Genomic DNA, 57,671 nt, shown 5'->3' with positions numbered 1-57,671 from the left:
TGATGGGGGTCATTTTTACCCTGATTTCCGTTACCGGGGTGCGAAACTGGATACTGAAAAACCTGCCGATGGGGATAGCCCACGGCACCGGGATTGGTATCGGCCTGTTTTTACTGCTGATCGCCGCCAACGGTGTCGGCCTTGTGATCAAAAACCCGCTCGAAGGTCTGCCGGTGGCAATGGGGGCGTTTACCTCTTTCCCGGTGGCGATGTCGCTGATCGGGCTGGCGGTGATTGTCAGCCTGGAAAAAATGCGCGTGCCGGGCGGGATACTGCTGGTGATTATCGGGATTTCGGTTATCGGCCTGATTGTTGACCCGAATGTTACGTATCAGGGGCTGATCGCCATGCCGTCACTGAGCGGTGAGGACGGAAAATCCCTGATATTCAGCATGGATATTATGGGCGCCCTGCAAACAGCGGTTCTGCCAAGCGTACTGGCGCTGGTGATGACAGCGGTGTTTGATGCCACAGGGACCATCCGCGCAGTGGCCGGGCAGGCAAATCTGCTGGATAAAGATAATCAGATTATCAACGGCGGCAAAGCCCTGACCGTGGACTCCGTCAGTTCCATTATCTCCGGTGCGGTGGGGGCCTCTCCGGCGGCGGTATATATCGAATCCGCTGCGGGGACAGCCGCAGGCGGCAAAACCGGGCTGACAGCCGTGACCGTCGGCGTGCTGTTCCTGCTGATCCTGTTCTTCTCGCCGCTCTCATACCTGATCCCCGGGTATGCAACTGCTCCGGCACTGATGTATGTCGGTTTGCTGATGCTGAGTAATGTGGCAAAACTGGATTTCGATGACTCCGTCGACGCGATGTCCGGACTGGTGTGTGCGGTCTTTATCGTACTGACCTGTAATATCGTTACCGGTATTATGCTGGGCTACGTCACCCTGGTGATTGGTCGTCTGGTGGCAAAAGAGTGGCGCAAACTCAACACCGGCACCGTGATTATCGCCATCGTGTTAGTCGCATTCTATGCAGGCGGCTGGGCAATTTAATCCGTCTGACAGAACAAACTGAATATCCGTTAATTATTATCATCACAGGGAGCGCGAAAGCACTCCCTGTATTTGCCGGTAAAAAGGCTGAATCGCTCATTTTTATATATTGTCTGTTCTGTTTCCGGGAACAGATTCAAATCTGATAATAATCAATAGTTGATAAATACCAATCAAATAACGTCTCCGGCCAGTGAATTCGCGCTGAAAACCATCAGCAGATAATCAAAAACCGATGTATATAACGTAAATCGGAATCAGCACTTTTTGCACCTTGTGTTTTTTTTCCCCGGAGTTAAAACAGTGCTGTTATCAGCAATATTGTTATATCTGCTGTATGACAAAACCATTAAACGGAAAATAAAATAAGGATATATGATGAAAGAATTAAGTCTGGTTGAGATTGATATGGTTTCCGGCGCCGGTATTTACTCTGATGCGGGTGCATTAATCGGCCGCGGCGTGGGCAGCATCGTTGGTTACTACAGAAAAAATGAGCAGAGCGCAGGCCGTGGTGAGAAATTCGGCAAAACTATCGGTGGTATCGTTGACCAGTCTGTTTCCATAATCTCGTCATGGGCAGGCAAAATAAAACACGCTTAAGTGTCGCCTCACTTTCAGGCAAACGGGACACGCGTTGTGTCCCTTTTTTCATGCACCGTTTTATCTCTCTTATTCATACATCAGCCGCCCCTGAATATCCGCAATACTGACTGTGACAATGCATCCGGCATTAAAATGCAGAAAATCAGATTCGATCCCGTCAGAAAAAATAACACCATTTTCCGGCATCTGCGATTCAAGCTGTAATGTCATCGTATTATCAACCGCCCCGAAAATCAGCGATGTTCCGGATGTCCGTCCCGGGAACGGTTCCCGCACACTGTACTGCAACCGCTTTTCATACCAGCCGATACCGGCACGCAGCGGGTGTGAACTGCCGCCGGTTACCCCCAGCGCACCGGCCAGAACGGATTGCAGCCAGCCCGTGGAACCCAGCCCCGTCGAGATAATCACACCGGAGGAAGACTGGGCTTCCGACTGCCCGCCGTGACTGAGAATATAACGGGCCGATGTGTGACTTTTCGGCCCGATAAACAGGTCATTGACCGCCAGCATCTGCTGACCGTCATTGGTGACCGCCTGTGCAAAACTCAGAACTTTCGACGGCATATCCCGGTTCAGTGTCCGTTTCACCACCGACTCCAGCTGCGGCAGTTCAAAAGGCAGCAATATACCGTCCCAGCGCGCCGGGTCGGGATTAACCGCGATCACCGGCTGGCCGTTCAGGTATTTCAGGGTATTTGCCACCAGCCCGTCCCGGCCGATAATCACCACAATATCACGGTCAGAAAACTGATAGCCCGGCAGCAGCGTGCGATCCGGAACCTGCACCTGTCCCGCCTGAAGCAGGATCCGTTTCGCCTCTGTCAGCTGCGCCTGGTAGCGATCGTGTTCCGCCAGGTAATCACTGACAGAGATACCGTTATGCTCCAGATAAAACTTCGCCTGCGGCCAGGTATTGAAACGGGCGATCAGCTCCTGCAGCCGGGTTTTCTGTGTGACCAGGACAAACCGTACTTCCTCCCGGCGGCTCATGCTTTACTTCCTTTTTTCATCATCTGACTGAACATATCCGGCGCGATATTCAGCTCACCAATTTTTCCGGCATTCTGTGCCAGTGATTCAAAGGCCATCGCCATCAGCTGCTCCGGCGCCATCCGGCTCAGGGCAAGGGCTTTGAGATTTTCCACCGGCAGTTCGCGGTACGCTTTCATTTTGGTTTCAATCGCGTATGCATCCGCATCGGACTGAACGCGCTGGTTATCCGCACTGAGCGCAACCAGTGTCTGACGCTGCTGCTCCTCGCCAATCTCCGACGCCAGCCGTTCCTGCGACATTGCTGCCTGCTCGCGCAGCAGTGTGCGTTCATTTTCCAGCCGGGATTCCTCTATCTGCTGCTCTTTTTTCTGCACAGAGAGATCCGTCTCCAGCTCTGCCTCTTTGATCGTACGCTCCTGCTCAACCGAGGATTTGCGCCGTGCATAAATCGCATCATCCGCTTCTTTCAGCAGGGATTCCCTGGCTTCCGCTTCGAGTGCGCGGGCCGTTTCCGGTGTCGGGGTAATGGCGGTGACAGAGAAATCCAGGATAGTGACCCCCAGCGCCTCAACCGCTGCCTGCTGCGCCAGACGTGACTGTACCAGCGCCACCAGCGACTGACTGAGCAATAATGCGCGGCGCAGCGGCGTGGATTGGATCTCCGCCTGGATAATGGTTTGTGCCGCACGGACAATCCGGTCATTCAGTTTCATCGGATCGTCGGTCGCGTAAGTTTTTCCGTCCCGGTTCAGCACAAAATTAAGCACCCCGGCCGTTTTTTCCGGTGCACTGACCTGAAAGGAGAGTTGTCCCTGAACGCGGAGATTCTGAAAGTCCGCGGTCTGAAAATTAAAAATAAACGGGGTTTCCTGCGCCGTTAACGGCAATGCTGCGATCGATGTGGTCGCGCTGTTGTACCAGAAACTCAGCCCCTGCCCCTGACGTTTGACATTACCGTTCACAGAACGGATAACAAATGTGGACGGGTCAGCTTTAAAGAATTTTAAATTAAACATAGTATCACCTCATTAGTGTCGTTATGACAATAACAATATAGTGACTTATTGACACTATTAATGTCAAGCCGAATTAGTGTCTGAATGACATTTAATTTGCAATCCGGATTTCTCTCCTTACAATAGAATCACTTACCCCGGTTTCAGGATGTGACACAAATGGATGAACAAACTTATCTCGCCGGTTATCAGCGCCGTGATTTTTTGTCGCCTCTGGTGACTGTTGATGCTGTGCTTTTTACCTATCACAATGAAACGCTGCACGTGCTGCTGGCCGAACGCGCGGAACATCCGGAAAAAGGAAAATGGGGACTGCCCGGCGGATTTGTTGATGAGACACAGGACAAAACGCTGGAAGATACCGTACTGCGGAAGCTGCGGGAAAAAACCGGCGTAACGCCGCCGTACATTGAGCAGTTATGTACAGTCGGCAATGATCAGCGGGACAAACGCGGCTGGTCAGTTACGGTCTGCTATACCGCGCTGATTGCCATGCAGGCGTGTGAAAAACAGATTAATACGGTTAATTCCGTCAGATGGATACCGCTGGATGAAGCGGAAAATATGAAGCTGGCGTTTGATCACCAGTTACTTATCCGTCAGGCCAGAGCGCGGCTGCGCCAGAAATCCCTCTATTCTGTCGTACCGGGATTTGCGCTGCCGGACACCTTTACCCTGCCGGAATTGCAGCATGTTCATGAAATTCTGATTGGTCAGCCGATCCAGAAAAAATCATTCCGCCGCCGTCTTGAACAGGCTGATTTGCTGATTGATACCGGTGAAAAACGGGCTGAACGCGGTCGTCCGGCGGCACTGTACCGTCTGAAGCCGGAATCAAAGGAGTACCGTTTTATCCGTAACCTGGAGACAGACGGGGAATAACACGCTGTTGTGTCCGGACTATTTTCTGACGGCTTCCGCGATCGTCAGCAGCACATCCGGGCTTTTCACATTGGGATAAACGCCGCTGAACGGGATGACAATGTAACGCCCGTTTTTAACGGCCTCCAGGTGAGACAGCGCCGGATGATTTGCCAGCCAGGCTTTTTTCTTTTCTGCCGGTGACCAGACCGCATCTGCGAGGATGATATAGTCCGGCTGTTTATCCAGCAAGACTTCCGGGGAGACGTGAATACCGGCCATCGGCATGTTTATAAAGGTATTTTCGCCTCCCGCCAGCGTGATAATTTCGGTCATAAACCCTTTTTTCCCCTGTGACATCAGGGTGTCGCTCTGGCTGTCGAGGTAAAAGATAGTGGGTTTACGGGAGAGCGGCGGCAGGGCTTTTACCTGTGCCAGTGTGGCATCGATACGGGCCACCGCAGCATCTGCCTCTTTTTCCCGGCCGAGGATTTTTCCCAGCCGGTACAAATCCGTTTTAATACTGTCAAATCCGCTGTATGCCTGACGTTCACAGGCAAATGCCATCAGATAGCTGCCGATCCCCGCACGTTGCAGATCGTTTTGTCCGCCCATTGAGGCCATAAAGGCAGAGGAAAACCCGGCAACAACAAAATCCGCCCCGGAGGCGATCAGTTTCTCCGTCGCGGGGTATTTGGCCGAAAAGACCGGAATGCCGTGGTAACGGCCGGAAGTTACCGCCTCCGCTGAATCATCAATATAACTGACACCCAGCATCTGCGGCCCGGCATCCAGCGCCAGCAGCATATCGGCAGCATGCTGATTCATGGCAATGATATACTGCGGCGGTGCAGACTGATCCCACTGCGGCTCACAACGGTTTCCCGCTGACGCCCCCGCTGACAGCAGCAGAAGCACCGCACTGAGCGCATAGCGGGCAATCCCCATCTTATTTGTGCTCCGCCAGCAATGACGGCACCACTCTTCCCTGTTCTATCTGCTCAGACACAAACAGATGGATCTCTTCCGGCGTGGTCAGGCGATACCATAAATTATCCGGATAAACCGTGACCAGCGGCCCCTGATTGCAGGGATACTGGCAGTGCGATCGGGTCAGCAGCACACCGTTTTCATTTTCAAACAGGTTGCGTGCCGCCAGCTGATGGCGCAGCTGCGTCAGCAGCGATTTAGCCCCGCGGCAGACACAGCGCGGCCCCATACAGAAGAACAGGTGATAGCGGTACGGCGGCGTTTTTTCCCAGTTCGGATTCGATTCTGCTTTCGGCTCACGGCTGTTTGACTGTTTTTCCAGTTCCGTCATCACATCACCGGCCTGTTTGGCATCCGCTGCCGCATCCGCCCCGGTAAGTACACACAAACTCCGGAATACCCGTAACTGCGGGTAATGCTCCGCAATCGCCTGAACCAGTTCCGATATCAGGGACATCAGTTTTTCACCGGATTGCGCCGGATCGGTCAGTACCATAAGCAGGACACAACGGGTATCCTGTGTGACTGTTTCTCCCAGCTGATGTAATACCGCCCCGCTGTCTGCACAGCAGGCGGTATCACCGGGAAAGCCTCTCTCACTGAGCGACAGCCAGAAACCGGCCGGTAAGCACGCGTCATTCTGCAACGTATTCAGATACAGTGTGACATTCTTTCCCATAGCTCAGTGTCCTCAGAAACGGTAGGTATAACGCAGTTCAGCGGTTAACGGACGACCGAGGTTATCCACTTTTTCCAGGCCGTTGCTGGTCAGCCCCGCCGGATAATCGCGGTCAAAGAGGTTTTCCACCAGCAGCGTCAATTTATGCTGCTGCGCATGATCAACATACAGCCAGGCGCTGGCATCAAATACGGTGTAGTGGCCGTAGGTATCATTGCCGGATTTCAGTTCCCCCACATAACGGGCAGCCAGTTCCGCGCCCCACTGTTTCGCCGGGGCGTCATAACCGACACGGCCGCGGGTAAAAAACTCAGGGATGTCGTTGAGTGTCGCGCCATTTTTGGTATCCAGCCAGTTGCGGGTGATATCCCCGGAGACATACCAGGATTCATCAAAGTTCAGTTTTGTAGAGAGCACCACGCCTTTGGTGCGGATTTCACCGTCACCGTTCACCCATTTGTCATATTTACCGACTTTCACTGTGGTGATCAGATCATTGATTTCACGCGCATAAGCTGTTGCGCCGAACTGCCAGGCTCCGCCGTTTTCCCACTGCGTCAGATAATCAAATCCGGCTTCGATATTTTTACTGGTTTCCGCTTTCAGATTGGCATCACCAATGGTTTGCTTGCTTTCATCATTCACAAACAACTGCTCTGCGTTCGGCAGTTTAAATGCCGTTCCCACCTGGCCGCGTAAACTGAGTTTTTCATTCACTTCATATTTGGTGCTCGCCATCCAGACCGTCGCATCCTGACCGCCCTCAAAGCGCTCATAACGCACACCGAGACTCGGTTTCAGTTCCGGTAACACCGGCACATCCGGACGTACCTGAAGATAAACAGCGTTCGCTTTTGCGGTATCTGTTTCGATCTTCATGACTTCATCTTTACCTTTGTACCACTGGTTATCCGTGCCGAGGACAAACTCATTATCCCCGAACAGGTAAGATTTGACCTGCGCCTGAATACCGTAGTCGCGGAATCCCCAGTAAGAATCGTCATTCTGGATATCCACAGAGCCGTCAGCCAGATAACGGCTGCGGTCATAGCGGGTGTTCCAGTCATTAAGATGTGCACGGATGGAGTAACTGGTGTCCTGTGTCAGGAAGTGCTCGAAGGAAACCGTCGCCAGATGGTGATCTCGTTTATTCATCGCCTGGCGGTGATGGTTCGGGGACACCATATCCAGATCCGCCTGCGTATACTGGTAGAATCCCTGTAACTGCGCAGCATCCGCAATAGTTTGTGTGACCTGAACACCAACAGAGGTTACGTCATAGCCACGTTTTTTCTGACCAATCGTTCCGTTATAATCACTGTCACGGTACGGCTGATAACCATCTGATTTACTGCGGGTCACCCACGCCATCAGACCGGTTTTACCGATATCGTTATCAAACGCTTTCTCGATATACCCTTCACCGTAACGGCCTTTATCCGTATCCGCGCCGACACTGAATTCACCGGACAGCACTTCTGAAGTCGGCTTTTTGGTGACAATGTTAATCACACCGCTGATCGCCTGAGTACCGAAGGAGAGACTTTGTGCCCCCTGTAACACTTCGATGCGGTCAATCGCAATCAGCGGCAGGGTATCAAGATAGATCCCGCCGAACAGGCGGTTATTCAGACGGACGCCGTCAATCAGAATTAAGGTGTCATCCGGACGGCCGCCCATAAAAGAATATTTTCCGTAACCGTAAGCCCCCTGTCCCAGAGAAACATATAACCCCGGCACATATTGCTGTAATACCTGGTTTAAATCGGATGACGGCCCTGAACGCTGGATTTCCTCACGGGTAATAACCTGTAATTTATTCCCGTAGTCGGCCAGCTCATTAACGGTGGTGGATTCAATCGTGGAGGATCGGACAATAATCGTGTCGTCATTATTTCCCTGTGTTCCGGCCTGTGCACAGAACGATAACAGCACCATGGCGGATAACGGTGCCAATGCAAACTTAACTGATTTCATACCTTTCTCTTTTATTATTTTGTTGTGATACATGCCGTGAAGACAGAGTCACCCTGACTCAGAACCAGACAATATACTGAACGAATTCAATGGGTAAATATGAGAACAGTTCTTTTTCCCGCTTTGTGAATACGGACAGATTCAGCCCCTTTTTTCTTTAAATTCCTGTGGGTTGCTGTGTCTTTTTTGTTTCATTTGTTAATTATCATTAATGACAACTATCTCCTTAAATCCATCAATTGATATGTTATAACATAACAACAATGACATAAAAACAGATCCGGTAATAAAAAACCGCAACTCTCTGAATACGGAGGGTTGCGGTCTGAAAAAACGCGTAATTAATATTTTTCGAAGAGTGACTGAATTTTTTGTGGATCAGTGGTTTGTGTCAGCGCCAGTTGCAGTAACACCCTGGCTTTTTGCGGATTCAGCCTGCCGGAAGCCACAAAGCCGTATGCGTCATCATCCACTTCTGCGTTACGGGTGGTATAGCCCGTTGGCACCCGGCTGGCGCGGACAACCACCACACCGTCTTTGGCTGCCGCGGCTAATGCATCAAAAATACCCTTATACATATTACCGTTGCCCACTCCGGCACTGATAATCCCGGCATTTCCCTCGTCCCGCAGGGCTTTTACCGGCGCATCTGACGCATTGGCATAATTATAAACAATGCCGACTTCCGGCAGTTCGCTGAGTTTACTGACATCAAACACCGCACCGGCCTGACGTGGTTGCGCGGCCTGATAATAGGTCACTTTACCGTTATGAATAAATCCGGTATCACCGGCATTCACCGCTTCAAATGCCTGCACTTCCGTCGTGTTCATTTTGACCACATCACGCCCGCTGATCACCTTGTCATTCATCACCATCAGCACACCGCGATCGGCCGCCTGTTTATCTGTCGCCAGCACCACTGCATTATAGAGATTCAGCGGACCATCCGCGCCCAGCGCGGTGGACGGACGCATTGCCCCCACCAGCACAACCGGTTTGCGGCACGATACCGTCAGATCAAGAAAATACGCGGTTTCCTCCAGCGTATCGGTGCCGTGTGTGATCACGAATCCGTCGGTTTTATCACAGGTCCGGTTAATTTCCTGTGCCAGCGTCAGCCACACCTTGTCATTCATATCCTGTGAGCCGATATTCACAATCTGCTCACCACTGATATCGGCCAGTGCTTTGACTTCCGGTACGGCATCAATCAGCGCATCGATTCCCACTTTTCCGGCCTGATAGCCGGACGAAACCGACGATTCACCGCCGCCGGCAATCGTGCCGCCGGTGGCCAGAACTGTCACGGAAGGAAGTGCAAACGCCGGGGTCATAAAGAGAGATATCAACGCGGACAGCAGAATTTTGTTGCGGTTTTTCATACCTGAATACTCCGTTGCTCAGTAGAATTATAAATATCCAATTAATAAATATAGAACTAATTGGATATTTAAATTCTTCTTATGGAGAATATTCACAGCAAGATGCTAAAAATGAGATCGGTGACGGGATTTTACAATGATAACGCAGGTGCAGCCTCCCTGACCTGCCGGAAAACTCAGCACGATGCAGGTCAGAAAGCGGAAAGCGGGACAAAACTACATCAGACGGCGGCTCAGCGTCTCCGATGGTTTTTCATTAAACAGGCGCTGGTAATCGGTAGCGAACTGCCCGAGATGCCAGAATCCCCACTGCATTGCCGCGTCTTTGACGGTAGTCTGTTTTGAGTACGGGCTGACCAGTTCACGGCGCACAGCGTTGAGGCGGATCGTTTTCAGATACGCATTCGGACCAATACCGAGTACCTGCTGGAAAGCGTTTTGCAGCGTGCGGCGGCTGACATACAGCTCGTTACACAGCTCGAGGACAGTCACCGGTTCGGTGGCATTCTCAAACAGATACTCACGGGCTTTGGACACCAGTTTCAGGTAGTTCACACGATTGGTGTAGTGCTCATCCGCCACGGTGCTGGCATCTTCCAGTAACCCGAGAAATGCGGTCAGCAGGTTGTGGCTCAGGACACGGCTGACGGTGCGGTTGCGCTCCTGCTCAATTTTGGAGTGCCAGAGGGCATGGCGGATATACTGCCAGATCGCCTCTTTTTTGAAGGGGTTCACGCCCACAGCCGGATTTTCGCTGAGCAGATTCATCAGCCGCTCCGGGTTTTGTAACACAACCGAGTGTTTTTTCAGGATATCGTGAGAGATCACCAGCCCCTGGATGTGATAGTCATCCGGCGTGCTCAGCTCAAACTCTTTCCCGCCCGGACGCACCGCGATTTTCTGGCGGCACAGCATCTGATTGCCGATATAACCGGTATTCTGCTGCTCCCCGGGAATACCGAACCAGAACGCATTCGGCCAGACCATACAGGACTGGCGCAGAGACAGATTGGTGTATTCGTGGAACACCTGAAGCCCGTCAAACAGGGTTTCGGTCAGTTCACCTTCAAACCGTCCCGGCGTCAGCTGATCATAAAGCTGCTGCCAGGCCGTAATAGCACAGGCCTGATCATAGGCATCATGGGTATAACGTTGTGTAAAATTCTGCTCGATCACGATAGGTCTGAGATCGCGGTCATGCGGCACTTCATCATTAAGGTGATGTAAATCTGGTGTGATTTTTTTCATCATTATTCTTTCCCCAAAATGAACGGCCGCCATAAATGTTAACCAGCGACCAATTGCTGCCAGAAATCGGGATGAGGATTCGGTACGACCATGCTGTAAACCAGCGCACCTTTATCTGCGGCGACTTGTGATGCGGCTTTTTTGGCGGTTTCGACGTCTGCAACATCGCCGCTCATCACAAAGTAACATTTACCCCCGATACCATACGCCATATGAAGTCGTATTAACGTGACGCCGGCGGCTTTAACAGCAAAATCCGCCGCTTCAATGCAGGTCGCGACACTAAAGGTTTCCACGACCCCGACGGCTTCGCGGGCATTCACATCCGTCACGCCGCCGATAGCGGGCAGTACGTCCGGGTGGATATTACTGAGCAGAAACTCATCCACCACCTGTGCGCCGCCTTTTTCAACACCACACTGCATTGCCTGCTGTGCGGCAGCAACATCACCGCCGACCATCACCACATATTTGCCGGGACACACGGTTTTGCCCATCAGCAACGTGACTTCCGCACTTTTGAGCATAAAATCGGTGACTTCCATCCCTTTGGCGATGCTGGACAGTTCCACCATCGCAATTGCACTGTGCATAGTTATTCCTTCTCTATCGTGACAGCCGTGCTGTCAATATGACGAACCACACCACTGATACTGGCGTGAACCGGCGCACCCAGTGCTTTTTCCGGGATAGCGGCGATCAGCATGCCCGCCGTGACTTTATCCCCCTCACTGACAACCGGCACCGCCGGGGCTCCGATATGCTGGCGCAGCGGAATAATCACCTGTTGCGGCGCATAGATCTCATCGGCCATCGGCGCTTTGTGCATGAATTCTGTCAGTTCCAGACGGCGGACCAGGCGTTTGACCGGCAGCATGCGGTGCTGAGCCATCGGATCTTCCGGGCGCAGTTCACCTTCGTAGCGGATCCCTTCTTCGCGCAGCTTCACTTTCAGCATCTGATTGAGGCGCATCGGCGAGATTTCCACCGGGCAGGACCAGGCTTCGCAAATCGCACATTCTGAACAGGTCAGTGCAGCCACGACGGCTGACGGCGCGGAGATCTGCTCATAACCGACCGCGCGGACAATCAGATGCGGCGGCAGTTCGTGGCCGATCATATGACGCGGGCAGAGCTCGGTACACATTCCGCACTGTTCACATACGGTGCGCGCCTGGTTGATCACCGTGCGCTCCGAACGTGTCCGGCGCTGAATTAAAATATGGTCATCCGGCAGGACTAATAAGCCGCCGGTGGTTTTGGTCACAGCATCATCAAGGGATGTCTGTAATTTGCCCATCATCGGCCCGCCGTTGATATACGCCGGGTTACTGATGGTGGCTCCGCCTGCCAGTGCCAGCACTTCACGCAGTGTGGTGCCGACCGGGACGGAAACGGTAACAGGATGATGAACCGCGCCGTTCACTGTTAAGACGCGGTGTGTCACGGCCTGCTCCTGTTCAACGGCATACGCCACATTGATCAGGGTCTGCACATTGCTGACCACCACACCGACAGACAGCGGCAGTGCCGCAGGCGGCACACGGCGGCCGGTCGCCAGCCAGATAGTGATCACTTCATCACCGGCCGGATAGACATCCGGCAGGATATGCAGACGGACAGAATCCGGCACGCGGGCATTCAGGATATCAATAGCAGCCTGATGCTTGCCTTTGATGGCAATAATGCCCTCTTTCGCCCCGGTGGCACGCATTGCATAGAGCAAACCGCGGATCATCGCATCCGCCTCACAAACGGCCAGCTGCTGATCCACCTGCAAAAGCGGCTCACATTCAGCCGCATTGACGAGATAAATTTCAGCCTCAGCCGCCAGCTTGACGTGGGTCGGGAAACCCGCCCCGCCTGCGCCGACAACCCCTGCATCCTGCACACGCTGACGAATGATTTCGGGCCCGCACTCATGCAGACCCGGCATCAGATTACTCATCGCGGTTTCCCTCCTGTTTTACCCGGTAGCGGCTGCCGCGTTTGCGCAGTTTACCCTGCTTAAACAGGTTCTCCAGCACATCACGACTGTCCTCTATCAGGCAGCTGAAATGCATGGCCGCTTCTCCGGCGGTCACGCCGTGGCGGTGTTTGGCTTCAGCGGCAAACGTCATCATGGCATCCGCATCCGGGGCGGCAGCAGACACTGCCGTCGCGGCCGGAGCCGGAGCCGGTTCAGACGCCGGTACCGGTGCCGGAGACTGCGGTTTTACCTTAACCGGCACACCGCTGAAACCGGTGACCAGCCATTCGGTATCACCATCCGGACGACCGATGACCTTATGGCCAATCACTTTACCGGTGCGGGTTGCCGCAGCAATCCCCGCATCCACCGCCGCACGGCACGCCGCCAGATCGCCCTCAACAACAAGCGTCACCATCCCCGGGATCACCATTTCATAGTTAAGGATGCGGACATTGGCCGACTTCAGCATCGCATCCGCCGCATCAATGCCGGACACCAGGCCGTATACTTCCAGTAATCCCAGTGAATCGATCATGGCCTATCTCCTGTGTTAATGACTGAACTGACTATACCCTTATTCATTCAGACCGCAGGTTCGTTGGCTGCGTCCTGAATGACGTCGGGTATCCCCGGACTCAGGCGCGCTGAATCGGGTTGCGCGCGATATCCAGAACGGCTTCACTGAATGCATCACAGGCGGCTTTACATGCTGCCTGGCTGCCGGTCAGGAAGGCGGCTGAGTAGTTGGTTTCTGACGGAGGCGGCACATAGGTTGCCAGCTGCACGTCAGCCGCTTTCAGTGCGGCATCGATCCCGAAGGTCGCTTCCAGCGGCGGTGCCACCAGATAGGCAATCGGATCACCGTGTCTGATTTTGTCGCCGTCAGACAGGTAAGAACCGGTACGGGAGATCAGATGCGCCAGGAATGCCGTATCTTCTTTGTCATTCGCCCACTGAAAAGCAGGGCCTGACTCAATCGTTGCCATCATGGAATCCAGACCCGCACGCACTTCTGCCGGGTTAGGACCACCGAGGATAATCATCACTTCACCGGCGGTCGGTGACGGTGAGTTTGACGCCCCTGCATACAGGGAACGTCCGTAAACCACTTCCACCAGGGCTTGTTTGGTCGCTTCGTCAGCGGCGATATACGCAACATCATCAGAGTCAACAGTAATAAGGCCCAGGCTGCGGATGTGTTTCGGTAACTTCAGTTCACGGCAGAAGTCTTCGTGTGCATTGGCGATAAGACGCATCGCTGTCACGTTCGGCCGGATAAGATCTAATGCAGGCATATTCAGTTCCCCGTTAACGGTTCATGTTGATACCGGATGCTTTCTGCTCCAGCATGCGTTTGGCTAAATCGACGATAACTGCGGCAGCTTCCACCGGTGGTGTACCCGCGCGGTGAATGTTCGAGATACAGGTACGGTCTGCTTCCACCGTGCCCGCCACTGTCGGTGAGTACACCGCGTAGCAGGAGAGGCTTTCAGACTGACCCAGCCCCGGACGTTCGCCCACCAGCAGGATAACCACTTTCGCGCCGAGCACTTCACCGGCCTGGTCTTCAATTTTCACGCGGCCGTAACGGACAAAGAACGGCGTGCCCACTTTCAGACCGGACTGCTCCAGACCTTTCATCAGCGGCGGCAGAATTTCGTCGTAGTTTGCAGTAATCGCATCGGTGGACAGACCATCAGAGATAATGACCTGCACATCCGGCGCCTGCACACACTTGGTTTTCAGCAGTTCGATGGATTCTTTGTTCAGAATACGGCCCATATCCGGACGGGTCAGATACTGGTTTTTGTCTGTGATTTCAGACTGTAATTCCAGCAGGTTCTGTTTTTTCACCCATTCCGCCGGGACTTCTTTCAGAACGGTATCTTTGGAGCGCGAGTGGTCAGCCAGGAAGCGCAGCAGGCTCTGGGTACGCGGACGCACACCGGCACGGCCGGAGCAGACACGGGAACCGGTGCTGTTACGCAGTTCCTGTAACACTTCCGCACGGTGCGGATTCTGCACGCCGATCCACTGTTTTGCTTCCGGTGAACCGAGATCCCACTCAACGGATTCAGCAGACGTACTACCCTGATTCAGCACAGCCTGCGTTGCCGCGGCAACCGCCTGTACGTTTTCGCCCGTGTGTCCCATCTGAGCCATCACGCTGCGTACGATGTCATTAATTTGTTTTTGATCCATGGTGATTTACCCCGAAAATCAGAAGAACAGTGACGGATCGCCGGCACGATTGGTAAGACGCCCGTTTTCCATCAGACCCATTTTTTCCAGCCAGGCTTCGAATTCCGGCGCAGGGCGCAGGCCGAGTAACTGACGGACAGTGGCGATGTCATGGAACGCAGTGGTCTGGTAGTTGAGCATGATGTCATCACCCAGCGGCATACCGATGATGAAGTTACAGCCCGCAGAGGCCAGCAGGATCATCAGGTTTTCGTTGAGGTTCTGATCCGCATCCGCATGGTTGGTGTAACAGCAGTCACAACCCATGGAGATTCCGCTCAGTTTGCCCATAAAGTGATCTTCAAGACCGGCACGGATGATCTGGCGGTCGTTATAGAGATATTCCGGTCCGATAAAGCCGACAACGGTGTTCACCATGAACGGATCATAGTGACGCGCCAGACCGTAGTTACGGGCTTCCATGGTCACCTGGTCAGCGCCGTAGTGAGCGCCCGCTGACAGTGCGGAGCCTTGTCCTGTTTCAAAGTACAGGCAGTTAGGACCGGCGATACGGTTATACTGCGCACCGACGTGACGGGCTTCATCCAGCATTTCCAGCTCAACACCGAACTCACGCAGACCTTTTTCACTGCCGCAGATGCTCTGGAAAATCAGGCCGCCCGGCGCACCGCGTTTGATAGCTTCCATCTGTGTGGTGACGTGTGCCAGCACACACCCCTGAGTCGGGATATCATATTTATCAATGATGCCGTAGATAGCATCCAGCACGCGGCTGAGGTTATCCACATCGTCTGTTACCGGGTTAACACCGATAACCGCATCACCGCAGCCGTAAGAGAGGCCTTCATAAATCTGTGCCACGATACTCTGCACTTCATCACGGGTATCGTTCGGCTGTAAGCGGCCGCTGAAGTGGCCCGGCAGACCCATGGTGTTATTCGCACGTTTCACGACAGGAATTTTCTTCGCGCCGTAAATCAGGTCTGCGTTGGAGCAGATTTTTGCCACACCGGCGATGACTTCTGAGGTCAGGCCTTTGCGCAGCAGATTGATGTTATCAAGAGAGGTGGTGTCGCTCAGGACATGCTCACGCAGCTCACCGATAGTCCAGTTTTTGACCCGGTTGTATTCGGTTTCGTTGATATCATCCTGGATCAGACGGGTTACGCAGTCTTCTTCATACGGAACGACAGGGTTGTTGCGGACATCCGCAATTGTCAGTTCGGACAGCACTTGTTTTGCTGCCACACGTTCCTGGGCGTTACTTGCCGCGACACCCGCCAGGATGTCCCCGGAACGGAGTTCGTTAGCTTTCGCGAGAACGTCTTTCACGTCCCGGAACTGGTAGGTCTGACCAAACAGCGTGGTTTTTAATTTCATATTACGTTCCCTCAGGAAGGAAATGCGAGTGATTTAACAGTAACAGGGACGACAGAGCCGCTGAATAACGGCGAGCCGATGTCGATATAATCGCCTGTGTGCGTGATAACTTCGTCGATAACAGCCAGTTCGCGGCCGTTCATCAGCGGACGCAGCAGCATGCCCAGTGCCTTACCGAAATCCTGTCCCGCAATCACCAGCAGCGGCATGGTATTCGGGTATGTTTTGGTAAAGCGTTCCAGGGCTCCGATACAATACTGTACCGAGGCATAATTGGTCGGCAGTGATTCCGGCAAGGCCAGCGCGTACAGATCCTGCTGCGGATTAAGATCCATCTGCGTCAGGGCGCGGCTCCAGGTATTCACCAGATCTTCATCATCCGCGCGGCCCAGTGCCGGATGTACCACCGGAATATTGCGGACAGGCAGTGTGATGCTGTCCAGCCAGATGGTGCTGCCGGACAGGGATAACGTATGCGCACCGGCGCCGATCACCGTGGCACGGACGGTCTGTGCCGGGGTCTGCATCGGTAACGCACTGAAATCCGCATTACGGTGAATAGCCTGTGCCAGCAGCGGTCCGATATCGCCGAAACGGAAATCGTTGCCGCTTTCCGGATTGCTGTAACACTCACCGACACCGCCGGAGAGTGTGACCGCGTAATAACTGCTTTCCGCAGGCAGACCGTCTGTCATCAGCAGCTCACGTCCCAGCGGGGAGAGATTGCCGCTGATCACTTCATACAGCAGCTCACTCATGCGATCGGCAATGGTATTCAGCTGTACCGGCGTCAGAGACATCGGATCAGTCTGCTCACCAAAGCAGTCACGGGCGATCAGACGGCCCGGCGCGTGCACATAAGTGACGCGTCCGCTGCTGTCCGTTTCAAACAGACGGCCGCCGACGTTCAGACAGGCGGAACTGACCACATGACCGGCTTCGAACAGCACGTAGTTTGCTGTGCCGCCGCCGATATCAATGTTCAGTACCCGTGCCATCTTCTGCTCAGAGAGTGTCTGGGCTCCGGAACCGAAACCGGCAATCACCGATTCCAGATGCGGCCCGGCGGTGGCGACCACGAAATCCCCGAGTTTCTGGGATAACGCGACCACTGCCGGACGTGCATTGCGGGTTTTGGCGGTTTCACCGGTAATGATGATGGCACCGGAGTCAATCGTCGCCGGGTCCATCCCGGCGGCGGCGTACTGATCCAGCACCAGCGCCAGCAGTTCTTCCTCACGCAGGTGGCCGTCTTTATCCACCGGCGTGAACAGAACCGGGCTCTGCCAGATAATGTTGCGATCCACAAACTCATAACGCGGCACCTGTGACACCGCCGCGCGGTTTACCAGAACGAGACGGGAGAAAATCACCTGTGTGGTGGTGGTGCCCACGTCAATACCGACACTTAAGAGTTCGAGGGTTTTCATGCTTATTTCTCCTCCGCGACAGTTTCAGCCGCTTCTTCAGCCGCTGCCGCCGCATCTTCCTGCTCAATATTTTTCGGCATCATCATGATGGCAACGAAAATCGCAGTGATACCGCCGATAATTTTCCCGGCAATCATCGGGAAGATCATCGGAGCCATGTTGGCGGCCACGAAGCCCAGGTGATCACCCAGCGCAAAGGCTGCGGATACGGAGAATGCACAGTTGATGATTTTGCCGCGGGTATCCATTTTCTTCATCATGCCGAACATCGGGATGTTGTTCGCGAGTGTCGCGATCATACCGCCTGCCGCCATGTTGTTGATTTTCAGCAGGCTGCCGATCTTCATAAAGGATTTTTCAAACCAGCGGGTCAGCAGCAGCACCATCGGGTAAGCCCCTAACAGCACCGCAGAAATAGAACCGATAACTTCGATGGCGCGCATCACCTGGCCCGGCACATCACCTTCTGTCATAAAAATCGGATCAAGGCCCGGGATCAGGTTCCAGCCCACAGTGAACTTCGCCACTGCTGCTGCCAGACCGATAGTGATGATACCGACAAGGATTTTGGCGAAGATCTGGAAACCGTTGATCATTTTCTCAGGAATGAATTTCAGACCGAGGCACACCAGCGCCGCCACGATGATCACCGGGATCATATTGACCAGCAGCATGGTCATACTGAAATCCACCACCTGACCGTCAATTTCCACACCGGAGAATTTCGCCACCAGACCACCGGCAATACAGCCGACCGGAATGGTCACGATACCCGCCAGCACACCGAGTGCCAGGAAGCGGCGATCTTTCTTCTCGATAATGCCCAGTGCGACAGGAATGGAGAACACCATGGTTGCACCCATCATGGACGCCAGCAGCACACCGGAATATAACCATGCTGCCACATCACCGCCTGCCAGCTCTTTCGCGAGGAAGAAGCCGCCCATATCGATAGCCAGAATACTGCCCGCAAACACAGACGGGTTCGCACCCAGCATTTCATAGACAGGAATAATCACCGGCCCGAGCAGCATCGCGATAACCGGTGCCAGCGCAGTCATACCGACCATTGCCAGACCCAGCGCACCCATTGCCATAAAGCCTTCTTCGAACTGTTCACCGGAACCGGCAATGCCTTTCCCGACTTTACCCAGGCCGATTTTACCGAGAATTGTCTCTGAGCCACCGAACTGGCTGAAGATACGATCCACGGCTGCTATCAGCATAAAACTCATCATGATGTACATGATGATTTCATTAATGCCCATACCCTTCTCCTTCCGTGCCTGTCGCGCAGGCTGTTCTTATTGATTGACTCAGGCTGACTCGTAAATCGCCGTTATCTGAGCCGCTGTGACCGCGCGCGGATTGGTTTTGATGCAGATATCCTGCAATGCCGCTTTGGCAAAACCATCGAAATCCTCACGTTTTCCGCCCAGGGATGGCAGCGTCTGCGCAAGTTCCACGTCACTGATCAGTTGTTCCACGGCTTCGATGGCCTCCGTGTCGGTCATCGGACGCTGAGTCAGCGCATGACCAATTTCGCTGTACGCCTGTTTACAGACCAGGCGGTTAAAACGCATTACCTGCGGCAGCATGACGGCATTCGCCTTGCCGTGCGGAATGTTGTATGCCGCGCCAATCTGATGCGCCATGGCATGGCACAGCCCCAGACCGGCATTGGAGAACGCCATCCCGGCCATATAGGAAGCCAGCATCATGTCCTCACGGGCTTTGATGTCATGCCCCTGACCGACAGCGATCGGCAGTGCGTGGCTGATCATGGTGATCGCCCGCAGTGCCAGCGCCTGTGTCAGCGGCGTGACGTTGCTCGCCACATACGCTTCGATAGCATGTGTTAAGGCATCGATACCGGTCATTGCAGTCACATGCGGCGGCACGCCGAGTGTCAGACAGGCATCAATAATGGCGAGATCAGGCAGTAACTGGCTGTGTGCCAGCACCAGTTTGATATGGTTTTCCGCCGTGATAATCACGGAAACGTTGGTTGCTTCCGAGCCGGTACCGGCGGTGGTCGGGATCGCGATAAACGGCAGACGCGGATTCAGCGCCGCACCCGGCATCATATCCGCCAGCGGCAGATCCGGATTGGCTGCCAGTACCGCCACGGCTTTCGCCGCATCCAGCACAGAACCGCCGCCGAGAGCGATAATACCGTCACACTGCACACTCAGCAGATGCTCAACGGTACGGAACACATCTTTATCCATCGGCTCGCCCGGCGGGCACGGCCAGATTTCATAAGCAATGCCGCTGCGGCTCAGATTACGCTCCAGCACATCGGTCAGACCGGCCTGTAACAACATGCCGTCCACCATAATAAAAACGTGCTTAATTCCGCGCTCTGCGAGAACATCCCCGCTGCGGCCGACGGCACCCGGACCGATAAGTGTGGACGGCGGGACAGAAAATTCACGCACCTGACGGGCATTCACCAAATCAAGCGCCTGATAGATAGCGGACTGAACCTCAGCCGCGGGTAAACGATTATCCGGCATGACGGTTTTCTCCCTGAGATACACCACAGACGGCAATCGCCAGCGGTGTCATAAAAATAGAATGCTGTGGCAGTACCACGGTAAGATGCGGGAAACGCGCCTGAAACAGCGACTGCACGCCGGGCTGCATACAGGAGCCGCCCGCCAGCCACAATTCAGTCACATCCTCACCGCGGATATGATCGTCGACGATATCCGTCATTTTTTCGTAGACCGGACGAATAACCGGCCAGATGCTTTCACCGCGCTCACGCTTCATCTGCTCGGCATCTTCCAGCTCAATGCGCTGATTGCCCGCCAGGGTCAGGGAAATATGATGACCACCGGTGGCTTCATCACCGGAACGGATCACTTCACCTTTCTGCACAATCGCAATCCCGGTGGTGCCGCCGCCGATATCCACAACGGCAGCCTTATCCAGCCCCATCATGTCAGCAACCGCAGACGGCTCATCCAGCACTTTGGCGACCACCAGACCGGCGGATTCCAGCACATTCACTGAGATACGCGGATCGGTACCCGGCGGGAACGACGTTGTCGCCACCTCAAACCGGAAACCGAACTGTTTTTCCAGCGTATCCAGATGTTTATTCACAATTTTTACTGCACCGAAGAAATCCCAGACCACACCGTCGCGTACCACATCTGCCCAGTCCAGGCACACCGCGACCGGCTGACCATCCGCATTGACCACCATGGACACCACATCACAGGTGCCGAGATCGATACCCAGCCACAACGGCGCATCTTTGTGATCACCCGCCTGCGGCTGATTACAGATTTCCGCTGCCTGCTGTAAGCGCGATGCCAGCCATTCCTGATTGCGTTGAACCATCGGTTCCTCCGGTTTAAAACTAACGTCAGGGTTAACGTGAGCGACTCACACTAACCGGGAAAAAGGCGGTGAAGCCCGCAGGCTCCACCGCAGCGGCTTACACGATGCGGAATGAATCCACCATGGTGCAGCGGCGCAGACGGACAAAGGTCCGCGCACAGGTCACACCTTCACCGGTTGGTGTGGTGATAGTCATGGTTGTCCAGCCTTCGCCGCCCAGTCCCAGACCGGCAATACACGGTCCGTTTTTCACGAAAATACTGGTGTCGATGGCATTCGCCATGCGGTTCAGGTTGCTGATGTTGTTGGAGTGCATTGCTGCGGTATGATGGCAGCCGCCCTCCAGTTTCACCGCCAGATCAATCGCCTGATCCACATCTTTCACGCGGATGATCGGCAGAACCGGCATCATCAGCTCCGTGACAGCAAACGGATGTTTGCAGTCAGTTTCTGCGATCAGAAGACGGGTATCTGCCGGGACAGTCATACCGATAGCCGCGGCAATTTTCGCTGCGTCACGGCCGACCCAGTCACGGCTGACAGTGCCGTGGCCGGTTTCATCGACATTCTTCAGCAGTACCGGGATCAGCTTCTCGCTCTGTTCACGGGTCAGTAATACCGCATGATTGCGCTGCATTTCGGTGATCAGTTTGTCTGCGATGCAGTCAACCGCGATCAGCACTTTTTCATCCGCACAAATGATGTTGTTATCGAATGATGCACCGTGAACAATGGCTTTCGCCGCACGTTCGATATCGGCAGTTTCATCCACCACGACCGGCGGGTTACCGGCACCGGCCGCGATCAGACGTTTGTTGGTGTGTTTGCGGGCAGATTCCACCACCGCATCACCCCCGGTCACGACCAGCAGACCGATCCCCGGATATTTGAATAAACGCTGTGCGGTTTCGATATCCGGTTTGGCAACAGTCACCAGCAGGTTGTTCGGGCCGCCTGCGGCAACAATGGCTTCGTTCAGAACTGTGATAGTGCGCTGTGAGACTTTCTTCGCTGCCGGATGCGGCGCGAAAATCACACTGTTACCCCCTGCGATCATACTGATGGCATTGTTGATTGCCGTCGCCGCCGGGTTAGTGGATGGTGTGACAGAGGCAATAACACCCCATGCCGCATTTTCGATTAAGGTTAAACCGTGGTCGCCGGTTAACACTTCAGGACGCAGACACTCAACACCCGGGGTGCCGTTTGCCTGTGCTAAGTTCTTCGCGAGTTTATCTTCCACACGGCCCATGCCGGTTTCTTCAACAGCCAGAACCGCCAGCTCGCGGGCATGTTCGGTTGCCGCACGGCGGATTGCGCCGATGCAGAGATTACGCATTTCAACCGTTTTTAATGATTTCTGTGCTTCTTTGGCGGCAAGGACGGCATCGTCCAGGGATTCGAATACCCCGAAGCCGTTATTCTGTGAGGCTGCCGCCTGCTGTGGTGCCGCTGATGCAGCCGCCGGTTGTGTGCCTGCACTCATGCTGGCCAGAACCGCTTTTACCACATTCTCAATTTCTTTCTGATCCATATTCACCCACGCCTCTTTCTGTGACTCGTTGCGGCGATTTATTTATGAAAAATCACCTGACTTTCCATAACGGCCTCATCCACAATGCCGATGATGCTGAGATCGACCGGTGACGCTTCTTTGCTCTGAGCACGCCGCGCCGAACTTCCGCTGACGATCAGCACCCATTCACCATTACCCGCACCGATACTGTCGGTTGCGACGGCCACCTCACCGTTTGGACGCCCCTGGCGGTCAATCATTTCCACCAGCAATAACTTGTCGGATTCCAGTCCGGGATGACGCACGGTGCACACGATTTGTCCGATAACGACAGCCAGTTTCATGTTCACCTCTCTTTATATTTCAGCAGCCTGAATACAGCCGGCTACGGATTTCAGGTAAAAAAATCCCCTGCCGTCTGTGTGACAGCAAAAAAACCGGGGAGATTAAAATCGCGTGGCGTCAGAAGCACGCCACGCTAACAACGATTAATCGATTGATTTATCGCCGGACATTTTGATAGGAAACACTTCTTCCAGATCGCCATGCGGACGAGGAATAACGTGTACAGAGACCAGTTCACCGATACGCTGAGCCGCTGCCGCACCTGCGTCAGTTGCTGCTTTACATGCTGCAACATCGCCGCGCACCATGGCTGTTACCAGACCACCGCCGATTTGTTTAACACCGACTAATTTAACGCGTGCTGCTTTGACCATCGCATCGGATGCTTCGATTAATGCAACCAGACCCTTAGTTTCGATCAGTCCTAATGCTTCCATGATATTTTCCTCTCATTGAGATCCCATCAGGGACCGGTTTAAATAACGCTTTCTGCTTCAGTGCGGCGGACAGGTTGTCCGGCCTGAGCTAACTGTGTTTGTGCTACCAGCACCAGTTCAATAATGTCGCGGGCATTACAGCCGCGTGACAAATCATGCACCGGTGCATTTAATCCCTGAATCAGCGGGCCGAGTGCCCGGTAACCGCCGAGACGCTGGGCAATCTTGTAACCGATATTGCCGGCTTCCAGTGACGGAAAGACCATGACATTTGCCCGCCCCTTTAACTCACTGTTCGGGGCTTTTTGCGCAGCGACGCCCGGCACAAATGCCGCGTCGAACTGCAGTTCACCATCCGCCTGTAACTGCGGAGCGCGTGCATGAATGATTTCCACTGCCTGCTGCACCATCGCCACATTAGGATGTTTCGCGCTGCCTGCTGTTGAAAAAGACAACATCGCCACACGCGCGGTTTCACCGGTGATTGCCGTGAAGGTTTCCGCACTGCTCAGCGCAATATCCGCCAGCTGTGCAGAAGTGGGTTGAGGTACGACACTGCAATCAGCGAAACCCAGCACATTGCCTTCCGTTCCCGGCGGCAACATGATGAAAATTGATGATAATGTTTTCACGCCCGGCTTCAGGCCGATGACTTTCAGCCCGGCACGCAGAACAGCGGCGGTTGACGAGATATTCCCCGCCACACACAAATCCGCTTTTCCGGCGGCAACCATCGCGGCACCAAACCACAGCGGCTGACGCATCGCCTCATCCGCATCTTCCGGCGCTTTTTCGCCGAGACGTGCAGTGATGGCATCCGCAAACTCTGCCCGCCACTCATCCGCACTGTCCGGATCAATGGTGGTCAGGCCGTCCATAATGACACCGGTACGCAGCGAGAAATCACGCAGCGCAAACGGGTTCGCCAGCAGGACGGGCTCCGCCAGGCCATTTTGTTTCAGGTAACGGGCTGCGTGGATCACGCGCTCATCCAGCGCATCCGGCAGAACCACCCGCGGCGGGTTAAGTTGTGCCTGCTGACGGCATCGTTCAATGAGCATGTGTTCCCCCTTTCATCAGAGCCTGTTTCAGTGCCGGTGTGGTCATCATGCCGCCTTCGCGGACGACCATCACCATCAGGACATATACCGCGCTGGAGAGGCGGTTAAGCGCCTGCATAATGTCAGGGCGGATGACCTGAAAATAACAATCGATATAAATGCGCGCCGCACTGATTTCCGTTTCACGGACTTTGGTCCGCAGCAGATTCAGCGCCGCCGCATCACGGCCGTGACTCACATCCGGAACGATATGGTCATGACCCAGGTATTTCAGCGGATTATGAGACAGCTTGTGCAGTTCATCCGCGTTCAGGTCAGCAATACTCTGCTCAGCGAGCGGCTCATTGAGCGCATCGGCACGCATAATATTGCCGAGCACAGAGCGGATATCCGCCAGCCAGCCTTTCAGCGGCGTCTGTGCAAATTCAGTCTGTAACCAGACGGCTTCGGCGATAGTGGCATCCAGCGCGGCACGGAACGCCAGACGCGGATCATTTTTCGCCACCATGGTGTGGCCGTTAAGGTGTGTCAGCGTGTCCGGTTTTTTCGCCACCGGCTGATGGCATAATTCGCAGGCCGCGACATCCGCTTTATCCTTACTGGTTAACCCGTGTACCGCTTTCAGGTCAGGGACAGCCGTTTCGGTTTTACCGGATTCATCCGGGGTTTCCACAAACAGACGACCTTGTTTATCCTGAAATTTCACCTGTAAACGGCGGCTTTCGATCAGCTCACGGGCGGATGGTGTCATCCGGCTGTCAGCAGGCAGGTGAATTTCACTGCCGTCGCTCAGCGTAAAGTTATCCCGCAGCCAGTCTTCAGTGATAAAGGTCATGGCGATACCCCTCAGCAATCCTGCCAGTTAGCCGGCCAGGCCACATACAGGAAGCGGACAGTCGATGGTGTGCCGAACTCAATCGCGGAGCCTTTCGGGATAAACATCACATCACCGGCTTTCGCGATCATGGTTTCGCCCTGATGGCGCACATGCAGCTCGCCTTCCAGAACCAGATCCACTTCGTCGTAGTTCAGTGTCCACGGGAAGAATGCGTTTTCCCACTGCATAAACCCGGCAGCCATGCTGCTGTTGTCCTGCGCGGTGATCAGATCCGCAATCCCGACACGGTGCGGACCCGCACCATCGAAATTACCGAATTTAACCGAACTGCTGTCGACCACTTTAATGCCGCCTTTGCCGGTGACACTGCGGTAACTCTGGGTATTCGGGGTATCAGTGTTCTCTTCCGCCGGTTTGAATGCCGCCACTTTCGCTTTAATCTGCGCGATACGCTCCTGCACCACTTTATCGACCAGTTGTGCAATCAGGGTTTCGGTGACATTGCCGTCAGGCAGCTGCGCGATAATGCATTCGCGGATTTTCTGACGCTCTGCGGATGAAATATTGGGTTCTGTTCCGGCGGTTGCTGCCACCGGTGCGGCAGCCGGTGCGCTGTTCTGCGCAGTATCAACCTCACCAATCACAAAGCCCAATTGTTCAGCCACAACATGGGCTTCCGGCGTGACAATGCTCTCTTTCAGCACCACATCCAGACGGGTTTTGCCCGCTGCGTGTGCTTCCCGGATGTCATTGGCCGTTATTAATTTCTTCATCGGATATTCCTCTTATTGGCTGTCGGCAGTGGCCAAAAACTGTTTCACTTTCAGGACGTCATCAGGATTAAGGCTGTTGATGGCAAGCATCGGTTCCTCAAATCCCCGGGTGGAGAGCAGCTCGCGTATTGCCGGTACATCCGCATCCGGTGCATCTGCTTTGCTGATAACCGCAAAGCGGCGCATACGGGGATAAATATCAAGTAATCCGGCAGGGATCCGGCACTCCGGGTTATTTGCCGCGTGGACATAAACCAGCACATCACAATCTGCCAGCGTATTAATCAGCGCGTGGTAGAGACGGGGATGGCTGAAATATTCACCCGGTGTATCAACACTGCCCTCATCATTGAATTCAATCGCCTGTGTTTTCCGGGCAAGGTCAAAATCGCCCTGCAACGCATTGAATAATGTCGTTTTTCCTGCACCCACATCACCCACAAACACAATTCGTTTCATTCAGACGGCATCCTTAACTGCACCCGGCTAACTGCGGGTGATATCACAAATGGCATAACTGAGGAGCTGGCTTAATCCGCGCACTGTCTGGATCAGTGCTTCTTCCACTGCGCCGACAGAGCCGTAAATCACGAGCGCACCGGTAAAACGGTCAAGAAAACCGATTTCCACACTGGCGGCCTTTGTGGCAAGATCACCCGCAATCATCGCGGTTTCACCCGGGGTCAGTGTCATAATGCCGATGGCTTCAGCACCGGGAACCCCGATTTTTTTTGCCAGATCACTGCTCGGATGCGCAATCAGATGCGCCAGCGTGACCTGTTTGCCGGGAACAAATTCCTGGATGATACGTTCCTTTTCCATCGTGCTTACCTCGTCACTCTCCTCATAAGAATTGATTCAATCCTAGTCACACTCTGAAAAAGGGGATAACAAAAATCGGCAACCACGATTAAATGTTGAATCAGATCACTAATTGGCAGAATTGTTAATTTTTAACACCGGGAAAACACAGACATGAAATAGTACGGTCTGACCATGGCGCTATTGTGACAAAAAAGATAAATTCACGAAAAATAAGGTATTCTCATTACGTTATTTTCCGGAAAATAAGAAACGGAACGGTAAAAATATTCACTTGTTAAAACCGGCTCTGATTTTTTATTTCTGTATTTCATTGTGTGAGGTAACTCTCAAATTGACATTATCCCCGTACGGCTCACTTGAACGGAAGATGACACTCACGTAACTTAGAAACCAATCTGGTTTAAACCAAAAATAGAGCAACGAATGAAAAACACACAAACTGCTGCTGATCTTGCCAGAGAACAACTCGATACCCTGCTGAGCAATGGTGCTATCGCCCCCGGCGATAAACTGCCTGCCGAACGTCCGCTGACAGAGCAACTCGGTGTCAACCGGATGTCACTGCGTCAGGCACTGCTCAGTCTGGAAGGTGACGGAAAAATTTTCCGTAAAAACCGCAGTGGCTGGTTCGCGGCACTGCCGAAATTTAATTACAACCCGAAATCGCCGGCGAGTTTCAACCAGGCAGCCAAAGCGCAGGGCCGTCTGCCGTCGTGGGAATACACCGATAAACAGCTGCTCACCGGCGCACCGGCAGATATTGCTGCGGCACTGGGGCAGACAGCCGGAGAACCGGTTTGCTGTATCAGCGGATGGGGCGCACTGGACGGACACAAAGTCTTCTGGCACCAGACGTACATCAATCCGTCCGTTGCCCCGGATTTTGCGGAGAAACTGGATAACCACTCTTTTGCGGCCATCTGGGAAAACGAATATAACATCATCACAACGACAGCCCGGCTGGCCTTTAAGCCGGTACGCATGCCGGAAGCAGCCAGTAAGGCTATCGGCTGTACCGCAAACTCCCCGGGTATCCGGGTGGAAAAATACCGTTGTGATGAAGCACATAACATTGTTCAGATCGACATTGAATACTGGCGGTTTGAATCTGTTTATTTTTTTGTTGAGCTTTAGACACAGGAATCTGAATTATGAATACTGATGACGCCCGCCGGATAATTGAACGTGCAGATACGTTACCGTTATATCTGCATGCTTACGCTTATCATCTGAATATGCGTTTTGAAAAAATATTACCGGGTGATTTACTTGATATCGCAAACGAACATCATTTGCCGGGCGTCAAAATACATGTGCTGGATGGTGAAACCCAATCACTTTCCGCCATGACAGATGATCAGCTTGCGGTATTTGCAGAGAAAGCAAAACGTTATCATCTCGATATTAATATTGAAACCAGTGCGTCTGATAATAAAACTCTCGATGAAGCCATCAGAATCGCATTAAAAACCGGCGCAAGCTCTGTCCGGTTTTATCCGCGTTATGAAGGGGCGCTGTCTGATGTATTGCGCCTGATTGCCGCCGATATCCGGTATTTAAAAGAACATTATCAGCACAGCGGACTGACATTTGTTCTGGAACAACATGAAGATTTAAAAGGCCATGAACTGGTCAGTCTGATCAAAGACGCTGATTTTCCTGAACTGACACTGTTATTCGATTTCGGCAACATGATTAATGCCTGCGAATTACCGATGGATGCCCTGGCAGATATGCAGGAATACATTACCCAGGTACATATTAAAGATGCGGTTATTCTGGAAGAAGGTGACGGTTTCGGCCATAAAGCCTGCCGTTCCGGAGAAGGCAATCTGCCGTTTAAAGACATGCTCCGCGCCCTGATTTGTCTGGGTGAGGATAAACCACAGGTTATTTCTTACGGTCTTGAAGAGGAGGTGGATTATTACGCACCGGCGTTCCGTTTTAAAAATGAGGGCAATGACCCGTGGATTCCGTGGCGTCAGATGAGTGAAACACCATTACCGGAAACTGAAATAGCAGAACGTCTTGCCGGTGAAAAAAAGGATGCTGTTAATCAAATCCACTATGTCCGGAAAATAATTAATGAATTAAAAACAGAGGCAGCCAGGATCATCAGTAAATAAACGCATCTGACACAAACACAGCATTTTAAAATAACATTTCATACTGACTGAGAATATTTCATTCTCAGGCGGGAGGCACTATGCTTGACAAAAAAAGATGGGCTATTTTCAGCTTATTGGTTTTATGCGGCGGTACTATCTATAAATTACCGTCACTGAAAGATGCATTTTATGTTCCGATGCAGGAATACTTTCATCTGACAAACGGTCAGATTGGTAATGCGATGTCAGTAAACTCAATTGTCACCACTATCGGCTTCTTTCTGTCTATTTATTTTTCTGATAAATTGCCGCGCCGCCTGACAATGTCATTTTCATTAATTGCCACCGGGTTACTGGGTGTTTATTTATCAACGATGCCGGGCTACTGGGGTATTTTATTTGTCTGGGCGTTATTCGGTGTCACCTGCGACATGCTCAACTGGCCGGTATTATTAAAGTCTGTCAGCCTGCTCGGTAACAGCTCACAACAGGGCCGTATTTTCGGTTTTTTTGAAACCGGCCGTGGTGTGGTCGATACTGTCGTCGCATTCTCTGCACTCGCGGTATTTGCCTGGTTCGGCAGCGGCTATCTCGGATTTAAAATGGGGATTTTATTTTATTCCGGAATGGCCATTATTATCGGCGGCATTATTCTGCTGTTCCTGAAAGATGACAAATCTGTTGTGACCGAAAAGACAGATAAAAAAGAGACTACTGAAAAAGCCGGTGTCGGCAGTGTATTAAAAGACCGTACCGTCTGGCTGATCGCCCTGAGTATTTTCTTTGTTTATGCGGTTTACTGCGGATTAACCTTTTTCATTCCGTTCCTCAGTAATATTTATGCGCTGCCGATTGCATTGGTGGGGATCTACGGTGTTATTAACCAATATTGCCTTAAAATGGTCGGCGGACCTATCGGCGGACTTATTGCAGATAAGATTTTACAGTCACCGACCAGATACCTGTTTTACACCTTTATCCTCAGCGTCATTGTGCTGGTAACCTTTATTTTTCTGCCGCATGAAAGCATGCCGGTTTATCTGGGCATGGTCTGCACATTAGGTTTCGGTACAATCGTCTTTACCCAGCGCGCTATTTTCTTTGCGCCTATCGGTGAAGCCAATATCAAAGAATCCAATACCGGTGCCGCGATGGCTCTCGGCAGTTTCATCGGCTACGCCCCTGCGATGTTCTGTTTCAGCCTGTATGGCCATATTCTGGATAGTTATCCGGGTATGACCGGTTATAAAATTGTCTTTGGTCTGATGGCGTTGTTTGCGTTCTGCGGGGCTTTCGCTTCCGGTATTTTAATTATCAGTATCAAAAAACGTAAAGCACTGACCGCTGCTGCCGTTCAGTAATTTTTCCTCTGTCTCTGATATGCCGCAGCCGGTCTGCGGCATATCCCGCTCTTTTACCTACCACCAGAGAGGTATTGACAAAAAATAATCAAACCTTTGTTTTATACAAGCTGAATTGATTAAGCTGCATTTGATATACATCAATGAGAAAAACCCGGATCGCCGTATTTTTAGCCTTAATCCACACAAAATCTGAGGCTGAAATGAGCAACGTCAAGTTAGCAATCATCGGTAACGGCATGGTCGGCCATCGCTTTACCGAAGAGCTTACCGATAAAGCGGGCGCCGGACAGTTCGATATCACCGTATTCTGCGAAGAGCCGCGTGTCGCTTATGACCGCGTGCATCTTTCCTCCTATTTTTCTCATCATACGGCAGAAGAATTATCGCTGGTCAAACCCGGTTTTCATGAAAAACACAATATTACCGTTTTGACCAATGAGCGGGTGATCACCGTTAACCGGCAGGAAAAGGTGCTGCACACCAACACCGGCCGTACGGTACATTATGACAAGCTGGTGATTGCGACCGGCTCTTATCCGTGGGTTCCGCCGATCAAAGGCAGTGATACCCGCGACTGTTTTGTTTACCGGACAATTGAAGATCTCAATGCGATCGAAGCCTGTGCCCGCCGCAGCCGTAAAGGTGTGGTGATCGGTGGTGGTCTGCTGGGGCTGGAAGCCGCCGGGGCCCTGAAAAATCTGGGTATTGAAACCCATGTTATTGAGTTTTCGCCGGTCTTAATGGCAGAACAGCTCGATGCGCTCGGCGGCGAACAGCTGAAGCAGAAAATTGAGCGGATGGGTGTGAGGGTACATACCGGTAAAAACACCACGGAAATCACCGCATCCGATAACGGAGAGAGCCGCAAGGTGCTGCATTTTGCCGACGGTTCATCGCTGGAAACCGATTTTGTCGTTTTCTCCACCGGGATACGCCCGCGTGACCGCCTTGCCCGCCAGTGCGGACTGGCTGTCGCGGAGCGCGGCGGCCTGGTGATCAACGATCAGTGTCAGACATCCGACCCGGATGTGTATGCTATCGGGGAATGTGCGTCATGGCACGGCAGGACTTACGGACTGGTGGCGCCGGGCTACAAAATGGCGCAGGTGGCGGCGGATCATCTGCTGGGGCAGGATAATCAGTTTACCGGCGCGGATATGAGTGCAAAACTGAAACTGCTGGGTGTGGATGTCGGCGGCATCGGCAATACACATGCGACAGATAACGGCTGCCACAGTTATATTTATCTTGATGAAGCCAATGAGATTTATAAACGGCTGATCGTCAGTGATGATAATAAATATCTGCTGGGTGCGGTGCTGGTCGGGGATACTGAAGATTACGGTAATCTGCTGCAACTGGCACTGAACCGCATCGAACTGCCGGAAAACCCGGATGTTCTGATCCTGCCTGCCCACGCCGGCAGTAAACCGGCAATCGGCGTGGAGTCCCTGCCGGACAGCGCGCAAATCTGCTCCTGTTTTGATGTCACCAAAGGGGACATTATTCAGGCCATTCATAACGGCTGCCAGACGGTGGCGGATATCAAAGCGGAAACCAAAGCCGGAACCGGCTGCGGCGGATGTGTTCCGCTGATCACACAGGTACTGAATGCCGAACTGACCAATCTGGGTATTGAGGTGAATCATCACCTCTGTGAGCATTTTGCGTATTCACGCCAGGAGTTGTATCACCTGATCCGTGTGGAAAAAATCAGTACGTTTGATGAATTACTGGCCCGCTACGGTGAAGGCTACGGCTGTGAAGTGTGCAAACCAACTATCGGTTCCCTCCTCGCCTCCTGCCGGAATGATTATATTCTGCGGGACGATCTGGTGTCATTACAGGATACCAACGATAACTTCCTCGCCAATATGCAGAAAGACGGCACCTATTCCGTGATCCCGCGCTCGCCGGGCGGTGAAATCACCCCGGAAGGCCTGCTGACCATCGGTCAGATTGCGCAGGAATATCATCTGTATACCAAGATTACCGGCTCACAGCGCATTGCGATGTTCGGGGCGCAAAAGCAGGATTTACCGGCTATCTGGGAAAAACTGATCGCCGCCGGATTTGAAACCGGGCACGCCTATGCCAAGGCTCTGCGGATGGCGAAAACCTGTGTCGGTACAGCCTGGTGCCGGTTCGGGGTCGGTGACAGCACCGCGCTGGGCGTTGAGCTGGAGCACCGTTATAAAGGTATCCGCACCCCGCATAAAATGAAGTTCGGCATTTCGGGTTGTACCCGCGAATGTTCGGAAGCACAGGGAAAAGATATCGGGATTATCGCCACCGACAAAGGCTGGAACCTGTATGTCTGCGGAAACGGCGGGATGAAACCACGCCACGGTGATCTGCTGATGGCCGATCTCGATAAAGAGACGCTGATAAGCTACATCGACCGCTTTATGATGTTCTACATCCGCACCGCCGATAAACTCAGCCGGACATCCACCTGGCTGGAAAACCTCGACGGCGGGATTGATTATCTGCGCGATGTGATTGTCAGCGACAAACTCGGGCTGAATGCACAGCTGGAGCAGGAACTGGCGCAACTGCGTGAAAAAGTCATCTGCGAATGGCAGGAAACAGTGAACAACCCGCATGCCCGCAAACGCTTCAGCCACTTTGTTAACAGCCCGCTGCCGGACCCGGATGTTCAGATGGTAAGTGAGCGCTTACAACATCGTCCGGCCAGACCGGAAGAGCGGATTGCTGTCACACTGATCGGAGAGGAATAATCATGAGTCAATGGATAACCGTTTGTCAGGTCAGTGATATCACTCCCGGAACCGGCGTGTGTGCACTGGTTGGTGATGCTCAGGTAGCGCTGTTTCGTCCTTATCCGGACGACCGTATTTTCGCCCTGAGTAATATCGATCCCTTTGCGCAGGCCAGCGTGTTGTCGCGCGGATTAATTGCGGAACATGACGGTGAACTGTGGATTGTCAGCCCGCTGAAAAAACAGCGCTTCCGGCTGACTGACGGACTGTGCGCCGAAGATGCCGCGTATTCCGTTGCCCGTTTTGCCGTTAAGGTGACGGACGGTACGGTGAGTGTTTCCGCTGTACCGCAATAATCCCCGTACAAAAAAAAGCGCAAAATGACTGAGGACATTTTGCGCTTAATACATATTACATGACACATAAAAACTGATTTTTATTGTTGCGCGGTACCGGTATCCCCTGTACCGCGCCTGTCTTGTTTATTCTGAACGCCCGGTCAGGCTGATGTTGCCTGTGACACCGGAGGTTCAATAACTGACTTTGGTTTTCCGCGGCAGCCTTCACCGTAGTGCTCACCTTCCCAGCGGCCGACCATTGCAGCACCGATAGCGTTACTCATCACGTTAGTGGCTGAACGACCCATGTCGAGGAACGGATCCACACCCATCAGCAGAATCAGACCCGCTTCCGGAATGTTGAACTGGTTCAGCGTCGCCGCGATAACCACCAGAGACGCACGCGGTACACCGGCCATCCCTTTGGATGTCAGCATCAGAATCAGCAGCATGGTAACCTGCTCACCCATAGACAGGGTGATGTTACATGCCTGAGCGATAAAGATAACTGCGAAAGAACAGTAAGCCATTGAACCGACAAGGTTAAAGGAATAACCGATTGGCAGTACGAAGCTGGCGATCTTGTTGGAAACACCGAACTCTTCCAGTTTTTCCAGGGTACCCGGGAATGCCGCTTCAGAACTTGATGTGGTGAATGCCAGCAGTGCAGGTTCAGTGATACCTTTGGTCAGACGGAAGATACAACGACCGACAACCAGAGCAGCCAGACCAATCAGAATCACCCACAGCATCGCCAGTGTGAAGTAGAATTCACCCATGAAGATACCGGCACTGACCAGTACACCCAGACCACGCTCGGCGATCATACCGGAGATAGCGGCAAATACGGTCAGCGGAGCAAACAGCATGACGTAGCCGGTTAATTTCAGCATCAGGCTGACGAGGGATTCCAGCACATTCACAATCGGCAGGCCTTTCTCACCGATAGCGGAGAGGCTGATACCCATAAAGATTGAGAATACAACGATTTGCAGAATTTCGTTACGCGCCATTGCATCAACGATACTGGTCGGAATCGCATGAGCAATAAAGGTTTTGAAGGAGAAAGGAACAGGTTCCACTATACCTTCAACCGCAGCAGCAGTATCCGCAACGAAGTTAATACCTGCGCCCGGCTGGAACAGGTTAACAATAACCAGACCTAACAGGATTGAGATAAAAGATGCGCAGATAAATAAGAACAGTGTTTTAGAGAAAACACGACCTAACGTTTTCGCATCACCCATTTTCGCAATACCAACAACCAGTGTTGATATAATCAATGGAGCGATAATCATTTTAATCAGTCGTAAGAAGATATCAGTAATAATAGAGATATCTTTTGCATAGACCTTATTAAATTCAGCGGATGCCATTTCGTTAAAGCTGAAGCCGACAATCACACCGATAATAAGGCCAATGACTATCCAAGTGGTTAAACTCTTCGATTTCATAATAATTCCATTCTGTGTTGGGTCGCATTTATTCTCAACTTACTTAATATCCTCTGAAATTTTATTTCAGTTATTTTTACCCAGCCTTCCGTGGCTTTAAATATTAAATAAATTTATACAACACACTGAGAAAAATGACGATTTCTGTTTCTGAAATCGATGCGGAGTACAGGAAAGCCCCGTACGCCACATCGAGTTGTCGTACTAATGAGATATTGAATGACTGATATTGTTAAATATCAAATTCCATTTTTAATAAAGGCGCGTGTTGCTGGGCACCATAAACATCGGTATCTCCGACAGCACCAGAAACAATATGTCTCGGCATTACAATTTTCACAGCATTCGCCGGGTCAAACCAGACAATATTATCGATAAAGTCAGGTTTCACACAATACAGACCGGCAACTAAGTCTTTATTAAATTGTTTTGAATTTTTTACCGCGGTATAAGTTTCTTTATCCTTGAATAAAATATCCATCACAATTTCATACGGACCGGAGTTTTTAGAACGCACAACTTTGGCTAATTCTAAAATTGACTTTTTCATTTCGCCACTCCTTCAGGTGTTACATTCTCCATACGGAACTGGAATTTAATATCCGGGGTGTATTCCATCAGATGATAGATGGAGAACTCATACACTTTACCGGCACGGATATCCGACGGAGAGAACGGGAAGGCTAAGTTGCCCGCGGTGGCGATACGGCCATCATACCCGTAGTGCAGCATAGTGGAACGTGCCAGGGAACAGATACTGTCCGCCTGCTCCTGAGTCGGAGCAACAACATCCAGTAAAATACCCAGCTCATAACTCTTGGTGACAGTTTCAGGTTCTGCGTCACCCATCACACCGTTTTTACCGTACAGATGGAAATTCATTTTCACGGTATCAGGGTCGATGCTGAGGTTTTTCTCAACACTTTTACGCACTTCCACCAGAATCTTATCCATACCGGCGATCATGATAGGGTCATGCGTACCGGCGATAGTGATGGTGCGGTAACCGACCGGACGTGCTGCTTCCAGTTTAACGGTATACGGTGTTGATACATGGCGTGAACCGGTTACACGAACCTGTCCGTTACCCAGATCTTCAAACTTACACTCTTTCAGATCCAGCACGCCGCCCGGTCCCGGTAATACATACGGGTTGGATTTCTCATACAGGGTGTGAGCCGCTGCTGAGGTGTCCGTAAATTTACGGATCGGGTTGAATGCTTTCAGGGTGAAACCGGTTTCGTCGATAATCCCCATCGCACAGTCGGAACCGGAACCCGGGGTGGCTGCGATTGCAGCACACTCCAGAATCTTACCGCAGTGCAGTGCCAGACCTTCGTCAAACCCTTTCATAATCGGCAGAGCCGCGAAGCAGCAAGGGTCATAAGCACGACCGGCCAGTACCACCTGAGCACCGGCGGCCAGTGCTTCCTGGAATGGCTCAACACCCATCTGAGCAACGATATAAGTACTTTCGTCGATCACTTCATGCGTCAGTTCAGGCACGAAAGCCAGCGGCGTGATTTTGCCTGCATCCAGCGCTTCGTGAACGGTTTTCTTCTCAACATCCGCAGGGATCAGGGCCATCTTGAATGACAGACCTTCTTCCTTTGCCAGTTCCAGAATGATTTCACGGCACCATTCCAGATGAGGCTGTGCACCTGAACCACCGGCAGTACCGATGACAACCGGAATATTGTTTTTCACACCCGCTTTCAGCATATAGCGCAGGTCGCGTTTTACCCCGGCACGGTCGGTAAAGGCTTTACCGGAACCGAGGTAGTGAGGACCCGGGTCAGAAGACCCGGCGTCGACAGCGATAAGATCCGGCGATTCTTCCATCGCCTTCATAAAACTCTCTTCCGGAAATCCGTACCCCAGGATGGCAGTAGGGGACAGGATTTTAAATGTCCTGGACATAATGCTTCCTTATGCTTTCGCTTTCAGTACAGCCAGTGTGCGGTTCATTTCGTTATGAACGATGTTCATGCCTTCATCAAAGCCCATGCCCGGCTTGATCAGCATACGCATCGGACGTGTTGCAATCGCGATATGCACACAGGTACGCGCACTGACGTCGGTTTCGTTACAGGTACCGCCCTGGTATGCTTCCATACCGTGTTTCTGGCAGTACAGCACCGCGTCAGCGATATTGTGAACAGAACCCAGGTCAGGAGTTTTGATCTGAACCATGTCGCAGCAGCCGGCATCGGTGAAGTCGATGATGTCCTGACAGGTGTTACACCATTCGTCAGCAACGATTTTCACTTTGGAGCCCAGTTTTTTCAGGTGATCCATAATGCCTTTCATCAGGCGGATCTGGTCTGGTTTGTTACCCGCATCAACCGGACCTTCGATGTACAGTTCCAGATCACCGGCCTGCTCCTGCAGACTTGCGATATATTCTGCGCAGCGAATCGGATCTTTGTCGAAAATTAAACCGATAGTGCCGTAAACGTCGATATGCAGTGACGGTTTGTAAGTGTCTTCAGTGCGTAACTCAACGATACGCTTGGCCAGCCACTCAACATAAGCGCGCAGTTTTTCACCCTGACGGCCCAGTTTTTCATCCACGTTGTTGATAAGGCCGTGCGGCAGAACGTCAACGTGTTTGAGGATCATTTTGTCCACAGCGTTGTAGCGGTCATCACCACTCTGACCAAACAGAGGGATTGGGTCAGCCACAACCGGCAGATGCCATTCGTCACACACGACTTCTGCTTTCAGGCGGTTGCTTGCCAGCGCGGTGGCGTCGAGCAGAGCCTGGGACAGACCATAACGGATAGCGGTATGCAGTTGTTTGCCTTCCACTTTCAGTTCATCGAAGAACTTAGCGTTGTTGCGGAACTCACTGACATCACGGCCTTCCAGCAGCGGTTTGATGTGTTTTTCCAGGAACGGAATGAAGTTTTCCGCCAGGAATAACGGGTCACGGCCACCTGCACCGGAGTACTGAACCGCGGCACAGTCACCCATCGCCACAGAACCGTTTTCCAGGATTAACTGGACTGACACACACTCACCTGCCTGACGCACTGCGGTAAAGCCCGGAGTGACCGGCTTACCGGTGTAAACGAAACCGTCGTGACCTGCGCCGTCTTTAATAGCCTGCTGGTCGTCAAAATAGAAGGATGAGTTACCCGCTGTGAACAATGCCTGTTTAATTTTCATTATGGTCTTCCTACTAATTTACTGTGAGATACTGCGTTAATATCATCAATAATCATCTGGAATGAAGCTTCACGACCCTCTTCGCGGGCACGCTCGGCAACGAAATCATGGTGCATAGACAGAACATCATCCGGCAGCGGAACCGCGCCTGCATCGAACACACGGATTGCGCCGTTGTTGTCACGGATAGGCAGCATTTTTCCGGAGTTACACATCGCAGGTGCGAACGGAATATCCAGAACACCGGCTTCGAATGCGCGGACAGTACCGACTGCAATATCGCCGTTACCCAGTTCAAGGACTTTCTTCATTACTGCGCGGACTTCACGTTTAATCAGTTCCACTTCCAGATCCACGTCTTTGCACGGCGGGAATTTCTGGTCACGGACCATGTTCAGCATCTGGTTAGAGGCACGCAGACCCTGGCAGTTTGCTTCAGCGGTCGGGATACCGAATGCTTCATGCGGAGATTTGGTGATGACTTTGGTTGCACCGGACATACCGGCAACCGCCGCACCCCAGGAAATCACTGCTGCCGCACGGGATTCATCTTCAGGGAAACCACCCATCCACTGGTGGAATACAGTACTCAGTTCATAATCTTCGTAGCCGTAAGCACGGAAGTATTCATGAGACAGTTCACGCAGGGAGCGGATTGCCGCGATATCCTGCACTAAGTTACCGACCTGACCGTAACCGACGGTGATGGATTTAACGCCCTGCTCCAGCGCTACCAGACCTTCGATAATAGCCACAGTGTGGGAGATAAATGGCGGGATCAGCGTACCGGTTAACGGACCGAATGGTTCGCGGTTGATACGGATACCGTTTTCTTCATATAAACCGATAACGCGGTCGCAGTACTGCCAGTCACGGATAGATTTTTCCAGGGTGACGCGTTTTGCGTAAGGGATGTTATAAGAGATACCACCGCCTTCGTAACTGGTGAAACCACTCGCCATGGAGATTTCACACAGCAGACGTGCATCCGGAGTCCCGTGACGGATCTGCAGTGGTTTATCCAGAGATTCAGTGATGTGGCGGCAGGCTGCAACACCGTGGTTAACAACCGGCAGACCGTTCAGTTTAGAGGTACCGGCCTCAACAGATTTCTGGATACCGACAGCCGCTTCTTCATAACGGTTCAGACGGGTATACGCATCGATAGTGGTCGGCAGCAGGTCACACTCTTTCTGCAGTTTTTTCAGCAGCTCAATGTGCTCTTCGATTAACGCAACACCTGCACGCGGCTGGCTTAATGTGATGCCATCGCGGTCAGCTTCGAATAATTTTTTGGCAAAGTTTTTATCTTCAGAGATAGTCGCCTGATATTTGACGCCATCTTCAAAGTTTTCCACGTCTTTCCCTGTCACCCAGGTCTTTAATACGTCTTTGCGCTCGGCCATAAAGTCGTCGATTGCAATTTTTTTATTCTTCAGTTCCATTTAATGGCTCCAATAATCTTGCTATCTGGTCAAAATCTGCACGCCGGTCTGAGCTGCTGCTTTCGGATACCGGCAGGCGACGTTGGCTAACAGAGGAAGTAACCCTTGTGAATCCCGGTAGTACTCAAATTCATCCGGCAGCAGAATCTGACGGCCTTTGTTATCGAATTTGCGGTACCGCATATACTGTTTGATGTTAAAATCAGCGGGCCGCGACAACCAGCCGCCGGTACCGATGATTTTTCTGACCCGTGATAAATCACGGCCAATCTGCAAATCCACTGTACCTGCACAGGTGGTCACCTGCTGTTTTGTGCCCGCATGGCGTTCAGTCCCCAGTGCGACACAAATCCCGGCTAACAGATGGTCGTAAACACGTTCTTCGTCTGTCTGCGGCAGGTAATCAGGGTGCTCATTGACGTAACGGGTGTAGCGGTAAAAGGCATCCAGCTGCTCCGGATGATTCACAAACTGCGCTTCGGCTAATTCACGGCCTGCCTCACCGGCGATCACCGCCGAAACACGCATGCCAAGGTCACCTTCCACAGTCCGCTTCACTTTCGGCTCCGGAATTCCGTGTAAAATGGTATCCGGCAGTAAGCTGTTGTTGCAGGACGAATAGATATCCGTCGTTGCGCCACCCATATCCATCAGCACAAACTCTTCCCAGCCGGGAACGTTGTCACGGATTTGCTGTACTAACTCAAAGACAGAGAATGGTGTCGGACGCGGCTCTTCGCCGGTCTGTTCAACAATGACGTCCAGTCCCTTGCCCTTCACAATCTTCTTCAGAAAGATGTCACAGATAGCTTTACGCGCATCAAACGGGTTCGGACTATCCAGACTTGGTAAAATGTTATCAACGACAGTCAGTTCTTTATGGCCGAGGATCTCAGCAATATCGTCCTGAATATCACGGTTACCCGCATAAATGATGGAGCAGTTCAGATCGGATTCCGCCAGCATTTTCGCGTTTTGTAATCCGTATCCGACATCTCCGCCATCCGTCCCGCCGGTGAACAGGAAAATATCCGGGGGTGTCTGTTCGAGTTTGCGGATGTCAGTCCGGTTGAGCTTGTACGCAAAGTGCTGAGACACTTTTGCGCCCGCTGAGTGAGCAGTAACTTTTGCTGACTCAAGGGTTATCGTCGGAACCAGACCCAGTGCCGCTACCGCTAACCCGCCTTTGGCGGAAGAGGAATAGTTAATGTTAACTTTCCCGGCTTCCAGTAAAGGACGTGCATCGGACACATTGAGGATTTTATTCAGTACAGTGAAAAATCCGTCTGCCAGATGCTCTATCGTCGTGGGGGTCAGGGCATAATTTTTTAATTCAATATGATCATCACTTCCCACGTCGAACACGGCACCTTTTGTCCAGGTTGAACCGATATCTATCGAGACGTTGATCATTACGCGGTCATTCCTTCTTTACGTGCCGGGCTTTTTTCAATGTCTTTTTTCATGACATCGCAGACATATTCCAGATCTGTGTTCGGGAAGAACACACGGTTAAAGCCCATGTCACAGAATTTTTTCTCGATTTCAGCCGGTTCCTGTTTACCGATAACCAGGTTGCCGCCGACATACAGAAGAATGTCACCCAGACCACGTTCGATGCAGCGATCACGCATACCTAAACAGTCCACTTCACCGTGACCGTAAATAGAAGAAACAATGATTGCCTGCGCACCGGTTTCAATGGCAGCATCGATATATTCATCCTGGCTGACCATGACACCCAGGTTAATCACATTAAAATTGTGCTGAGAAAACACGCGATCTAAAACTTTGTTACCGACGGCATGGCAATCGGCACCAATTACACCCATAACAATGGTAGGCTTCTGCATGATATACCTCTAAATAAACTGAATATTCGGAATTAAAGTTAAAACAAAACCGGTTAAATCCGCTTGGTATTAATTAAGAAAGTATCTAAGTACAAATCTGGTATTCATCCCTATTTAATTCCTTAACTTTCCACTGATGATAATGTGCAATTCAGGGAGTTTAAAAACAATTGATATAAAGTAAGGATATCTTGCAAAAACGGAATGGTTTTAAGCGGAGGATAAAACAAGATACAGATCACACTTAAATTCCCTTTAAAATCAAATGAATACCATTAAAAACAACAAACAAAAACTTTAATTAACAATTATTTAAACCTAATGATAAATAAATCAATCCTGATTTTGTGATCATCGTTATATTATTAAAGTCAACATAAATAGCAATTAATTTTTAATGTTTAAACTATATTTTATAGTATATTCCATATGAATATATTTTGATAAATAATGACGAAATAGTGTGACGTGCATCTTATTTAAGTATGTAACAAGATGCCACAGATAAATAAAAAAATAAATGATGCAAAAAAGTAAATACTTTATTATTAATATGATAATTCTGCTGATTTACTTTTGTTATTATGACACTGAAATAAGCCATTCAGCTCACATAATTACCCCGGAACCGCTATTACGGTGCCGGGATTTTATTTTTTCAGCGGATTCCGTGCTCTTCGGTAAACTGCGCCAGCAGATAATTGAGATAATCTGTCAGCAGTTCATCATCTTCCAGCGGCAGGAGTTGTTCCAGGGCGGTGTCGGTAAAGAATTTCTGCCAGAACAGCCGTTTGGCATCCCGGGAGGCCGGGGTGGCTTTCACCTGTTCACGCAGCCGTGCGGCGGCGCGGAGTTTCACCGGTGCATCCGCCGGAATGGCCTGCATAACACGGTGTTTCAGGAACTGTGTATAGACAGGATTTCCGCCGCAGGTCAGCGCAATCTGAACCGGCGGCACATCGATAGTGGCCGGAGAGATAAATGAGGCGCTTTCCGGCGCGTCAGTGACGTTGCAGAAGCAGTGGCGGGCATTGGCCTGTTCCAGCACCTGCTGATTGATTTCCGGCGAGTCGGTGGCGGCAAACACCAGCCAGCACGCCTGCGGCCACAGTGCCGCATCAAAGGCAGCTTCTGTCAGGGTCAGGTGAGGATTTTCCGCCAGTGCGGTGAAATCACCGTGGAAACCGGGCGCAATGACGGTGACATGGGCCCCGGCCTGTAACAGCGTGCGGCATTTATGAGCGGCGACTTCCCCTCCCCCCACAACCAGGCAGGTCTTTCCCTGTAAATCACAAAACAGCGGATAACGCAGCATAGAGTCTCCTTTGCAGACAGCGTCAGAATCAGTTGTCTGAATCATATCCTGCCCGTTGCCGGGATGCAGCAAAGCGGCGCGTACTTTGTGGTACCGCGCGGTAAATAAAGGAGGAAAATACTCAGCACCGGGGCCGGGGTTGATAACCGGCAAAACAAAAAGTCGCTGTAAACACTTCCCTGTGCGCTCAGGCGCGTCATCCGTGACGCGCATGCTTTTCGTTTCTTTGCCTTTTACAGTACGGACGTTTGCTATTAATAAAGAGAGGAAAATACTCAGCACCGGGGCCGGGGCTGATAACCGGCAAAACGAAAAGTCGCTGTAAACACTTCCCTGTGCGCTCAGGCGCGTCATCCGTGACGCGCATGCTTTTCGTTTCTCAGCCTTTTACAGCACGGACGTTTGCTATTAATAAAGAGAGGAAAATACTCAGCACCGGGGCCGTGGCTGATAACCGGCAAAACGAAAAGTCGCTGTAAACACCTCCCTGTGCGCTCAGGCGCGTCATCCATGACGCGCATGCTTTTCGTTTCTTTGCCGCTTATCTGCCTTTTACTTTGACATGATGAAAATTCAGGATATTCAATATCATTTCGCAGGTGTCAGGACGTTAAATAAAAAGTGACTCAGGAGTCATCTGCTAAATTATTCAATTTGCAGCAAGGCGGCAAACGAAAGAAACCGGGGAGCATACATCAGTATGTGACCCGGTTTATTGAGTGCAGCCAACACGGCTGCGGATTGAAGAAAAATCAGCACGCAGGTCATCTGCTAAATTATTCAATTTGCAGCAAGGCGGCGAATGAAAGAAACCGGGGAGCATACATCAGTATGTGACCCGGTTTATTGAGTGCAGCCAACACGGCTGCGGATTGAAGAAAAATCAGCACGCAGGTCATCTGCTAAATTATTCAATTTGCAGCAAGGCGGCGAATGAAAGAAACCGGGGAGCATACATCAGTATGTGACCCGGTTTATTGAGTGCAGCCAACACGGCTGCGGATTGAAGAATGACGCAGATAGGAATACTCAAAATCATTCGGTCTGTGGCAAGGCGGCAAAGTGAAGATGATCGGGGAGCATACACCAGTATGTGACCCGGTCAGCTGAACGAAGCCAACACAGCCACAGGCTGAAGGATGATGAGTATTAGCGGACGCCGCCCGGCGTCATACTCACCTCATGCACCTGAGGGTAGAATCTGTCCAGCTGATGCCGCTGTATCCAGTCATAAATAAAATCTTTGTCGTGCAGAGTGTCATCATAGATAAGCCCGGCCACGCTGCCGCTGTGTGCGACATTCAGGCCGTAGATCTTTCCTTTATCTGCGAGGGCGTGCAGTTCGCTGAAACCGGGTTTGGGCAGCAGATCCTGGCTGGCGATGGCGCTCAGAGTGGCCGCTTCGCCCAGGCGCTGCGGATCATGCTGCTCACAGGCAGCGGTAAGCTGTTTCCAGGCCAGAGCAAGCAGAGGTTCCCGTGCCAGCAGGGTGGCCCGGCGGTCACGTTTGTGGAAATCCTCGGTCAGCACCACATCCGGGCTTTCCAGCAGCAGCAGTTTCAGATCCGGCGCCCAGCCGAGTGATATCTGAGTCTGAGCGGTCTGGTGGTCAAACAGCGTCAGGGAGGAAAACAGTGTGCTGTCTGTCGGTTCAACCGCCACGCAGAGTTCCGCAAGGGTTTCCGGTGATAATTCATGGCCGTAAAAACGCGCGGTCGCCTGAGCGGTGGCCGCAATATCCGCCGTACTGCTGGCCAGCCCTTTGCCGACAGGGATGGTGGATTCATATTCGATCCGCAGCATACCGGTGGCTTCCGGCACGATATCCAGATGTTTCAGCACCCGTTCGAGCATCTGCCGCATACGGGGCCGTTCCAGTCCCAGCGGTACGCCCTCTTCCACAGAAACATAGCTGTACCAGTTGATGGGACAGGAAACCAGTTTTTCGCTCCCGAGGATCCATCCCTGCAACAGCTCTCCGCAGGATGCCGGACAATGTGCCTCAGCCATGTTGAAATACCTGTTTTAATGCGCCGATAAGATGACGGTTTTCCGCCTGACTGCGGACAGCGATCCGGTAGTAAGAGCCATCCAGTCCCGGGTAATTCTGACAGCGGCGGATCAGCAGCTTATATTTGAGCAGGGCAGACTGAAGTTCCACACCGTTAAGACAGCGGATAAAGATATAGTTCGCCACCGGCTGCCGGATTTTCAGCAGCGGGAACTGCCGCAGTTCATTACACAGATACTCCCGCTGTGCGGCAATAAAGTCCTGAGTTTTGCGGATATAGTTTTCATCATCCAGCAGCACCTCACCCACCAGCGCCGCCAGGCCGTTGATCGTCCACGGCTCACGCCAGGCTTTCAGATTGCTGATGATATGGCTGTCACCGCACAGCAGATAGCCGAGACGCAGACCCGGGATCGCAAAGAATTTGGTCAGTGACCGTAACAGATAAAGGTAGCGGGTTTCCGGCAGACGTGCTGTCAGCGGTGATCCTTCCGGCATAAAATCAATAAAGGCTTCATCAACAATCAGATGAATATGGCGGGATTCGCACAGTGATACCAGTTTGTGCAGCAGCGCGGTATCCGGCATCAGGCCGGTCGGGTTATTCGGCGTGGCAATAAAGACGCAGTCCGGCCGGCGTGCTTCAATATCCGCCAGCAGGGATTCATCCGGCTGAAAATCATTTTCTTCTGTCAGGGCGTGTTCGATGATATCGCAGCCCTGTTGTTCCAGTGCTCTGCGGTATTCGGCAAATCCGGGGGTTAATAATAAGGCACAGTGCGGATTGAGATGACGCACCAGTGAGTAAATCAGTTCCGTCTCTCCGTTACCGGCAATGACCTGCCCGAGTTCACATCCCGCGCCACGGGCCAGTGCGGCATGCAGATAGCGGTATTCAATATCCGGGTAGCGTTCAATAACAGACAGATTGTCGCGGATGATGGCTTTAACCCTCTCGGGCGGCCCCAGCGGATTAATATTGGCACTGAAATCGAAGATAGATGCGGGTGAGATCCCGAGGAGCTCAGCCACCTCTACCACATTACCACCGTGTTCGCTCATAGCCTCCTCCAAATGTAAGGGCTGCACACAGAATCATCTGCATACAGCCGGATGCTTATTATTTTAAGGATAACACTATGACGCAGCTTCTAATGGCGCTTCCTGCGTAATATCAATTTGTGTGGCGGCAAATGCCAGAATCTGGTGCAGATTCACCACATTGCCGACAACAATCAGCGCCGGCGGATGTAATTTATGGCGCGCCGCTTCTTCCGGTAATGTGGCGAGGGTGGCCGTGACCACCTGCTGACGCTGCTGGCTGGCATACATCACCACGGCTGCCGGCGTATCCGGTGATTTTCCGCCGTCGATCAGCAACTGACTGATTTCAGCCAGACGGGTCATTCCCATCAGGATAACCAGTGTGCCGTTAAGGGCAGCCAGTGCATTCCAGTTCTGCGGCTCATTCCCCTGACACATATGTCCGGTAACCACATGGAAGCTTGATGCGTGATCGCGGTGAGTGACCGGAATGCCTGCATATGCCAGTCCGCCGATAGAAGAACTGATGCCGGGGATAACTTCAAAATCGAGGCCGTTCTCCGCCAGGGATTCGGCTTCTTCGCCGCCGCGCCCGAACACATACGGGTCACCGCCTTTCAGGCGCACCACATTTTTACCTTCTGCGGCATATTTTACCAGAATGGCATTGATTTCTTCCTGCGGCACCGGATGGTGATTCGGCGTTTTACCGACATTTATAATTCTGCAGTCAGCCGGGGCACAGGCGATCAACTCAGGATTGACAAGACGATCATGCACCAGCACTTCGGCATGACGTATACAGTGAAGTCCCTTTACGGTAATTAATGATGCATCTCCGGGTCCGGCTCCGACCAGCCATACTTTACCTTTGCTCATTTTATTGCCTTATCAATCAGATTAATCAATATGAAAAAATCACATCATTTTATTAGTTATGCACAATACCTGGTGACGATAAAAAGCACTATTTATTAATGATGTTTTGTCGTTGTACAGCAGTATTAATTACCCGCGAACTTTATTCTTTGATCTATTCACGATAAATACGTAATAAAAACAATTCTGTTTAATATTTTGCATTATTAAATAATTACAGAAAAAAATATATGACTGACATCCCAATAATACGTTCACGCAACGGAAGAGTTCATGAAAAAAAATCAAGTATAACAATCACTTCCAACAGACTGAAATGATTAACTTTTTACATTTACCTCATAAAAACAGGTTATTATACGTAACAAGATAATCTCTATATCAGAAATTATCATTAACAAATAATAAAAACAAGATCATTTAATTAACATATTTGCATATGTTTATAAAAATAAAATAGTTGCTTTTTATTTATCTTGATCACAAATCAAGTATTTATGTGAAGAAACTCACAAACTGTAATAAGCAGATATATAAAAACAGCATTTTATGTTTTATTAAAAACAAATATAAATAGCCGAAAGAAAATTACTATATCAAAAATCGGCAATGTTAATTAAATGATCATAACATTTTCATGTTGTAGTTCGGCAATATTTTGTACTGCTTATGATCATGAAAATAAAAAGACAGTTAACCGGGTTAATCTGATTAACCTTTTTTGCTTTCCTGGTCTCAGGACGTTTTTTTGGCAACAACACCGTGTCAAAGGTAGCGTATGAATAAGGCACAAAAACAGGTTTTCGTGATCGCGGGCACCAGCAGCGGTTGCGGAAAAACCACGATCACCCTCGGGATCATGCGGGCACTGAGTGCACGCGGACTGCGGGTCCAGCCCTGCAAAGTCGGTCCGGATTACCTCGACAGCAGCTGGCATACCGCCGTCACCGGCGTGCCTTCCCGTAACCTGGATGCCTTTATGCTGCCGGAGTCTGTTCTGACCCCGCAATTCCGCCATTATATGCAGGACAAAGACGCCGGTGTGATTGAAGGCGTGATGGGACTGTATGACGGCTTCGGCACCGACCCGCACTATTGCAGCACTGCTGCGATGGCAAAACAGCTGGACTGCCCGGTCATTATGCTGGTCGACGGCAAAGCGGTTTCCACTTCTATTGCTGCCACGGTGATGGGATTTCAGCATTTTGATCCGTCACTGAATATCGCCGGGGTACTGATTAACCGCGTTAACAGTGACAGCCATTTTCAGCTCCTGAAACACGCCATTGAACACTACTGCCATGTGCCGGTAATCGGTTACGTGCCGGTAATGAACGATATTGAACTTCCTTCCCGTCATCTGGGACTGATCCCGCCGCAGGAGCAGGCACAACAAACAGAGCGCTGGCAGCGTCTGGCCGATCAGATAGAAAAAACCGTTGATGTGGATAAGCTGCTTTCCCTGACACACTGGCAGGCACCGGCAGAGAGTACGCCGCTGCCGCTGGCTACTCCGGATGCCGGACGCGGGCTGACTGTCGCGGTGGCGGATGATGCCGCCTTTAACTTCTATTATCCCGATAATCTCGATTTACTGCGTCAGAGCGGCGCGGAGATTGTCACATTCAGCCCGCTGAATGACAGCGTCCTGCCTGATCCCTGCCATATGATTTACATCGGCGGCGGTTATCCGGAAGTCTATGCTGAAAAACTTTCATCTAACACCGCCATGCGGAAAGCGCTGCTGGCGGCACATCAGCGCGGTATTCCTGTTTATGCGGAGTGCGGCGGACTGATGTACCTCGGTGAAACACTGACAGACAGCAGCGGCAATACCTTCCCGATGACCGGTATCATCGCCGGGCACAGCACCATGGGTAACCGCCTGAAACGCTTTGGTTACTGCGAAGGCACTGCCCTGACAGACACCACACTGGTCCGTACCGGTGAACGCCTGCGCGGCCATGAGTTCCATTATTCTGATTTTGTCGCTGATCTGCCGCCTGCTTTTGAATTTGTCAAAGAGCGCGACGGCGAAATCCTCAAACGCTGGCACGGCGGTTATCAGGCCGGTAATACCTTTGCCGGGTATCTGCATGTGCATTTTGCCCAGCGCCCGGGGTTATTGGATCACTGGTTTGCTCTGGCACGGAGTGTGTTATGACACTACTCAGCTGGCTGATCGCATTCCTGCTCGACTGGCGCCTCGGTGATCCGGAGCACTGGCCGCACCCGATCCGCTGGATTGGTAATGCCATCCGTAAAACCGAAAGTGTGATCCGCCGCCGCTGTCAGAGTGGCGCGGCACTGCGCCGGGGCGGAGCCGTCTTGTGGATAGTGATCGCCGGCGGCACCTGGGCGGTGAGTTACGGTGTGCTGGCGCTGGCGTTTTATCTGGAAACCAGTCTCGGCTGGCTCGTGACTGTCTGGATGACATATACCGCACTTGCCACCCGCTGTCTTCAGGATGCGGCAATGCGGGTGTATGACGCACTGAAAGCGGATGACCTTGCAGAGAGCCGTGAAAAATTATCATGGATAGTCGGGCGCGATACGCGGGAACTGACACCACCGCAGATCACCCGCGCAGTGACCGAAACCGTGGCGGAAAATACCACCGACGGTGTCATCGCCCCGCTGTTCTTCTTATTACTGGGCGGCGCTCCGCTGGCGATGGCCTATAAGGCCGTAAATACCCTGGATTCCATGGTCGGCTATAAAAATGAAAAGTACGGCGATATCGGCATGTTTTCCGCCCGTGCGGATGATGTCGCCAACTATATCCCGGCGCGTCTGAGCTGGCTTTTATTCACTTTCGCCGCCTTTGTTCTGAAATACCGTTACCGGGACGCTTACCGCACCGGGTTACGTGATCACGCGAATCACCGCAGTCCGAACAGCGGCTGGTCCGAAGCGACGGTCGCCGGGGCGCTGGGTGTGCGCCTGGGCGGGCCGAATACCTATTTCGGGCAGTTGGTCGATAAGCCGTGGATCGGCGATGACACCCGTGACATCAATGCAGACGATATTCTCAAAACCATCCGGCTGATGTGGGTTGCCTCTTCAGCCGCACTGGCGTTATTTGCCGTCATTCATCTTCTGGCACAGTGGATTTTGTAAGGGAAAATTATGAGTTACATACAACAGCCGCAGGAAATCGAAAAAAAACAGTTTTCTGATCATTGATGACATTATCCGCGAAACACGGCCGGAATACCGTTTTGTCAGTGATGACCATGCGGCGATTATTAAACGCGCTATCCATACCACTGCCGATTTTGACTGGCTGGATATTCTGCATTTTTCTGATGGTGTGATTGAAACCCTCCGTGACGGCATTATGCGCGGCTGCACCATTTATACCGATACCACGATGGCACTGTCCGGGATTAACAAAACCCGTCTGGCGAAATACGGCTCAGAGTGCCGCTGCTACGTCAGCGATCCGCGTGTGGTCGCCGCCGCCAAAGAGCAGCAGATGACCCGTTCCATGGCAGCAGTGGATATCGCCATGCAGGAACCGGGTGAGAAAATTTTTGTTTTCGGGAATGCGCCGACAGCCCTGTTCCGCGTGCTGGAACATACTGAAAAACCGGTTGCTGTTGTCGGTGTGCCGGTCGGTTTTGTCGGTGCGGCAGAATCCAAAGATGCCCTGGCGGAGAGTTCTCTGCCGTGTATCGCCGCACTCGGCCGCAAAGGCGGCAGTAACGTGGCCGCCGCAATTATCAACGCCATCCTCTACCGGATGCCGGAGGCGTAATCATGACGCAGGAAAATACCACAGCACCTGACGATAACGGCACCGGCGTCGTCTGGCACAAAGGCAAGGCACTGAGAAAAGGGTATACCACCGGCTCCTGTGCCACTGCCGCCGCCAAAGTGGCGGCGCTGATGGTGTTGCGTCAGGAAGTGATTCAGCAGGTTTCGATTGTCACACCGTCCGGCGTGACGCTGAACCTGAATGTGGAAGATCCGCTGATTTGCGGACAATCCGCCACTGCCGCTATCCGCAAAGATGGCGGCGACGATATTGATGCCACACACGGCATGCTGATTTTCGCCCGTGTTGCGCTCAATGACAGCGGTGTGATCACCCTTGACGGCGGCGAAGGTGTCGGCCGGGTGACCAAAGTCGGTGTCGGACTGCCAATCGGTGATGCCGCCATCAACAAAACCCCGCGTCAGACCATTGAAGCGGCGGTGCGTGAAGCTATCGGCCCGAACCGGGGCGCGGATGTCACCATCTTCGCACCGGAAGGGGAAGAGCGGGCGAAAAAAACCTATAACGGCCGCCTCGGTATTCTCGGCGGTATTTCTGTTATCGGCACCAGCGGTATTGTCACGCCGATGTCAGAAGAGAGCTGGAAACGCTCCCTGTCCATTGAGCTGGAAATGAAACGTGCGCAGGGCATGACCCGCGTTTTTCTGGTGCCGGGTAACCACGGCGAACGATTTGTCAGCGAACAGCTCGGGCTGGACGGCGCCTATGTCGTCACCATGAGTAACTTTGTCGGTTATATGTTGCAGGAGGCCACGCGGCTGAAGTTTGAGCAGGTGGTGATCCTCGGGCATTTCGGCAAGCTGGTCAAAATTGCCGCAGGGATTTTCCACACCCACAGCCATATTGCGGATGCGCGGATGGAAACCCTGATTGCCAATCTCGCGCTGATTGGCGCCCCGCTCTCGTTATTACAGGAAGTGGACGGCTGCACCACCACCGAAGCCGCAATTGAACTGATCAATGCGCAGGGCTGGCAGGCGGTCTACCCGCGGATCGCAGAAAAAATCTGTGACCGGATTAATCAGATGCTGCGTTTCTCCGATGAGCCGCCGCACTGCGATGCCATTCTGTTCTCGTTTGATAATCAGGTGCTGGGGACCAACCGTCCGCTGAGCGCCATAACGGAGGGATTCCGATGATTTATGTGACAGGCGTGGGCCCCGGCTCAGAAGCGTATCTGACCCGGCGGGCAGCGGATGTGATTTCCGGTGCAGACATTTTAATCGGCGGTCAGCGCCATCTGGATGAATTTGCCGGGCTGACAACAGAAACCCGTGTCATCGATGCGGATATCAGCGGCCTGATGAGCTGGATAGCAGAGCGTCTTGATCGCCGCATTGTCATCCTGGCCTCCGGTGACCCGATGTTTTTCGGCATCGGCAAGCGTATCAGCGAAACCTTTGCACCGGAACAGGTGCAGATAGTACCGGGTATCAGCTCGGTACAATACCTGTGTTCCCGTGCCGGAATGGATATGAATGATATTTATCTCACCAGCAGCCACAACCGCAGCCCCGATTTTGACTGGCTGCTGGCGCATGAGCGTATCGGCATGGTGACCGACAGTAAGATCGGCCCGAAAGAAATCGCCGCCGAAATCCTGCTGCGCGGTCAGACCCGGCGGATGATTATCGGGGAAAATCTTTCCGGCCGGAATGAGCGGATCACCATTCTCAATGCAGAAGAGGTCACCGGTGATTACAACATGAATGTGGTGTTAATTGATAAGCGGGGCAGCGTGGCCTGATGAAAGACGAACTGTTTTTACGCGGGCAGCAGATCCCGATGACCAAAGAGCCGGTGAGAGCGCTTGCTCTGTCACGGCTGGATTTACAGGGTGCGCAGCGCCTGATTGATGTGGGTGCGGGCACCGGCAGTGTTTCAATTGAAGCGGCACTCAGCCATCCGGCGCTTGAAATTATTGCTATCGAGAAAAAACCGGAAGCCATCGCGCTTATCAAAGAGAACTGCCATCACTTCCGCTGCCCGCAAATCCGCGTGATTGACGCATATGCACCGGTGGAACTGGCTGAAAAAGCAGATGCCGTATTTGTCGGCGGCACCGGCGGCAATCTCACGGAGATTATCGACTGGTCTCTTGATCATCTGCACAGTGACGGCACCCTGGTGATGACCTTTATCCTGCTGGATAACCTGACACAAGCCATCGCACACCTGAAACAGTGTGCGGTGAGCGAACTGGACTGCTGTGAATTACAGGCCGGAAATATGACCGCGCTGGGACACAGTTATTATTTTAAACCGAATAATCCTACCTATCTTATTTCCTGCCGTAAGGAGGCGCGTTGTGGCTGAACAGTTTGACCGTCAGAAAGTCTGGTTTGTCGGAGCCGGTCCGGGGGATATCAGTCTTATCACCCTGAAAGGCTACCGTATTTTACAACAGGCTGACATCGTCATTTATGCCGGTTCGCTTATCAATACTGATCTGCTGGACTATTGCAAAGACGGCGTCGAAAGCTACGACAGCGCCGCGATGACCCTCGACGACATCATCACTGTGATGGTTGACGGTGTGAAAAGCCACAAACTGGTGGTACGCCTGCAAACCGGCGATCTCTCCCTTTACGGCTCTATCCGCGAACAGGGTGAAGTGCTGTCAGAACACAATATCGGCTTCAGCGCGATCCCGGGCGTCAGTTCATTCCTCGGTGCCGCTGCGGAACTGGGTGTGGAATACACCGTACCGGAAGTGTCGCAGAGCCTGATTATTACCCGTATCGAAGGGCGCACACCGATGCCGCCGAAAGAGAGTCTGCGCAGCTTTGCCGCTCACCAGACCTCAATGGCGATTTTCCTGTCAGTTCAGGATATCAAAGGCGTGGTGGAACAACTGACCGAAGGCGGTTATCCGGAAACCACCCCGGTTGCTGTGGTGTATAAGGCAACCTGGCCGGATTGTCAGGTGCTGCGCAGCACACTGGCGGAGATCACCGTTGCCGTACGTGAAGCGAAAATCCGCAAAACCGCACTGATCCTGGTCGGACCGTTCCTCGGCGACGAGTATCACTATTCAAAACTGTATGACGCAGGCTTCAGCCATGAGTACCGCAAAGCCTCGCGGTAAGCGCATTGCGCTGTTTTGCCTGACACCGGGCGGTAAAGCACTGGCGGAAAAGATCCGCCCGTTGCTCCCGGTCACCTGTTACACCAGCGAAAAACTGGTGTCGGAGGGCTTTGAGCCGTTCCGTGACAGCTTTGCCGCGACCTTACAACAGGCATTTGCAGAGAATGACGCTCTGATTGTCATCGGCGCGACCGGTATTACCGTCCGGGTACTGGCACCGGTGATTCAGGACAAAATGAGTGACCCGGCCGTGATCGTGATGGATGAGAAAGGACAGCATGTGATCAGTCTGCTCTCCGGCCATCTCGGCGGTGCCAATGAACTGGCCGCCTGGCTGGCGGGCAGAATCGGCGGACAGGCGGTGATCACCACCGCCACGGACGTAAATCAGGTCACCAGTTTTGATTTGCTGGCGCGGGATATGGATGCCACTTTCTCCGATTTCCGCAACACCGTCAAAACCCTGAACCAGATGATGGTCAGCGGAGAGCGCATCGGTATCTGGTGGCATCCGGATATGGCGGCGGAGCAGGACAAATACGCGTTACCGGGGCTTATCCCGGTGACTGATTTACGTTCCCTGCCGGAACTGGATGCGCTGGTGTATGTCAGTTACCGCCGCGAAGAAATTATGCTGCCGGTGCCGGTTTACAAGCTGATACCGCGACGGATTATTGCCGGTATGGGCTGCCGCAGAGATACCAATGCAGACGAGGTTCAGCAGCTGTTTGCTGAACAACTGGCTGAGAACAACCTGCTGCCGGAAGCCGTCCGTGCTATCGGCAGTATTACCCTGAAAGCACAGGAGCCCGCCCTGCTGGCGCTGGCTGCCCGTTATCAGGTGCCGTTTACCGTATTCAGTGCTGAGGAGCTGGCCCCTGTGGCGGCACAGTTCCCGGAATCGGAATTTGTTAAAAAAACCACGGGTGTCGGGAGTGTATCCCGGCCGGTCGCCTGGCTGATGAGCAAAGGCTGTCTGATAGGGCAAACCTGTAAGACCCGGGGGATCACCATTACGTTAGGAGCAGAAACAGTATGTTAACCGTTATAGGCATTGGCCCCGGCAGTGAAGCCATGATGACCGAAGAAGCCGTCACCGCACTGAAAGAAGCGGAAGTGGTCGTCGGGTATAAAACCTATACCCATCTGGTGAAACCTCTGGTGGGCGACAAAGAAGTGATCAAAACCGGCATGCGCAAAGAGGTCGAACGCTGCCATCTGGCCATTGAGCTTGCACAGGAAGGAAAAAACGTCGCGATGGTGTGCAGCGGTGACGCCGGGATTTACGGCATGGCCGGGCTTATCCTCGAAATCGTCACCAAAGAGAAACTCGATATTCAGGTGCGTGTGGTGCCGGGCATTACCGCCAGTATCGCCGCCGCCTCACTGCTGGGTGCCCCGCTGATGCACGACTTCTGCCACATCAGCCTGAGCGACCTGCTCACGCCGTGGGAGGTGATTGAGAAACGCATCAAAGCGGCCGCCGAAGCCGATTTTGTTATCTGTTTCTATAACCCGCGCAGCCTGGGCCGCGAAGGTCATCTGGCCCGTGCCTTTGAACTGATGGCTCCGTTCAAAGCTGCCACCACCCCGATCGGCGTGGTGAAAGCCGCTGCCCGTAAGAAAGAAGAGAAATGGATCACGACCTTCGGTGAGATGGAATTTGACCGCGTGGATATGACCAGTTTGGTGATTGTCGGCAACCAGTCTACGTATATCAGTAATGATCTGATGATCACACCACGGGGATACAAACTGTGAATGACGGCGGGCTGCTGATTTTCGGCGGGACGAGTGATGCCCGCCTGCTTTGTGAGCGTCTGGATGCTCAGGGGGTCCGCTACCGGCTCTCTGTCGCCACCGCCGCAGGCCGTCAGCAGGCAGCCGGATTACAGGGTGAGATCCGGGAAGGCCGCATGGATGCACAGGAGATGGCAGATTACTGCCGCTGTCACGGAGTCCGCCTGCTGGCGGATCTCTCGCATCCTTATGCGGCAATACTCAGCGACACTATTTTGCAGGTGCAGCGCGAACTGGGTATTCCGCTGGTGCGCTATAACCGCCCGAGTGATATTGATACAGTTGATAACCCGCTGATTTATAAAACGGAATCGATTGACAGCGCCTGTGAGATTGCCATGACACTCGGTCAGCGGGTTCTGCTGACCACCGGCAGCAAACAACTGGCAGATTATCTTGCCCGCCTGCCGGGAAAAACCGTGCTGGCACGGGTACTGCCGACACAGGATGTGCTGGCGCAGTGTGAATCTTACGGGATGACCATCGATCAGATTTTTGCCCTCAAAGGGCCGTTTTCAGCGGAATTTAATGAAGCGTTTTACCGTTACTGCGGCGCGGATGTGGTGATCACCAAAGAATCCGGCACACAGGGCGGATTCAGTGAAAAAGTAGCCCCTTGTCTGGCGCTGGGTATTCCCTGCATTGTCGTGGTCCGCCCGCAGACCCGGGTATCCGGCGATGTGACTGAATTGCAGGATCTTTATGGGGTAGAGCAGTATCTGATATCCCGTTTTTCTGTCTGTTGATTTACTGAGGTTATGAGATGAAAAAAGCGTTATTAGTGATTAGTTTCGGCACCAGTTACGCGGAAACCCGTGAAAAAAATATCGAAAGCTGTGAAAAGCAGCTCGCGGCAGCGTTCCCCGGCCGTGATTTTTTCCGCGCCTTCACCTCCGGCATGATTATCCGCAGGTTAAAAGAGCGCGATAACCTGCATATCAGTAACCCGGAAGAGGCATTACGCCATCTGCATGAGCAGGGTTATGAGGATGTGGCTATCCAGTCACTGCATGTGATTAACGGGGATGAGTACGAAAAGATCGTCAGCCAGGTCGAAAAATACCGTCCGTTCTTCCGCTATCTGCGCGTGGGCAAACCGCTGCTGAGCAGTTTTGAGGATTATTCCCTCCTGATTGATGCCCTGCACTCCCAGATGCCGGAACTGAAAGAAGATGAGCGCGTGGTCTTTATGGGTCACGGTGCTACTCACCATGCCTTCTCTGCCTATGCCTGCCTGGATCATATGATGACCGGCAGCGGCTTCCCGGCCCGCGTCGGCGCGGTGGAAAGCTATCCGGAAATCGACCTGATTATTAAAGGCCTGAAAGCAGAAAATGTCCGCAAAGTGCATCTGATGCCGCTGATGCTGGTCGCAGGTGATCACGCGATTAACGATATGGCCTCCGATGAGGAAGACTCCTGGAAAACACAGCTGGAACAGGCCGGAATTGAGGCAACCGCGTGGTTACAGGGTATGGGTGAGAACAATATGATCCGTCAGATGTTTGTCGAACACCTGGCGCAGACAATGGATAACGGGGAGTAATATCCGCACATGAGTCAGCAAACAGAAAAACCACAGGGCAGACTTTATGCCATCGGCACCGGTCCCGGTGCCAGTGACCTTATCACGGTGCGCGGCGCACGGATTATCGGTGAGCTGGATATCCTGTATGCACCGGCCGGTAAAAAAGATGCCCCGAGCCTGGCACATACCATTGTCGCCCCGTATATCACCGGTAAAACCACGGTGAAAACCTATCACTTCCTGATGAAAGCCTCGCAGGAAGCGAAAGAAGCAGTCTGGGATGAAGTCGCGCAAGCGATTCAGGACGATGTGGCTGACGGTAAAAAAGTCGGCTTTATCACCCTGGGTGATTCCATGCTGTTCAGTACCTGGGTTTCCCTGCTTGAGCGTATCGGCAATCAGCCATGGCTGGAAGTGATTCCGGGCGTGACCTCTTTTGCCGCTATCGCATCACGGGCAATTGTCCCGCTGGCAATGGAAAACCAGAGCCTTGCCGTCATGTCGTGCACCGCATCTCCGGAAGAGCTGGAGCATGCGATTACGCATCATGAATGCATTGTGTTAATGAAAGTCTATGGTCGTTTACAACAGGTACGCGATCTGCTCCGCCGCCATGATTTGTTTGATCATGCCATCCTGATGGCCGATGCCACACTGGAAAGTGAACAGTGCTGGCGGCGCCTGGATGAGATCGACGACGAACAGACACTGCCTTATTTCTCAACGGTATTAATTAATAAAACCCGGAAATAATTCGGTGAGGTTGTTATGCAACAGAAACTCACAAAGTTCTCGTTAACCGGTGCCGCCGTCACAATTCTGCTGATGATTGCACCCCAGGAAGCCTTTGCCATGCATATCATGGAGGGCTTTT

General features: G+C 52.4%; 56 protein-coding genes and 1 pseudogene (2 of these 57 running past the window's edge). 21 read left to right on the top strand and 36 right to left on the bottom strand.

Annotated elements, in window-relative coordinates; all coding sequences use genetic code 11:
• Both JC793_RS03365 and JC793_RS03360 read left to right on the top strand, forming a co-directional pair.
• Nucleotides 1-1,004, top strand: the 3' portion of a protein-coding gene (locus tag JC793_RS03365) for an NCS2 family permease (RefSeq protein WP_166707050.1). Its footprint begins 364 nt before the window's first position; 1,004 of the gene's 1,368 nt are visible here — the last part of the coding sequence; its start codon lies off the left edge, out of view; its stop codon occupies nt 1,002-1,004.
• Nucleotides 1,005-1,379: 375 nt separating this feature from the next.
• Nucleotides 1,380-1,607, top strand: a complete 228-nt coding sequence (locus tag JC793_RS03360) for a hypothetical protein (RefSeq protein WP_141651494.1) — start codon at nt 1,380-1,382, stop codon at nt 1,605-1,607.
• 69 nt (nt 1,608-1,676) lie between these two features.
• On the opposite strand, the gene JC793_RS03355 is transcribed toward JC793_RS03360, so the two are convergent.
• The gene (locus JC793_RS03355; protein WP_218427474.1) at nt 1,677-2,603 is read right to left on the bottom strand and encodes a diacylglycerol kinase catalytic domain-containing protein; all 927 of its coding nucleotides are present in this window, start codon (nt 2,601-2,603) and stop codon (nt 1,677-1,679) included.
• Nucleotides 2,600-3,622: an SPFH domain-containing protein gene (locus JC793_RS03350; RefSeq protein WP_052927093.1), complete on the bottom strand. Its 1,023-nt coding sequence runs from the start codon at nt 3,620-3,622 to the stop codon at nt 2,600-2,602. Before JC793_RS03350 ends, JC793_RS03355 begins: the two co-directional genes overlap by 4 nt.
• A gap of 159 nt (nt 3,623-3,781) precedes the next feature.
• Between JC793_RS03350 and JC793_RS03345 the strand changes: the two genes are divergently transcribed.
• Nucleotides 3,782-4,504 carry an NUDIX hydrolase gene (locus tag JC793_RS03345; protein ID WP_218427472.1) on the top strand — a complete coding sequence of 241 codons (723 nt, stop codon included), beginning with the start codon at nt 3,782-3,784 and terminating at the stop codon, nt 4,502-4,504.
• 18 nt (nt 4,505-4,522) lie between these two features.
• Here JC793_RS03345 and JC793_RS03340 read toward each other — a convergent pair whose 3' ends face one another.
• From JC793_RS03340 to eutS, 23 genes are all read right to left on the bottom strand, one after another.
• Entirely contained in the window at nt 4,523-5,431 is a 909-nt protein-coding gene (locus tag JC793_RS03340; RefSeq protein WP_218427470.1) for an ABC transporter substrate-binding protein, read from the bottom strand.
• A gap of 1 nt (nt 5,432) precedes the next feature.
• A complete protein-coding gene (locus JC793_RS03335) occupies nt 5,433-6,152 on the bottom strand; it encodes a (2Fe-2S) ferredoxin domain-containing protein (RefSeq protein ID WP_218427468.1) in 720 nt (239 codons plus the stop codon).
• 12 nt (nt 6,153-6,164) lie between these two features.
• On the bottom strand, nt 6,165-8,129 hold the full coding sequence (locus JC793_RS03330) for a TonB-dependent receptor plug domain-containing protein (protein WP_247717122.1): 1,965 nt from the start codon (nt 8,127-8,129) through the stop codon (nt 6,165-6,167).
• Nucleotides 8,130-8,470: 341 nt separating this feature from the next.
• Nucleotides 8,471-9,514, bottom strand: coding sequence for an L-asparaginase 2 (gene ansB, locus JC793_RS03325; RefSeq protein WP_166707046.1), 1,044 nt, complete (start codon nt 9,512-9,514; stop codon nt 8,471-8,473).
• Nucleotides 9,515-9,730: 216 nt separating this feature from the next.
• Nucleotides 9,731-10,765: an HTH-type transcriptional regulator EutR gene (gene eutR, locus JC793_RS03320; RefSeq protein ID WP_230059469.1), complete on the bottom strand. Its 1,035-nt coding sequence runs from the start codon at nt 10,763-10,765 to the stop codon at nt 9,731-9,733.
• A 35-nt stretch (nt 10,766-10,800) separates the two neighbouring features.
• Nucleotides 10,801-11,355 (bottom strand): BMC domain-containing protein, encoded by a 555-nt coding sequence (locus JC793_RS03315; RefSeq protein WP_046892034.1) that lies wholly within the window; start codon nt 11,353-11,355, stop codon nt 10,801-10,803.
• A 2-nt stretch (nt 11,356-11,357) separates the two neighbouring features.
• Nucleotides 11,358-12,710 (bottom strand): 4Fe-4S dicluster domain-containing protein, encoded by a 1,353-nt coding sequence (locus JC793_RS03310; RefSeq protein ID WP_046892033.1) that lies wholly within the window; start codon nt 12,708-12,710, stop codon nt 11,358-11,360.
• Nucleotides 12,703-13,269 (bottom strand): BMC domain-containing protein, encoded by a 567-nt coding sequence (locus JC793_RS03305; RefSeq protein WP_166707043.1) that lies wholly within the window; start codon nt 13,267-13,269, stop codon nt 12,703-12,705. The genes JC793_RS03310 and JC793_RS03305 overlap by 8 nt, the downstream gene beginning before the upstream one ends.
• Before the next feature lie 100 nt (nt 13,270-13,369).
• Nucleotides 13,370-14,029: an ethanolamine utilization microcompartment protein EutL gene (gene eutL / locus JC793_RS03300; RefSeq protein WP_107679471.1), complete on the bottom strand. Its 660-nt coding sequence runs from the start codon at nt 14,027-14,029 to the stop codon at nt 13,370-13,372.
• A gap of 13 nt (nt 14,030-14,042) precedes the next feature.
• Entirely contained in the window at nt 14,043-14,936 is an 894-nt protein-coding gene (eutC, locus tag JC793_RS03295; protein ID WP_046892030.1) for an ethanolamine ammonia-lyase subunit EutC, read from the bottom strand.
• A gap of 18 nt (nt 14,937-14,954) precedes the next feature.
• On the bottom strand, nt 14,955-16,316 hold the full coding sequence (locus JC793_RS03290; protein ID WP_107679472.1) for an ethanolamine ammonia-lyase subunit EutB: 1,362 nt from the start codon (nt 16,314-16,316) through the stop codon (nt 14,955-14,957).
• 11 nt (nt 16,317-16,327) lie between these two features.
• Nucleotides 16,328-17,746 (bottom strand): ethanolamine ammonia-lyase reactivating factor EutA, encoded by a 1,419-nt coding sequence (gene eutA, locus JC793_RS03285; protein ID WP_046892028.1) that lies wholly within the window; start codon nt 17,744-17,746, stop codon nt 16,328-16,330.
• A 2-nt stretch (nt 17,747-17,748) separates the two neighbouring features.
• The gene (gene eutH / locus JC793_RS03280) at nt 17,749-19,014 is read right to left on the bottom strand and encodes an ethanolamine utilization protein EutH (RefSeq protein WP_166707042.1); all 1,266 of its coding nucleotides are present in this window, start codon (nt 19,012-19,014) and stop codon (nt 17,749-17,751) included.
• A 48-nt stretch (nt 19,015-19,062) separates the two neighbouring features.
• Nucleotides 19,063-20,265, bottom strand: coding sequence for an iron-containing alcohol dehydrogenase (locus JC793_RS03275; RefSeq protein WP_166707041.1), 1,203 nt, complete (start codon nt 20,263-20,265; stop codon nt 19,063-19,065).
• The gene (gene eutJ / locus JC793_RS03270) at nt 20,255-21,100 is read right to left on the bottom strand and encodes an ethanolamine utilization protein EutJ (protein WP_218427467.1); all 846 of its coding nucleotides are present in this window, start codon (nt 21,098-21,100) and stop codon (nt 20,255-20,257) included. Before eutJ ends, JC793_RS03275 begins: the two co-directional genes overlap by 11 nt.
• 97 nt (nt 21,101-21,197) lie before the next feature.
• On the bottom strand, nt 21,198-22,634 hold the full coding sequence (locus tag JC793_RS03265) for an aldehyde dehydrogenase family protein (RefSeq protein WP_025154312.1): 1,437 nt from the start codon (nt 22,632-22,634) through the stop codon (nt 21,198-21,200).
• A gap of 38 nt (nt 22,635-22,672) precedes the next feature.
• Nucleotides 22,673-22,960 carry an ethanolamine utilization microcompartment protein EutN gene (eutN, locus tag JC793_RS03260; protein ID WP_004236102.1) on the bottom strand — a complete coding sequence of 96 codons (288 nt, stop codon included), beginning with the start codon at nt 22,958-22,960 and terminating at the stop codon, nt 22,673-22,675.
• Between the two features lie 144 nt (nt 22,961-23,104).
• Nucleotides 23,105-23,398, bottom strand: a complete 294-nt coding sequence (eutM, locus tag JC793_RS03255; RefSeq protein WP_004236103.1) for an ethanolamine utilization microcompartment protein EutM — start codon at nt 23,396-23,398, stop codon at nt 23,105-23,107.
• A 38-nt stretch (nt 23,399-23,436) separates the two neighbouring features.
• Nucleotides 23,437-24,459 (bottom strand): phosphate acetyltransferase, encoded by a 1,023-nt coding sequence (pta, locus tag JC793_RS03250; protein ID WP_046892024.1) that lies wholly within the window; start codon nt 24,457-24,459, stop codon nt 23,437-23,439.
• Nucleotides 24,449-25,294 carry an ethanolamine utilization cob(I)yrinic acid a,c-diamide adenosyltransferase EutT gene (eutT, locus tag JC793_RS03245; RefSeq protein WP_046892023.1) on the bottom strand — a complete coding sequence of 282 codons (846 nt, stop codon included), beginning with the start codon at nt 25,292-25,294 and terminating at the stop codon, nt 24,449-24,451. Before eutT ends, pta begins: the two co-directional genes overlap by 11 nt.
• An 11-nt stretch (nt 25,295-25,305) precedes the next feature.
• The gene (gene eutQ, locus JC793_RS03240; protein ID WP_046892022.1) at nt 25,306-26,070 is read right to left on the bottom strand and encodes an ethanolamine utilization acetate kinase EutQ; all 765 of its coding nucleotides are present in this window, start codon (nt 26,068-26,070) and stop codon (nt 25,306-25,308) included.
• Nucleotides 26,071-26,082: 12 nt separating this feature from the next.
• Nucleotides 26,083-26,529 (bottom strand): EutP/PduV family microcompartment system protein, encoded by a 447-nt coding sequence (gene eutP / locus JC793_RS03235; RefSeq protein ID WP_046892021.1) that lies wholly within the window; start codon nt 26,527-26,529, stop codon nt 26,083-26,085.
• Between the two features lie 27 nt (nt 26,530-26,556).
• Nucleotides 26,557-26,892: an ethanolamine utilization microcompartment protein EutS gene (eutS, locus tag JC793_RS03230; protein ID WP_166707040.1), complete on the bottom strand. Its 336-nt coding sequence runs from the start codon at nt 26,890-26,892 to the stop codon at nt 26,557-26,559.
• Nucleotides 26,893-27,318: 426 nt separating this feature from the next.
• Between eutS and JC793_RS03225 the strand changes: the two genes are divergently transcribed.
• The 5 genes from JC793_RS03225 to nirD all read left to right on the top strand — a co-directional run bounded on the left by JC793_RS03225 (nt 27,319) and on the right by nirD (nt 33,446).
• Nucleotides 27,319-28,029 (top strand): UTRA domain-containing protein, encoded by a 711-nt coding sequence (locus JC793_RS03225; protein WP_166707039.1) that lies wholly within the window; start codon nt 27,319-27,321, stop codon nt 28,027-28,029.
• A gap of 17 nt (nt 28,030-28,046) precedes the next feature.
• Nucleotides 28,047-29,021 (top strand): sugar phosphate isomerase/epimerase family protein, encoded by a 975-nt coding sequence (locus tag JC793_RS03220; protein WP_218427465.1) that lies wholly within the window; start codon nt 28,047-28,049, stop codon nt 29,019-29,021.
• 80 nt (nt 29,022-29,101) lie between these two features.
• A complete protein-coding gene (locus tag JC793_RS03215) occupies nt 29,102-30,364 on the top strand; it encodes an MFS transporter (protein ID WP_182107493.1) in 1,263 nt (420 codons plus the stop codon).
• Nucleotides 30,365-30,567: 203 nt separating this feature from the next.
• Nucleotides 30,568-33,108 carry a nitrite reductase large subunit NirB gene (nirB, locus tag JC793_RS03210; protein WP_052927126.1) on the top strand — a complete coding sequence of 847 codons (2,541 nt, stop codon included), beginning with the start codon at nt 30,568-30,570 and terminating at the stop codon, nt 33,106-33,108.
• Nucleotides 33,109-33,110: 2 nt separating this feature from the next.
• The gene (gene nirD / locus JC793_RS03205; RefSeq protein ID WP_052927083.1) at nt 33,111-33,446 is read left to right on the top strand and encodes a nitrite reductase small subunit NirD; all 336 of its coding nucleotides are present in this window, start codon (nt 33,111-33,113) and stop codon (nt 33,444-33,446) included.
• A 143-nt stretch (nt 33,447-33,589) separates the two neighbouring features.
• Here the strand turns inward: nirD and JC793_RS03200 are convergent, their stop codons facing one another.
• The 11 genes from JC793_RS03200 to cobA form a co-directional block, all read right to left on the bottom strand.
• A complete protein-coding gene (locus JC793_RS03200; protein ID WP_166707036.1) occupies nt 33,590-34,882 on the bottom strand; it encodes a dicarboxylate/amino acid:cation symporter in 1,293 nt (430 codons plus the stop codon).
• Between the two features lie 232 nt (nt 34,883-35,114).
• Nucleotides 35,115-35,432 (bottom strand): DUF4387 domain-containing protein, encoded by a 318-nt coding sequence (locus JC793_RS03195; protein WP_004236121.1) that lies wholly within the window; start codon nt 35,430-35,432, stop codon nt 35,115-35,117.
• Entirely contained in the window at nt 35,429-36,802 is a 1,374-nt protein-coding gene (locus JC793_RS03190; protein WP_046892014.1) for an acyclic terpene utilization AtuA family protein, read from the bottom strand. Before JC793_RS03190 ends, JC793_RS03195 begins: the two co-directional genes overlap by 4 nt.
• A gap of 9 nt (nt 36,803-36,811) precedes the next feature.
• On the bottom strand, nt 36,812-38,053 hold the full coding sequence (locus tag JC793_RS03185; RefSeq protein WP_046892013.1) for a methylaspartate ammonia-lyase: 1,242 nt from the start codon (nt 38,051-38,053) through the stop codon (nt 36,812-36,814).
• Nucleotides 38,053-39,498: a methylaspartate mutase subunit E gene (locus JC793_RS03180; RefSeq protein ID WP_107679479.1), complete on the bottom strand. Its 1,446-nt coding sequence runs from the start codon at nt 39,496-39,498 to the stop codon at nt 38,053-38,055. Before JC793_RS03180 ends, JC793_RS03185 begins: the two co-directional genes overlap by 1 nt.
• Before the next feature lie 21 nt (nt 39,499-39,519).
• On the bottom strand, nt 39,520-40,911 hold the full coding sequence (gene glmL / locus JC793_RS03175; protein ID WP_218427463.1) for a methylaspartate mutase accessory protein GlmL: 1,392 nt from the start codon (nt 40,909-40,911) through the stop codon (nt 39,520-39,522).
• Entirely contained in the window at nt 40,911-41,351 is a 441-nt protein-coding gene (glmS, locus tag JC793_RS03170) for a methylaspartate mutase subunit S (protein WP_046892010.1), read from the bottom strand. Before glmS ends, glmL begins: the two co-directional genes overlap by 1 nt.
• A gap of 658 nt (nt 41,352-42,009) precedes the next feature.
• A complete protein-coding gene (locus JC793_RS03165) occupies nt 42,010-42,711 on the bottom strand; it encodes a precorrin-2 dehydrogenase/sirohydrochlorin ferrochelatase family protein (protein ID WP_247717311.1) in 702 nt (233 codons plus the stop codon).
• A 1,104-nt stretch (nt 42,712-43,815) separates the two neighbouring features.
• Nucleotides 43,816-44,676, bottom strand: coding sequence for a GHMP family kinase ATP-binding protein (locus JC793_RS03160; RefSeq protein ID WP_218427461.1), 861 nt, complete (start codon nt 44,674-44,676; stop codon nt 43,816-43,818).
• Nucleotides 44,669-45,739 (bottom strand): threonine-phosphate decarboxylase CobD, encoded by a 1,071-nt coding sequence (gene cobD, locus JC793_RS03155; RefSeq protein ID WP_046892007.1) that lies wholly within the window; start codon nt 45,737-45,739, stop codon nt 44,669-44,671. The genes JC793_RS03160 and cobD overlap by 8 nt, the downstream gene beginning before the upstream one ends.
• A gap of 75 nt (nt 45,740-45,814) precedes the next feature.
• Nucleotides 45,815-46,600: a uroporphyrinogen-III C-methyltransferase gene (cobA, locus tag JC793_RS03150; RefSeq protein ID WP_046892006.1), complete on the bottom strand. Its 786-nt coding sequence runs from the start codon at nt 46,598-46,600 to the stop codon at nt 45,815-45,817.
• Nucleotides 46,601-47,378: 778 nt separating this feature from the next.
• On the opposite strand from cobA, the gene JC793_RS03145 reads away from it, so the two are divergent.
• The 13 genes and pseudogenes from JC793_RS03145 to JC793_RS03085 form a co-directional block, all read left to right on the top strand.
• Entirely contained in the window at nt 47,379-48,764 is a 1,386-nt protein-coding gene (locus JC793_RS03145) for a cobyrinic acid a,c-diamide synthase CobB (protein WP_218427459.1), read from the top strand.
• Nucleotides 48,761-49,720: an adenosylcobinamide-phosphate synthase CbiB gene (gene cbiB / locus JC793_RS03140; RefSeq protein ID WP_166707034.1), complete on the top strand. Its 960-nt coding sequence runs from the start codon at nt 48,761-48,763 to the stop codon at nt 49,718-49,720. The genes JC793_RS03145 and cbiB overlap by 4 nt, the downstream gene beginning before the upstream one ends.
• A 9-nt stretch (nt 49,721-49,729) precedes the next feature.
• Nucleotides 49,730-50,360 (top strand): annotated as a pseudogene (locus JC793_RS03135) (cobalt-precorrin-8 methylmutase).
• A gap of 2 nt (nt 50,361-50,362) precedes the next feature.
• Complete coding sequence (gene cbiD, locus JC793_RS03130; protein WP_046892002.1) at nt 50,363-51,520, top strand: cobalt-precorrin-5B (C(1))-methyltransferase CbiD; 1,158 nt, start codon at nt 50,363-50,365, stop codon at nt 51,518-51,520.
• Entirely contained in the window at nt 51,517-52,128 is a 612-nt protein-coding gene (locus JC793_RS03125; RefSeq protein ID WP_052926969.1) for a cobalt-precorrin-7 (C(5))-methyltransferase, read from the top strand. The genes cbiD and JC793_RS03125 overlap by 4 nt, the downstream gene beginning before the upstream one ends.
• The gene (locus tag JC793_RS03120; RefSeq protein ID WP_052926970.1) at nt 52,128-52,697 is read left to right on the top strand and encodes a decarboxylating cobalt-precorrin-6B (C(15))-methyltransferase; all 570 of its coding nucleotides are present in this window, start codon (nt 52,128-52,130) and stop codon (nt 52,695-52,697) included. Before JC793_RS03125 ends, JC793_RS03120 begins: the two co-directional genes overlap by 1 nt.
• Nucleotides 52,690-53,469 (top strand): cobalt-precorrin-4 methyltransferase, encoded by a 780-nt coding sequence (locus JC793_RS03115; protein ID WP_036408525.1) that lies wholly within the window; start codon nt 52,690-52,692, stop codon nt 53,467-53,469. Before JC793_RS03120 ends, JC793_RS03115 begins: the two co-directional genes overlap by 8 nt.
• Nucleotides 53,444-54,511 carry a cobalt-precorrin 5A hydrolase gene (locus tag JC793_RS03110; protein WP_166707031.1) on the top strand — a complete coding sequence of 356 codons (1,068 nt, stop codon included), beginning with the start codon at nt 53,444-53,446 and terminating at the stop codon, nt 54,509-54,511. Before JC793_RS03115 ends, JC793_RS03110 begins: the two co-directional genes overlap by 26 nt.
• A complete protein-coding gene (locus JC793_RS03105; RefSeq protein ID WP_046891998.1) occupies nt 54,505-55,230 on the top strand; it encodes a precorrin-3B C(17)-methyltransferase in 726 nt (241 codons plus the stop codon). The genes JC793_RS03110 and JC793_RS03105 overlap by 7 nt, the downstream gene beginning before the upstream one ends.
• On the top strand, nt 55,227-56,015 hold the full coding sequence (locus tag JC793_RS03100; RefSeq protein WP_218427457.1) for a cobalt-precorrin-6A reductase: 789 nt from the start codon (nt 55,227-55,229) through the stop codon (nt 56,013-56,015). The genes JC793_RS03105 and JC793_RS03100 overlap by 4 nt, the downstream gene beginning before the upstream one ends.
• Before the next feature lie 17 nt (nt 56,016-56,032).
• Complete coding sequence (gene cbiK / locus JC793_RS03095) at nt 56,033-56,815, top strand: sirohydrochlorin cobaltochelatase (protein ID WP_107679488.1); 783 nt, start codon at nt 56,033-56,035, stop codon at nt 56,813-56,815.
• Between the two features lie 9 nt (nt 56,816-56,824).
• The gene (locus tag JC793_RS03090; protein ID WP_046891995.1) at nt 56,825-57,550 is read left to right on the top strand and encodes a cobalt-factor II C(20)-methyltransferase; all 726 of its coding nucleotides are present in this window, start codon (nt 56,825-56,827) and stop codon (nt 57,548-57,550) included.
• A 15-nt stretch (nt 57,551-57,565) separates the two neighbouring features.
• Nucleotides 57,566-57,671: the start of an energy-coupling factor ABC transporter permease gene (locus JC793_RS03085; RefSeq protein WP_218427456.1), read on the top strand. The gene runs 629 nt beyond the window's last position; only the first 106 of its 735 coding nucleotides appear in the window; the start codon lies at nt 57,566-57,568; its stop codon lies beyond the right edge, outside the window.

Origin of the sequence: Morganella morganii, assembly GCF_019242955.1 — a bacterium.
In the GTDB taxonomy this organism is placed as follows: domain Bacteria; phylum Pseudomonadota; class Gammaproteobacteria; order Enterobacterales; family Enterobacteriaceae; genus Morganella; species Morganella sibonii.
Note: the sequence above shows the minus strand (reverse complement) of the source record. Positions and strands in the feature narration are given on the sequence as shown.

Coding starts and splice junctions, on each gene's coding strand:
- glmL (WP_218427463.1), bottom strand. CDS start 40,911: ATGATCAACGTCTCGATAGATATCGGTTCAACCTGGACAAAAGGTGCC.
- JC793_RS03275 (WP_166707041.1), bottom strand. CDS start 20,265: ATGCCGGATAATCGTTTACCCGCGGCTGAGGTTCAGTCCGCTATCTAT.
- cobA (WP_046892006.1), bottom strand. CDS start 46,600: ATGAGCAAAGGTAAAGTATGGCTGGTCGGAGCCGGACCCGGAGATGCA.
- eutH (WP_166707042.1), bottom strand. CDS start 19,014: ATGGGCATTAATGAAATCATCATGTACATCATGATGAGTTTTATGCTG.
- JC793_RS03165 (WP_247717311.1), bottom strand. CDS start 42,711: ATGATTCAGACAACTGATTCTGACGCTGTCTGCAAAGGAGACTCTATG.
- JC793_RS03185 (WP_046892013.1), bottom strand. CDS start 38,053: ATGAAAATTAAACAGGCATTGTTCACAGCGGGTAACTCATCCTTCTAT.
- JC793_RS03220 (WP_218427465.1), top strand. CDS start 28,047: ATGAATACTGATGACGCCCGCCGGATAATTGAACGTGCAGATACGTTA.
- eutL (WP_107679471.1), bottom strand. CDS start 14,029: ATGCCTGCATTAGATCTTATCCGGCCGAACGTGACAGCGATGCGTCTT.
- JC793_RS03215 (WP_182107493.1), top strand. CDS start 29,102: ATGCTTGACAAAAAAAGATGGGCTATTTTCAGCTTATTGGTTTTATGC.
- JC793_RS03105 (WP_046891998.1), top strand. CDS start 54,505: ATGTTAACCGTTATAGGCATTGGCCCCGGCAGTGAAGCCATGATGACC.
- JC793_RS03225 (WP_166707039.1), top strand. CDS start 27,319: ATGAAAAACACACAAACTGCTGCTGATCTTGCCAGAGAACAACTCGAT.
- eutQ (WP_046892022.1), bottom strand. CDS start 26,070: ATGAAGAAATTAATAACGGCCAATGACATCCGGGAAGCACACGCAGCG.
- JC793_RS03160 (WP_218427461.1), bottom strand. CDS start 44,676: ATGGCTGAGGCACATTGTCCGGCATCCTGCGGAGAGCTGTTGCAGGGA.
- glmS (WP_046892010.1), bottom strand. CDS start 41,351: ATGCAGAAGCCTACCATTGTTATGGGTGTAATTGGTGCCGATTGCCAT.
- ansB (WP_166707046.1), bottom strand. CDS start 9,514: ATGAAAAACCGCAACAAAATTCTGCTGTCCGCGTTGATATCTCTCTTT.
- JC793_RS03355 (WP_218427474.1), bottom strand. CDS start 2,603: ATGAGCCGCCGGGAGGAAGTACGGTTTGTCCTGGTCACACAGAAAACC.
- cbiB (WP_166707034.1), top strand. CDS start 48,761: ATGACACTACTCAGCTGGCTGATCGCATTCCTGCTCGACTGGCGCCTC.
- eutR (WP_230059469.1), bottom strand. CDS start 10,765: ATGATGAAAAAAATCACACCAGATTTACATCACCTTAATGATGAAGTG.
- JC793_RS03200 (WP_166707036.1), bottom strand. CDS start 34,882: ATGAAATCGAAGAGTTTAACCACTTGGATAGTCATTGGCCTTATTATC.
- eutP (WP_046892021.1), bottom strand. CDS start 26,529: ATGAAACGAATTGTGTTTGTGGGTGATGTGGGTGCAGGAAAAACGACA.
- JC793_RS03145 (WP_218427459.1), top strand. CDS start 47,379: ATGAATAAGGCACAAAAACAGGTTTTCGTGATCGCGGGCACCAGCAGC.
- eutJ (WP_218427467.1), bottom strand. CDS start 21,100: ATGGTTCAACGCAATCAGGAATGGCTGGCATCGCGCTTACAGCAGGCA.
- JC793_RS03090 (WP_046891995.1), top strand. CDS start 56,825: ATGAGTCAGCAAACAGAAAAACCACAGGGCAGACTTTATGCCATCGGC.
- JC793_RS03345 (WP_218427472.1), top strand. CDS start 3,782: ATGGATGAACAAACTTATCTCGCCGGTTATCAGCGCCGTGATTTTTTG.
- JC793_RS03110 (WP_166707031.1), top strand. CDS start 53,444: ATGAGTACCGCAAAGCCTCGCGGTAAGCGCATTGCGCTGTTTTGCCTG.
- JC793_RS03120 (WP_052926970.1), top strand. CDS start 52,128: ATGAAAGACGAACTGTTTTTACGCGGGCAGCAGATCCCGATGACCAAA.
- eutC (WP_046892030.1), bottom strand. CDS start 14,936: ATGGATCAAAAACAAATTAATGACATCGTACGCAGCGTGATGGCTCAG.
- eutM (WP_004236103.1), bottom strand. CDS start 23,398: ATGGAAGCATTAGGACTGATCGAAACTAAGGGTCTGGTTGCATTAATC.
- JC793_RS03335 (WP_218427468.1), bottom strand. CDS start 6,152: ATGGGAAAGAATGTCACACTGTATCTGAATACGTTGCAGAATGACGCG.
- JC793_RS03310 (WP_046892033.1), bottom strand. CDS start 12,710: ATGAGTAATCTGATGCCGGGTCTGCATGAGTGCGGGCCCGAAATCATT.
- JC793_RS03125 (WP_052926969.1), top strand. CDS start 51,517: ATGATTTATGTGACAGGCGTGGGCCCCGGCTCAGAAGCGTATCTGACC.
- JC793_RS03180 (WP_107679479.1), bottom strand. CDS start 39,498: ATGGAACTGAAGAATAAAAAAATTGCAATCGACGACTTTATGGCCGAG.
- nirD (WP_052927083.1), top strand. CDS start 33,111: ATGAGTCAATGGATAACCGTTTGTCAGGTCAGTGATATCACTCCCGGA.
- JC793_RS03330 (WP_247717122.1), bottom strand. CDS start 8,129: ATGAAATCAGTTAAGTTTGCATTGGCACCGTTATCCGCCATGGTGCTG.
- eutS (WP_166707040.1), bottom strand. CDS start 26,892: ATGGAAAAGGAACGTATCATCCAGGAATTTGTTCCCGGCAAACAGGTC.
- pta (WP_046892024.1), bottom strand. CDS start 24,459: ATGCTCATTGAACGATGCCGTCAGCAGGCACAACTTAACCCGCCGCGG.
- JC793_RS03190 (WP_046892014.1), bottom strand. CDS start 36,802: ATGTCCAGGACATTTAAAATCCTGTCCCCTACTGCCATCCTGGGGTAC.
- eutA (WP_046892028.1), bottom strand. CDS start 17,746: ATGAAAACCCTCGAACTCTTAAGTGTCGGTATTGACGTGGGCACCACC.
- cbiD (WP_046892002.1), top strand. CDS start 50,363: ATGACGCAGGAAAATACCACAGCACCTGACGATAACGGCACCGGCGTC.
- JC793_RS03360 (WP_141651494.1), top strand. CDS start 1,380: ATGATGAAAGAATTAAGTCTGGTTGAGATTGATATGGTTTCCGGCGCC.
- cobD (WP_046892007.1), bottom strand. CDS start 45,739: ATGAGCGAACACGGTGGTAATGTGGTAGAGGTGGCTGAGCTCCTCGGG.
- JC793_RS03305 (WP_166707043.1), bottom strand. CDS start 13,269: ATGATCGATTCACTGGGATTACTGGAAGTATACGGCCTGGTGTCCGGC.
- eutN (WP_004236102.1), bottom strand. CDS start 22,960: ATGAAACTGGCTGTCGTTATCGGACAAATCGTGTGCACCGTGCGTCAT.
- cbiK (WP_107679488.1), top strand. CDS start 56,033: ATGAAAAAAGCGTTATTAGTGATTAGTTTCGGCACCAGTTACGCGGAA.
- JC793_RS03195 (WP_004236121.1), bottom strand. CDS start 35,432: ATGAAAAAGTCAATTTTAGAATTAGCCAAAGTTGTGCGTTCTAAAAAC.
- JC793_RS03265 (WP_025154312.1), bottom strand. CDS start 22,634: ATGGATCAGAAAGAAATTGAGAATGTGGTAAAAGCGGTTCTGGCCAGC.
- JC793_RS03350 (WP_052927093.1), bottom strand. CDS start 3,622: ATGTTTAATTTAAAATTCTTTAAAGCTGACCCGTCCACATTTGTTATC.
- nirB (WP_052927126.1), top strand. CDS start 30,568: ATGAGCAACGTCAAGTTAGCAATCATCGGTAACGGCATGGTCGGCCAT.
- JC793_RS03340 (WP_218427470.1), bottom strand. CDS start 5,431: ATGGGGATTGCCCGCTATGCGCTCAGTGCGGTGCTTCTGCTGCTGTCA.
- JC793_RS03290 (WP_107679472.1), bottom strand. CDS start 16,316: ATGAAATTAAAAACCACGCTGTTTGGTCAGACCTACCAGTTCCGGGAC.
- JC793_RS03315 (WP_046892034.1), bottom strand. CDS start 11,355: ATGCACAGTGCAATTGCGATGGTGGAACTGTCCAGCATCGCCAAAGGG.
- eutT (WP_046892023.1), bottom strand. CDS start 25,294: ATGACCTTTATCACTGAAGACTGGCTGCGGGATAACTTTACGCTGAGC.